Annotated in this window: 61 protein-coding genes (1 of these 61 running past the window's edge); 21 read left to right on the forward strand and 40 right to left on the reverse strand. The window is 57.2% G+C overall.

From position 1 onward, the window contains the following. The first annotated feature begins 123 nt into the window (after positions 1-123). Genes G1E_RS16190 through G1E_RS16205 form a run of 4 tightly spaced genes read left to right on the forward strand, consistent with a single transcriptional unit; the run spans position 124 to position 1,857 of the window. The gene (locus tag G1E_RS16190; RefSeq protein WP_033690665.1) at positions 124-543 is read left to right on the forward strand and encodes a hypothetical protein; all 420 of its coding nucleotides are present in this window, start codon (positions 124-126) and stop codon (positions 541-543) included. Beyond that, positions 540-788, forward strand: coding sequence for an AbrB/MazE/SpoVT family DNA-binding domain-containing protein (locus tag G1E_RS16195; protein WP_009684309.1), 249 nt, complete (start codon positions 540-542; stop codon positions 786-788). The genes G1E_RS16190 and G1E_RS16195 overlap by 4 nt, the downstream gene beginning before the upstream one ends. Continuing rightward, positions 785-1,138 carry a type II toxin-antitoxin system PemK/MazF family toxin gene (locus G1E_RS16200; protein ID WP_009684310.1) on the forward strand — a complete coding sequence of 118 codons (354 nt, stop codon included), beginning with the start codon at positions 785-787 and terminating at the stop codon, positions 1,136-1,138. The genes G1E_RS16195 and G1E_RS16200 overlap by 4 nt, the downstream gene beginning before the upstream one ends. Continuing rightward, positions 1,135-1,857, forward strand: coding sequence for a hypothetical protein (locus G1E_RS16205; protein WP_009684311.1), 723 nt, complete (start codon positions 1,135-1,137; stop codon positions 1,855-1,857). Before G1E_RS16200 ends, G1E_RS16205 begins: the two co-directional genes overlap by 4 nt. Before the next feature lie 50 nt (positions 1,858-1,907). Here the strand turns inward: G1E_RS16205 and G1E_RS16210 are convergent, their stop codons facing one another. The 11 genes from G1E_RS16210 to G1E_RS16260 form a co-directional block, all read right to left on the reverse strand. After that, positions 1,908-2,360, reverse strand: coding sequence for a hypothetical protein (locus G1E_RS16210; protein ID WP_009684312.1), 453 nt, complete (start codon positions 2,358-2,360; stop codon positions 1,908-1,910). A 236-nt stretch (positions 2,361-2,596) separates the two neighbouring features. Continuing rightward, positions 2,597-3,046 (reverse strand): hypothetical protein, encoded by a 450-nt coding sequence (locus G1E_RS16215; protein WP_015026481.1) that lies wholly within the window; start codon positions 3,044-3,046, stop codon positions 2,597-2,599. 26 nt (positions 3,047-3,072) lie between these two features. Further along, positions 3,073-4,419 (reverse strand): replicative DNA helicase, encoded by a 1,347-nt coding sequence (gene dnaB / locus G1E_RS16220; protein WP_009684314.1) that lies wholly within the window; start codon positions 4,417-4,419, stop codon positions 3,073-3,075. A 186-nt stretch (positions 4,420-4,605) separates the two neighbouring features. After that, positions 4,606-5,103, reverse strand: a complete 498-nt coding sequence (locus G1E_RS16225; protein ID WP_023118082.1) for a hypothetical protein — start codon at positions 5,101-5,103, stop codon at positions 4,606-4,608. 156 nt (positions 5,104-5,259) lie between these two features. Beyond that, entirely contained in the window at positions 5,260-5,577 is a 318-nt protein-coding gene (locus G1E_RS16230; RefSeq protein WP_110389097.1) for a hypothetical protein, read from the reverse strand. 92 nt (positions 5,578-5,669) lie between these two features. Beyond that, on the reverse strand, positions 5,670-6,383 hold the full coding sequence (locus G1E_RS16235; RefSeq protein ID WP_009684318.1) for a hypothetical protein: 714 nt from the start codon (positions 6,381-6,383) through the stop codon (positions 5,670-5,672). Positions 6,384-6,396: 13 nt separating this feature from the next. Further along, positions 6,397-8,376, reverse strand: coding sequence for a DEAD/DEAH box helicase (locus tag G1E_RS16240; protein ID WP_009684319.1), 1,980 nt, complete (start codon positions 8,374-8,376; stop codon positions 6,397-6,399). Between the two features lie 78 nt (positions 8,377-8,454). Beyond that, on the reverse strand, positions 8,455-8,805 hold the full coding sequence (locus G1E_RS16245; RefSeq protein ID WP_009684320.1) for a hypothetical protein: 351 nt from the start codon (positions 8,803-8,805) through the stop codon (positions 8,455-8,457). A gap of 433 nt (positions 8,806-9,238) precedes the next feature. Beyond that, complete coding sequence (locus G1E_RS28370) at positions 9,239-9,703, reverse strand: hypothetical protein (protein ID WP_031642858.1); 465 nt, start codon at positions 9,701-9,703, stop codon at positions 9,239-9,241. Positions 9,704-9,891: 188 nt separating this feature from the next. Further along, on the reverse strand, positions 9,892-10,218 hold the full coding sequence (locus tag G1E_RS16255; protein WP_009684322.1) for a hypothetical protein: 327 nt from the start codon (positions 10,216-10,218) through the stop codon (positions 9,892-9,894). Between the two features lie 447 nt (positions 10,219-10,665). Continuing rightward, a complete protein-coding gene (locus G1E_RS16260; RefSeq protein ID WP_009684324.1) occupies positions 10,666-12,072 on the reverse strand; it encodes a hypothetical protein in 1,407 nt (468 codons plus the stop codon). Between the two features lie 22 nt (positions 12,073-12,094). Here G1E_RS16260 and G1E_RS28375 point away from each other — a divergent pair, with 22 nt between their 5' ends. After that, positions 12,095-12,304: a hypothetical protein gene (locus G1E_RS28375; protein WP_023118086.1), complete on the forward strand. Its 210-nt coding sequence runs from the start codon at positions 12,095-12,097 to the stop codon at positions 12,302-12,304. 74 nt (positions 12,305-12,378) lie between these two features. Here the strand turns inward: G1E_RS28375 and G1E_RS16270 are convergent, their stop codons facing one another. The 4 genes from G1E_RS16270 to G1E_RS16285 are packed head-to-tail and all read right to left on the reverse strand — an operon-like array spanning position 12,379 to position 16,531. Then, positions 12,379-13,092 (reverse strand): EAL domain-containing protein, encoded by a 714-nt coding sequence (locus G1E_RS16270; protein WP_009684325.1) that lies wholly within the window; start codon positions 13,090-13,092, stop codon positions 12,379-12,381. 27 nt (positions 13,093-13,119) lie between these two features. After that, positions 13,120-13,635, reverse strand: coding sequence for a hypothetical protein (locus G1E_RS16275; protein WP_009684326.1), 516 nt, complete (start codon positions 13,633-13,635; stop codon positions 13,120-13,122). A gap of 55 nt (positions 13,636-13,690) precedes the next feature. Then, the gene (locus tag G1E_RS16280; protein WP_009684327.1) at positions 13,691-14,371 is read right to left on the reverse strand and encodes a hypothetical protein; all 681 of its coding nucleotides are present in this window, start codon (positions 14,369-14,371) and stop codon (positions 13,691-13,693) included. 12 nt (positions 14,372-14,383) lie between these two features. Continuing rightward, the gene (locus tag G1E_RS16285) at positions 14,384-16,531 is read right to left on the reverse strand and encodes a DNA topoisomerase (protein WP_023118088.1); all 2,148 of its coding nucleotides are present in this window, start codon (positions 16,529-16,531) and stop codon (positions 14,384-14,386) included. Between the two features lie 97 nt (positions 16,532-16,628). On the opposite strand from G1E_RS16285, the gene G1E_RS16290 reads away from it, so the two are divergent. Further along, the gene (locus G1E_RS16290) at positions 16,629-16,907 is read left to right on the forward strand and encodes a hypothetical protein (RefSeq protein ID WP_009684330.1); all 279 of its coding nucleotides are present in this window, start codon (positions 16,629-16,631) and stop codon (positions 16,905-16,907) included. A 16-nt stretch (positions 16,908-16,923) separates the two neighbouring features. Here the strand turns inward: G1E_RS16290 and G1E_RS16295 are convergent, their stop codons facing one another. The 22 genes from G1E_RS16295 to G1E_RS16400 form a co-directional block, all read right to left on the reverse strand. After that, positions 16,924-17,268, reverse strand: a complete 345-nt coding sequence (locus G1E_RS16295; protein WP_007975543.1) for a hypothetical protein — start codon at positions 17,266-17,268, stop codon at positions 16,924-16,926. 9 nt (positions 17,269-17,277) lie between these two features. Next, on the reverse strand, positions 17,278-22,506 hold the full coding sequence (locus tag G1E_RS16300) for a strawberry notch C-terminal domain-containing protein (protein WP_009684331.1): 5,229 nt from the start codon (positions 22,504-22,506) through the stop codon (positions 17,278-17,280). A gap of 74 nt (positions 22,507-22,580) precedes the next feature. Further along, a complete protein-coding gene (locus G1E_RS16305) occupies positions 22,581-23,882 on the reverse strand; it encodes a hypothetical protein (RefSeq protein ID WP_009684332.1) in 1,302 nt (433 codons plus the stop codon). A 35-nt stretch (positions 23,883-23,917) separates the two neighbouring features. Next, positions 23,918-25,432: a UvrD-helicase domain-containing protein gene (locus G1E_RS16310; RefSeq protein WP_009684333.1), complete on the reverse strand. Its 1,515-nt coding sequence runs from the start codon at positions 25,430-25,432 to the stop codon at positions 23,918-23,920. A 131-nt stretch (positions 25,433-25,563) separates the two neighbouring features. After that, a complete protein-coding gene (locus tag G1E_RS16315; protein WP_009684334.1) occupies positions 25,564-26,040 on the reverse strand; it encodes a hypothetical protein in 477 nt (158 codons plus the stop codon). A 50-nt stretch (positions 26,041-26,090) separates the two neighbouring features. After that, complete coding sequence (locus G1E_RS16320) at positions 26,091-26,981, reverse strand: DUF6685 family protein (protein WP_023118090.1); 891 nt, start codon at positions 26,979-26,981, stop codon at positions 26,091-26,093. A gap of 290 nt (positions 26,982-27,271) precedes the next feature. Continuing rightward, positions 27,272-27,682, reverse strand: coding sequence for a hypothetical protein (locus G1E_RS16325; RefSeq protein WP_009684336.1), 411 nt, complete (start codon positions 27,680-27,682; stop codon positions 27,272-27,274). An 11-nt stretch (positions 27,683-27,693) separates the two neighbouring features. Further along, complete coding sequence (locus tag G1E_RS16330; RefSeq protein WP_023118091.1) at positions 27,694-28,470, reverse strand: hypothetical protein; 777 nt, start codon at positions 28,468-28,470, stop codon at positions 27,694-27,696. 203 nt (positions 28,471-28,673) lie between these two features. Then, a complete protein-coding gene (locus G1E_RS16335; RefSeq protein ID WP_009684338.1) occupies positions 28,674-29,279 on the reverse strand; it encodes a hypothetical protein in 606 nt (201 codons plus the stop codon). A 141-nt stretch (positions 29,280-29,420) separates the two neighbouring features. After that, complete coding sequence (locus G1E_RS16340) at positions 29,421-29,678, reverse strand: hypothetical protein (RefSeq protein WP_009684339.1); 258 nt, start codon at positions 29,676-29,678, stop codon at positions 29,421-29,423. A 179-nt stretch (positions 29,679-29,857) separates the two neighbouring features. Further along, entirely contained in the window at positions 29,858-30,292 is a 435-nt protein-coding gene (locus G1E_RS16345; RefSeq protein WP_009684340.1) for a hypothetical protein, read from the reverse strand. Next, positions 30,289-31,680 carry a hypothetical protein gene (locus G1E_RS27075; RefSeq protein WP_052960510.1) on the reverse strand — a complete coding sequence of 464 codons (1,392 nt, stop codon included), beginning with the start codon at positions 31,678-31,680 and terminating at the stop codon, positions 30,289-30,291. Before G1E_RS27075 ends, G1E_RS16345 begins: the two co-directional genes overlap by 4 nt. Before the next feature lie 1,642 nt (positions 31,681-33,322). Further along, a complete protein-coding gene (locus G1E_RS16355; RefSeq protein WP_009684343.1) occupies positions 33,323-33,592 on the reverse strand; it encodes a hypothetical protein in 270 nt (89 codons plus the stop codon). Next, on the reverse strand, positions 33,585-34,817 hold the full coding sequence (locus G1E_RS16360; protein WP_009684344.1) for a hypothetical protein: 1,233 nt from the start codon (positions 34,815-34,817) through the stop codon (positions 33,585-33,587). The genes G1E_RS16355 and G1E_RS16360 overlap by 8 nt, the downstream gene beginning before the upstream one ends. Continuing rightward, positions 34,817-35,530 (reverse strand): HNH endonuclease, encoded by a 714-nt coding sequence (locus tag G1E_RS16365; RefSeq protein ID WP_009684345.1) that lies wholly within the window; start codon positions 35,528-35,530, stop codon positions 34,817-34,819. The genes G1E_RS16360 and G1E_RS16365 overlap by 1 nt, the downstream gene beginning before the upstream one ends. Positions 35,531-35,544: 14 nt before the next feature. Further along, positions 35,545-35,937, reverse strand: coding sequence for a hypothetical protein (locus G1E_RS16370; RefSeq protein ID WP_009684346.1), 393 nt, complete (start codon positions 35,935-35,937; stop codon positions 35,545-35,547). A gap of 17 nt (positions 35,938-35,954) precedes the next feature. Further along, positions 35,955-36,488 (reverse strand): hypothetical protein, encoded by a 534-nt coding sequence (locus G1E_RS16375; RefSeq protein ID WP_009684347.1) that lies wholly within the window; start codon positions 36,486-36,488, stop codon positions 35,955-35,957. Between the two features lie 10 nt (positions 36,489-36,498). Then, positions 36,499-37,428, reverse strand: a complete 930-nt coding sequence (locus G1E_RS16380; protein ID WP_009684348.1) for a hypothetical protein — start codon at positions 37,426-37,428, stop codon at positions 36,499-36,501. Further along, a complete protein-coding gene (locus G1E_RS16385) occupies positions 37,428-38,642 on the reverse strand; it encodes a DotG/IcmE/VirB10 family protein (protein WP_171021351.1) in 1,215 nt (404 codons plus the stop codon). The genes G1E_RS16380 and G1E_RS16385 overlap by 1 nt, the downstream gene beginning before the upstream one ends. Before the next feature lie 23 nt (positions 38,643-38,665). Further along, a complete protein-coding gene (locus tag G1E_RS16390) occupies positions 38,666-39,586 on the reverse strand; it encodes a DotH/IcmK family type IV secretion protein (RefSeq protein WP_009684350.1) in 921 nt (306 codons plus the stop codon). Continuing rightward, positions 39,583-40,236 (reverse strand): DotI/IcmL family type IV secretion protein, encoded by a 654-nt coding sequence (locus tag G1E_RS16395; RefSeq protein ID WP_009684351.1) that lies wholly within the window; start codon positions 40,234-40,236, stop codon positions 39,583-39,585. The genes G1E_RS16390 and G1E_RS16395 overlap by 4 nt, the downstream gene beginning before the upstream one ends. 133 nt (positions 40,237-40,369) lie before the next feature. After that, positions 40,370-40,888, reverse strand: a complete 519-nt coding sequence (locus G1E_RS16400) for a hypothetical protein (protein ID WP_009684352.1) — start codon at positions 40,886-40,888, stop codon at positions 40,370-40,372. Positions 40,889-42,167: 1,279 nt separating this feature from the next. Here G1E_RS16400 and G1E_RS16405 point away from each other — a divergent pair. Continuing rightward, the gene (locus tag G1E_RS16405) at positions 42,168-43,487 is read left to right on the forward strand and encodes a replication initiation protein (RefSeq protein WP_009684354.1); all 1,320 of its coding nucleotides are present in this window, start codon (positions 42,168-42,170) and stop codon (positions 43,485-43,487) included. Positions 43,488-43,871: 384 nt separating this feature from the next. Here the strand turns inward: G1E_RS16405 and G1E_RS16410 are convergent, their stop codons facing one another. Together G1E_RS16410 and G1E_RS16415 are read right to left on the reverse strand one after the other, a co-directional pair. Further along, positions 43,872-44,828 carry a ParB/RepB/Spo0J family partition protein gene (locus tag G1E_RS16410; protein ID WP_015026520.1) on the reverse strand — a complete coding sequence of 319 codons (957 nt, stop codon included), beginning with the start codon at positions 44,826-44,828 and terminating at the stop codon, positions 43,872-43,874. 89 nt (positions 44,829-44,917) lie between these two features. Continuing rightward, the gene (locus G1E_RS16415; RefSeq protein WP_009684356.1) at positions 44,918-46,042 is read right to left on the reverse strand and encodes an AAA family ATPase; all 1,125 of its coding nucleotides are present in this window, start codon (positions 46,040-46,042) and stop codon (positions 44,918-44,920) included. 299 nt (positions 46,043-46,341) lie between these two features. On the opposite strand from G1E_RS16415, the gene G1E_RS16420 reads away from it, so the two are divergent. The 9 genes from G1E_RS16420 to G1E_RS16460 all read left to right on the forward strand — a co-directional run bounded on the left by G1E_RS16420 (position 46,342) and on the right by G1E_RS16460 (position 50,578). Next, positions 46,342-46,614, forward strand: a complete 273-nt coding sequence (locus G1E_RS16420) for a hypothetical protein (RefSeq protein ID WP_009684357.1) — start codon at positions 46,342-46,344, stop codon at positions 46,612-46,614. Positions 46,615-47,038: 424 nt separating this feature from the next. Continuing rightward, positions 47,039-47,542, forward strand: coding sequence for a hypothetical protein (locus tag G1E_RS16430; RefSeq protein ID WP_047149944.1), 504 nt, complete (start codon positions 47,039-47,041; stop codon positions 47,540-47,542). A 54-nt stretch (positions 47,543-47,596) separates the two neighbouring features. Continuing rightward, on the forward strand, positions 47,597-48,124 hold the full coding sequence (locus G1E_RS16435) for a hypothetical protein (RefSeq protein ID WP_009684360.1): 528 nt from the start codon (positions 47,597-47,599) through the stop codon (positions 48,122-48,124). Between the two features lie 59 nt (positions 48,125-48,183). Then, positions 48,184-48,417, forward strand: coding sequence for a hypothetical protein (locus G1E_RS28745; RefSeq protein WP_009684361.1), 234 nt, complete (start codon positions 48,184-48,186; stop codon positions 48,415-48,417). 9 nt (positions 48,418-48,426) lie between these two features. Next, entirely contained in the window at positions 48,427-48,768 is a 342-nt protein-coding gene (locus G1E_RS28975) for a hypothetical protein (protein WP_009684362.1), read from the forward strand. A 12-nt stretch (positions 48,769-48,780) separates the two neighbouring features. Next, positions 48,781-48,975 (forward strand): hypothetical protein, encoded by a 195-nt coding sequence (locus G1E_RS28380; RefSeq protein ID WP_131201116.1) that lies wholly within the window; start codon positions 48,781-48,783, stop codon positions 48,973-48,975. Between the two features lie 41 nt (positions 48,976-49,016). Continuing rightward, entirely contained in the window at positions 49,017-49,322 is a 306-nt protein-coding gene (locus G1E_RS16450; protein WP_009684363.1) for a hypothetical protein, read from the forward strand. 19 nt (positions 49,323-49,341) lie between these two features. Next, the gene (locus G1E_RS16455; RefSeq protein WP_009684364.1) at positions 49,342-50,103 is read left to right on the forward strand and encodes a hypothetical protein; all 762 of its coding nucleotides are present in this window, start codon (positions 49,342-49,344) and stop codon (positions 50,101-50,103) included. A 112-nt stretch (positions 50,104-50,215) separates the two neighbouring features. After that, on the forward strand, positions 50,216-50,578 hold the full coding sequence (locus G1E_RS16460) for a histone-like nucleoid-structuring protein, MvaT/MvaU family (protein ID WP_009684365.1): 363 nt from the start codon (positions 50,216-50,218) through the stop codon (positions 50,576-50,578). A 58-nt stretch (positions 50,579-50,636) separates the two neighbouring features. On the opposite strand, the gene G1E_RS16465 is transcribed toward G1E_RS16460, so the two are convergent. After that, positions 50,637-51,608: a site-specific integrase gene (locus G1E_RS16465; RefSeq protein ID WP_009684366.1), complete on the reverse strand. Its 972-nt coding sequence runs from the start codon at positions 51,606-51,608 to the stop codon at positions 50,637-50,639. 526 nt (positions 51,609-52,134) lie between these two features. Here G1E_RS16465 and G1E_RS16470 point away from each other — a divergent pair. The 5 genes in view from G1E_RS16470 to parM are tightly spaced (at most 10 nt apart) and all read left to right on the forward strand, a layout consistent with a single transcriptional unit that may run on beyond the window. Further along, positions 52,135-52,623, forward strand: coding sequence for a DotD/TraH family lipoprotein (locus tag G1E_RS16470; protein WP_009684367.1), 489 nt, complete (start codon positions 52,135-52,137; stop codon positions 52,621-52,623). Beyond that, entirely contained in the window at positions 52,610-53,419 is an 810-nt protein-coding gene (locus G1E_RS16475; RefSeq protein WP_023118096.1) for a type IV secretory system conjugative DNA transfer family protein, read from the forward strand. Before G1E_RS16470 ends, G1E_RS16475 begins: the two co-directional genes overlap by 14 nt. Continuing rightward, the gene (locus G1E_RS16480) at positions 53,416-54,621 is read left to right on the forward strand and encodes a type IV pilus twitching motility protein PilT (protein WP_009684369.1); all 1,206 of its coding nucleotides are present in this window, start codon (positions 53,416-53,418) and stop codon (positions 54,619-54,621) included. Before G1E_RS16475 ends, G1E_RS16480 begins: the two co-directional genes overlap by 4 nt. After that, the gene (icmT, locus tag G1E_RS16485; RefSeq protein WP_009684370.1) at positions 54,614-54,883 is read left to right on the forward strand and encodes an IcmT/TraK family protein; all 270 of its coding nucleotides are present in this window, start codon (positions 54,614-54,616) and stop codon (positions 54,881-54,883) included. The genes G1E_RS16480 and icmT overlap by 8 nt, the downstream gene beginning before the upstream one ends. 10 nt (positions 54,884-54,893) lie before the next feature. Next, a protein-coding gene (gene parM, locus G1E_RS16490; protein ID WP_009684371.1) for a ParM/StbA family protein crosses the window boundary here: on the forward strand, positions 54,894-55,850 show its 5' portion. Its footprint extends 177 nt past the window's final position; the window shows 957 of its 1,134 coding nt (coding positions 1-957); it begins with the start codon at positions 54,894-54,896; its stop codon lies beyond the right edge, outside the window.

Genomic DNA, 55,850 nt, shown 5'->3' on the forward strand with positions numbered 1-55,850 from the left:
TTCGGTGTTCATAACCGTTCGGGCCGCTACCTTACCTCGCAGGGGCATAAAGCGTAGCTGGTAGTTTGATTTCCCCTGCGCAGGGTAATAACATTGTTAGCACCTTGCGCAGGGAGAACCAATATGCCGGATATCACTCCGAACACTGCCGTAAACCACCCTCAAGCACTCAGCCTACGAGCAGCTGCAGATCGAGTCTGCAGTTTGATCAGCGCCTCGCCGATAGAGCGTGGAGACCAGCTCGAAGCATTCGTCTCCGAGCTCACACCGGAACATGCGCAGATCTCCTTCAACTTCCAGGGGGGAGTGGTTCAAGGCCATCTCAACCTGACCCTACGATCAATCCCACCGAGGATCTGGGTGCAATTCCCAGTACCTGGCCACGAGCCGACAGCAATATCTGGTGACGGGGTGGATGCACAGGCGTCGACGCTTGCGGAGCTCGTCCGCAAGCAAATGGCAAAACGCCCACCTGTCTCCGAGCGATTCAAAGCGCTCCAGGCGCAGCGCAACCGCCTTTCGCAAGAGGCTACAGAACGTTGAAAACGACTATCCGTGCGATTGGGAATTCTCAGGGCATCACGATACCCAAGCCGTTGCTGGCCGAACTCGGCGTAAGCCTTGGCGACCCTGTAGACGTCTCCTTCAAAGATCAGACCCTGGTGGTGTCCAAGGTCGCTACCGAATACGACCTCAGCACGCTAGTCGCCCAGTGTGACCTGGAGGCCCCGGAGCCGCCGGACATCCACTGTTGGAGAACATCCGCGCCGGTAGGAAACGAAGCATGAACAAGCGCCCGCAGCATCAATTCGACCGCGGTGACATCGTCTCCCTGGACATGGGTAGCGCTTCAACGCAGGTGGCCTGTAAAGCGCTCGTGCTTTCCCCAGCAGCGTACAACGCCCTGGGGCTCGCCCTAGCCGTTCCTATCACCGAGCACGACAGCAGCCGCTACGCCGGCTTTGCCGTCGCGATCGTCCTTCCGGGGCGCACGCCGGCGAGCGGGGCAGCCTTGGTCAACCTGGTGCGGCCGGTGGATCTTGCTGCAAGAGGTGCGAAGCTGCTCGGGAAGGCACCCCAGACAACCATAGATGAAGCCCTGCAGCGCCTGCAGGCGGTTGTTGGGAAAGACCAATGAGCAGCGAACCCACGCTTCGGCAACGCACTGGTGTTGTCATCATGGCAGTTCACCCAGCGCTTGGCCCGCTCTACTGGGAGTTCGTATCCGAGGCCAGCGTGGGTGGTCCTGATTACCACTCGATCACCACCCGCATCGACAGAGCTCTGCTTCTCGCCCCTGACTGGCGTACATCCTCCACTTTCAGGCTGCACAGCAACCATATGGAACGTGTTCTGCGCGATCAGGTGACCGTCGTAGACGACTTCGACCCCGACGGCGGCCCCTGGTCCCAGATCGATTTCGAGGGCGAGCTCAGTGCCCTGCACTCGCAATCAGGTCAAAGTGATAAAGAATTTCTGGATTGGATACGGTCTGCCGAATGGGGTGATGCCCCCGGTCCAATCGTAATCGAGAGGCTGGTTGATCATGGCTACTTCTATGAGTGGGAACGATCAAGTATGAGTGACGCACTTTCGCATCGAGGTCCGGTCGACCTGACAGTGGTGTACGGCGATGGCGGCCAGGCGAATCGCCCGGCCGCCGACGTCGTGATCAGCCGCGTCGCCGCCGGCGAAACAGTCGCAGTGCTGCTTGATACCGCCTTGGGATTCGCGATGCTCAGCCGCGGGGATGTGAAGCGGGCTCGTCTCGTTCTGCCAGACGGCGCGGTTATCGCCGGCAACGTCGGCGAAGTGTCAGCGGACTATTTCGAGCTGATTGAAGATTGGCACCAGTAGCACCTGGTGCCCGTGGGCTGGCAACCACCAACCAGGGTGGATAGGTCCACTCACTTCAAGGTCTGAAAGAACACTCGATCGGCAAAATCCATTTCCTTGTGCACTTCCCAGGCCTTGGTCACCAGTTTCACGTCTGAGTGTTTCTTGATAAACCACTGCTTCTGCCCTTCGGCGAGGCTCTCCCACCAATCCACGGCCTCGTCGTAGTTCGGGTGCATGGAATCGGCGATCTGCTCTGCAGCGGTCGGCTCCCCGGGCTCACGCGCCTGGTCCATCAGATCGAACAGACGCTCCATCGTCATGGGCACTTTCGGGAGGTTGGATTCCAACTTGTAGCTATAGTGGCTCTGCGCAGTGCGGGAGCCACTACCCTCACTGGAGAGCCCGAGGTTATCGAGGATGCCCTGCAGGACTTCTCCAATAAGCGGTTGATCTTCTTTTGCGAAATCCAGCTCAATGGTCAGCTTCGCCTTGATGCGATCCGGGATTTTTTCATCGCTCATTTTTTGTTTCCTGCTCGATCCTGCGAAGTAAAAAAAGTGGTCGGAGCCGCGAAAACCGCTCCGAGAGCGGAAGGATATTACTGTCACTTGCGAGGCCGGCAAAGAACCCTCGCCACCAGTACGTCCAGCGCTCTGTAGGTGTTGGCTCTGGATCTCCGTAATGGGCATGAGCTTCTTCCGCAGAGGCCACGCTGTAAGCCGCATAGTCGAATGCTGCCGCGAGCCGCGGCCACCTGCTACCCATGGCTCCCTCGTGGCACAATCCGAATCCAGCTCTTGCGGGCCTGGTATTCAGAGAAGGGATGGCAATGCACGCCAGGCGGCGCCGAACTGAAGCTCGGCAGATCGAAATCCGGATCATGGAGGACAACACCGAAACTCGTGTGTCGCTCAGCCACGACCCAATGCCAGTTCCGGCTGGCAGTGCCCTGGCCGTTGTTTACAGCCACGATGCCAAGGCCTTCCACTGCATCCCAGGTGCTCCAGCGCTTCAGCTCAGACTCGATCCCGAGGAGCGCCAGAGCGTACTGCATCTCTGAGAAATTGGTGGCGAGGGGCCGCTTCTTGCGAGCACCTATGCCATTGTCGACGAACAGCTGTCGCACGACACCGTATGGTTTGCCGGAAACCATCGCTGCACAGGCCACCCCGCACCCCAGGCGATCCCGCTGCATCACTTTCTGCACGCGGCAACTCTGTTCCCAGCAGCTCATCAATCGAAGTTCCGAAATTGCTCGGCCGAGAGCGGCACAAAACGAGTTTCCTTGCCAATAAACGCGGTCCGCACGGTACCGGTTTCACCGTTCCGGTGCTTGCCGAGGATCAACTCGGCAACCCCCTTGTACTCAGTGTCCGGGTTGTAGACCTCGTCTCGATAGACGAACATGATGATGTCCGCGTCCTGCTCGATCGCGCCGGACTCCCGCAAGTCTGCGTTCACAGGGCGCTTGTTGGGCCGCTGCTCACACTGGCGGGACAACTGCGATAGCGCGATGACGGGGCAATTGAACTCTTTGGCCAACCCCTTCAATGCCCGGGAGATCTCCGCGACCTCCTGAGTGCGGTTCCCCTCGTAGCCTGGGCAGCGCATCAGCTGCAGGTAATCAACCATGATTGCCGCCGGCGGACCGTACTTACGGGCACCACGCCGAGCCTTCGCTCGTAGCGATGTCGGCGTAAGGTTCGCGGAATCGTCGATCGCCAAACGGTCCTGCATACCCTGAAAGACACCAACGGCTGCCGTCAGCTTCGGCCAGTCTTCATCCTGAAGCTTGCCCCGCAGCAGCGCCTTCAGGTCGATACGCCCCAGCTGGGCGAGGAATCGGAACTGCAACGCCCTTGCCGGCATTTCCATGCTGTAGATCTGGATCGACTTCCCGGGAGAAGCGTCAAGGATCGGCTTGGCCCAGTTCATCACCAGGGACGTCTTGCCCATCGAGGGACGCGCCGCGACGATGATCAGATCTGCAGGCTGCAGGCCGCCAGTCATTGCATCCAGATCGGGCAGGCCAGTAGGAACACCCGTCACCTCCGTTTCGGAGTTGAAGTTGCTATCGATCTCGTCGATGACGGCGCTCAGGACTTCGCCCATGTCGGCAAAGTCCTGGTCGCGTTCATCCTGGCTGAGACCGAACAGGGCGCGCTCCGCTTCTTCATGAACCAAGGCTACGTCGGCCCCAGGCTCGTAGGCCTGCCGGCTCATCTCGAAGCCGATGGAGATCAAGCGGCGCAGATGGGCTCGCTCAGAAACGATCTTGGCGTAGTGAACGATGTTCGCGACCGAGGGAGTATTTTTGGCGAGCTCGGCCACGTAGGCCAGGCCTCCCCAGCCAGACCGCCCTTCCAACACCTCACACACCGTCACGATGTCGAACGGTTCGCTACGGTCCGCCAACTCCAAAATCGCTTCGAAGATCTGGCGATGATCGTTCCGGTAAAAATCCTCCGGGTGGACTTTATCCGCGACCAGATCCCAGGCCTTGTTATCCAGCAGCAGACCACCAAGGACGCCTTGTTCGGCCTCAATCGAGTGCGGAGGCACATTGAGCTGTCTTTCCATTGTTCAGGAACTCCTCATTAGCTCGAAAGAATACGCCATCCGACATACAGGATCACGCCAACAACAACGCAGATCAGGACCTGCCACCTCGCTCGGTCTTCGCCGGCATGCCGCCCGCGAATGAACGCTCGGCGCTCAACCGTTTCCGCAAGGTCAAGCTCCAGATCTCGAAGCACTCGCTCACAATCAGGCATTCGGGTCCTCCGGCAGAAAATCCGCGACAAGTGGAAGCAGGATCCTCACCGAGCTCCGCATGTGGAACTTGGTCGGAGACCGTGCAATGCGATCCATCAGCAGATACCAAACGGCGAAGAGGCTACCTCCCTCCATCGGCCGCAGCTCGATGTCGGTTTTGGTCGACTGGAACTCGACTTGAGCTCGGTTGAATAGCACCGTCTGCCGGCAAGCCGCCGCGAGTTCCCTGATCGGGCCTTGGAGCTCAGCAAGCCGTTGACTGATCGCTTCCGGGCTATCGTACCCATCGAGAGCGTCCATCAGCTCAATGAACTGGTCGTCGATCGATTTGCGTCCGATCTCGGCGTCCCATTCGGCCACCCGCTCGGAGCAACAACTGCAGACGCCCTCGCCACGGCTGTAATCCACCCGCAGCCAGTAACAGGGCCCATCCTCTGAAACGCAGGCGCACATATCAGTGCACCCGCAACCGATACACTCAGCAATCATGGGCACCCCCTCAGCTCATCTTCACAGGCACGGTTAAAGCCGGCCTGCCACTCTTCCGCCAACTTTGTTCCAGCCGGATACGGGTTATCGTCCAGATTCTTTCCGTCACGAAACGCCTGGTTGCCCAGCTGCCAGGCAGCGCCTGCAGCGGGCTGCTCAGTAGTCATTCAACGTGCCCTCGGCCTGGGTCTGCTCGATCAACCGCACGAGCTCGGTTTCACCCTGAACGCGAACAACCTCCGCGAGATGTCGCTCAGCAGCGGAGATCAAGCGGCGCTTCGCTTTCATGTGCAGCAGGCCGCACTGCCGACCTGTCTTGAACTCGGAAATGACGTAGGCGACGTGCTCCAGAGGCGCAACAGGGGGATGAATGGCGAAACGGAACGACCGCCCTGCTATCGGGTAGTCGAATGCGCGAACCACGCGAACTTCACTGAAGATGAGCCCGCGCCCGTTCGAGCGGGGTACAAGCATGGTCGCTTGAACTGACTTTCCGACCACGACAGCCTCCGAAGGCTTAACCAAGTAATAACAATGTTATTACTTGGTTATCACCTGGTCAACCCTCACATCCGAAGAGCGGGGCGCCCGACCTGGCGCTGCAGCGCGTCCTCGCGGAAGTCCTCGTCAGGGGAAACCCGGTCTCCACCGCCTCGCGGCCAATACCCGACGGCGCGAATATCAAGCGTCCGGCCAGCCAGCTCGAAATTGCGGTCGCTGACAGAGTGGAACCACTCGGCCAGCTCGCGAATATCGACGCGCTCGATCGAACGCAACGTTTCCGCCGCGGCGTCCTTGACGATGCCTTGAATGCTCACTTCCAGGACGTCACCACTATTCGCCGAGCAAACCATCGAGAACCCTTCGCCCGAGACAGTGAAGCGATCATGCCCCCAGTAGGGCGACGGATTAGCTCGGTTGACGACCTGCGCGGCCGCGAGCTGGACATACTCGTTCAAGAGCCCGTCGTACTCGCTCCTATGAGCCCGGAAAACCGAGAGCCCGTCGACCGACGTGCAGATCCGGCTGTAGAGCTCGTGAATGCGGTTGTATACATTGAGCAACCTGGTCGCCGGTGCCTTGCCGTCGACAGAGGGTTGCGCCTGTTGGGCACGGGCCGTGCCCCCAGCTGACACCTGGTTGAGTGAGTCGCAGCGCCGAAAGGCCGCCTCGATACTCCGGTAGCTCACTTCCAGCTTCTTGTTGAGCAGCGTGTCGTAGGGAACAAAGCCCAGCTTGGCATCTGCTTTCACCATGAAGCGCATCAACGATAACGACATGACTCCCCTCCACTCACGCTGCGTTAAAAAGCTTGGCGGCCATCTGCTCTTCGACGAGGCCGGGATCCTGAACAGAGTCATCGAGCAGATCCTGCTCAATGCTTTCCTTGTGCTGCAGCAGTAGTACGACCTGCTCGTCGATCGTCCCGGAGATCACGGGCATCAAGACGGTGACGGCTCTTTTTTGGCCGTTTCGGTAGGCGCGATCTTCGGCCTGTCGCTTCGCCGCAGCAGTCCACGGTAGCGACGCGAAGAACACGTAGTTGGCAGCGACCAGGTTCAGGCCTACACCGGCTGCTTTGGTCGTGCCGATGAACACCTTGACCGCCGGATCCGACATGAAGGTGTCGATCGCTTTTTGCTTTCTTGTTCCAGAATTAGATCCGGTGAAGGTCACCGTCTGGATCCCGGCCTTGGCGAACTCGTCGGCCAGGTAGGCCACAGACTCGGTGTACTCGCAGAAGATGATCGACTTGTCGTCGTCACCCAATGATGTGATCGTATCGATCAGCCACGAAGCCTTTAGACGCTCCAGTAGCTGACGGATCTTTCCGATTTTGACGATGGCGGTCTGCGTGTTGTCGGAGACCGCTGCTAGGTACTGATCACGCTCGCCAGTCGCTAGATCTACATACTTAAATTCGTGACGTTTGCCCTTCAACGAAGCCAGTACATCTTTACGCCGGCGCAACATCCATTCGGAAACGCGCTCGCTCAATGCCTTCCTGAGCTCTGGAGAGCCGGCAAAGTCCGACAGAAAATCGCTAAGCGGAATGGCTCCGATTGGGTGACCGGAGAGCCGCAGCAGGTTATGCAGCTCGCTCTCCCGGTTCAGCACCGGAGTCGCAGTCAGAAGGAACCGGCGCTCGATATGCTTCGAGAGCAGGAAGGCATTTCGGGTACGGGTGGAGTCGGGCTCCTTGAGATAGTGAGCCTCATCGCACAGCATCACTCGGAAGCGCACATCGCCGTCGCTCATGGCCTGAACGACGGCGCCCAACCTCTCGTAGTTCACGATCAGCCAGTCAGCCTGCGACCAGGCCTCGCCATCGCCGCAAATCACAACCTTCGCGTCGGGCTGGATTATATGGATCTCCCGCTCCCAGTTGATCCGCAGGCTGGCTGGGCAGACCACCAGCACTGCACCCGGCCCCGTGACCAAGCTCGCAGCGACGACAGCCTGGCGGCTCTTCCCGAGCCCCATATCATCGGCCAGCAGACAGCTTGAGTACCTTAGGAGATGACGAACGCCCACTTCCTGGTAGGCATACTCACCATGCAGCCCATATGCCTGGACAGCCTTCGCCAAATCCGCCTCGTTGATCCAAAGCTCCTTCATCGGTTTTGCGATCACGCTCAACATCGCGTTCTCGCCTTCCGCATCCCCAGCGCCGACTCGCTCAGGGACCATACCGCCCACCTGAACACCTGGTCGGTCTCCCTCACCCATCGAAGCATGCTGCTCCAGAACGATTTCGGTATCGCTGAGGAAGATGTGTTCTCGACGGATTCCAGCCTGCGTCTCCAGCACCTCAAGCAATCGCGGCAGGGCAACCTTCACCCGCCAGGCATTTCGATTACGCAGGAAGGTGCCCTGCAGGCCCTGCAACGTGCTAACTAGGAGAGGATCAAACCGCGATAGGCAAACGAAGTCTCCGCCCTCAACAGGGAAGATCTGGACATCCAGGAAGGGCGCGAACAGGTCCGGATCGGGAGACGCCAGGGCGATGCGAAGCTTTTGCGCAAACTGCCCGACATCGTAGAGGATTCCGGATGGCAGGTTTTCGGCCAAACTCGCCGCGAATGCGCCATTGATTTTCGAGCGGTCGAAGGCCCACATACGGCCCTGGCCAAACCAGGTACCACCATGCTTCTCACGGAAAAAGGCGCTAATCCAAGGAGCGAAAGCCGTGGACAAGCCCACCCGGAACCCGTCAGAACGGACCCCCTGAATGAACTCTTTCGGTGACTTCTTGTAGTCGGACAGCTTCATGCGCTAAAGCTTTCTCAGCAAATTAGCGCTTACTATAGCCTAATGAAAGTCAAAAGATCGAGAGCAACCCATCTGCTCTCAGAGAGACCACCAAGCCAGCAATTTCGCCAGGTCGACCTCGCCAAGCCGAGCCCTTCCCCACTCCAATGCCGTGCGGAAGTCAGCCTGCCCGGATGTAGCAGGCTCGACGCGCACCGAGTCAGCGCCGGCCAGTGGGGCACTCAGCATGCCAGCCACCAGCAAGGCTTCATCTACTGAGGAAATCACATCCGCGTGCTCAGCACCCCTGAGACGATAACGAACTGAGCAGGAGCCAACCCAACCCTGGAACTCAGCCGCGACCACACCAGGTAGGCGCATATCGGCGACCAAGCGCCTATGGCGAATGAATTTCGCCACCGGTGAACTATCCGCAGCCAACTTGATCACGACCGGCTCCTATCAACAACAGTCCTGCACATGCCAATTCGCGCAGCGACAGCCCTCTTCCGGCCCCACCGATACCCCCATACCCAGACAGCAAAGACAACCAGCAATCCCCACAACCCAAGCCCGAGGCCAATCGGGACAGCCACACCGAAACAGCTAGACACTACCACCGGCAACAGAAACAGGACTGCAAAGGCAATAGACGCCCAGACCGCCCCTGCAGCACCCGCTCCTTTCGAAACCTCTTCCGGAAGGGCGCCATAAACGATTCGACCGTGACACCCCCGGCACACATGATCGCCGGGGGAAAATTCCGCTCCACAGCCACCACAGGTATATGTCTCTGCCACCACCAACACCCCTTCGCTCGCAACTTACGGTGGACTATCCGTGGCGTGATCTAGGTTTCAAAATCACGCCACGGATAGATGCCTCAGCGCTCAGCCTGGCGCTTGATGAAACGAAGAGCGTCAGCATTACCTGCCTCTGCTGCCTGCTGCATCAATGACTCGAATTCGCCTTCGTCGCCGTCACGGAGGCGCAGCGCCGCGAGGGTGAAGAGCGCCGTTCCGTTCCCTTGGCTCGCCAAAGCTTCGAGAGAGGTCCTGTTCTCTTTCGGGAAGTTCTGCGCAAGCCAGATGATCGCTTCCGGCTTGCCCTGCTCAGCGAATTTTCGCATCACCGGCTCCAACTTAGCGCGATCAGCCTCTCGATCCATGGACTGCAGCCACGACGAGACAGGGCCACGTTCGCCGAGGACCGCCATGCCCCCGCAAAATAAAATGGCGATGGCCAAGAGGGTGAGACCTACCCGCTTGCGCGCACTGGGTTTGACCAGCAAGACGACGTCCCGCTTATGCGGCCAATCGGCATCGCTCAAAATGCTTGTATTCGACATCTAGCGTCCCTAGTAAGGTGAATGGATATGGGGCGCCCTACCCGAAAGGTGAACGGATATGGGGAGACCGCGCCAGACGTGCGTTCTACGCGGCTCACAGAAGCGCCCAGGCACTTCAAAGGTGAAAGTTTATGGGGAGCGCCTTTTCACGGTGAAAATCCCCCCACTTCAACATCATCATTTAGCCGCTACATAGCGCATCTGCTCCCATGCAAGGCGGATTCGACAGCCTCCTCGACGCTTTCGCCATCCAGCACAAATCGCCAGACATCATCGAGCCGCCCATTCGCTTCCAGATCTCGCCATACGTCGCCATCGATCACATGACCGATACCGGTACGCCCTTCGATCGTCGGCACAACTCCAACCTTCTCCGTCGGCGAGTCGGAGGGACTTTCCGGCTGCCACTCTGGCGCTGTGGACACCAACTCGCCTTGCTCGTTAATCGAAACCTTGAACGTGCCGGCATTCCCATCGCGACAAAGGACCATTGCGCTGATGTAGTTCTGGTTCATCGCCCCTCCCACTCAATCGGTCGTAACCACGATCTTGACTGCCTTCGTCGGCATCCCCCACCTGGCGGCCAGCTGGATCGCCTCTCGACGCGATACCGGCCCATGGCAGTCACCCCAGCCGCGACCATGGGCGGCATACCAGCCATCCGGGTTTCTGCATACGCCGGCCTTGCCCCGCGCTGCACGCTGTTTAAGTACCCGTAAACGATTCATCCGACCTCCTTACCAACTTGTTCGGCCACAACCACCCTCTACGCCATCGACCGCCCCTTCAGTGCTCGAAAATGACTTTGTGGCCCAGAGAGGGCCCTACGAGCGTCAAAGGACGTTCGACCTCTACATGCCCTGTCTGGCGTCCAAATTGGCCTTTGGGTTTTCGATCACAACACTCAACATCAACATTCAGCGCGCCCAAAATAATCTGATGGCCACCCTACCCTTTGCGACCTAGATCGGCGAGGGCCTCAACGAGTCCGCCTCGTGCTGTCGAACTATTTCCTGAGTAAGCCCGCTGGATTGAGCATTCAGCATGTCCAGATACCCTTCCGCCCCCAGACCTTGATCGCCTGGCAACTGAAAGACGGGCTGACGTCCGTGAGCCGTGATTTCGTCGACCAAAGCCATTCTGGCAACTTGCTGAGCAGTGGCGTGCTCCCCAACGAGATCGAGCAGCGCCTTGTACATCTCGGAAGACCGCAGCTTCTCTTCAGCGAGAATGTGCGGATGACGCAGATCGTTCTGCAGGAGTACATCGACCAGGCGTGAAGCCCGACCATCGACATCCAGGGCAGGTCGGCTCTCACCAGAAAGGACCAGTGCCGGCAACAACTTCATAGCCTCGTCAGCCCATGTCGCCGGCCGGCGCTGAATCCGCTCGTAGAGCTCAGCCTTCTCGGCAACTTCGCTCACAAAGGCATGCCGCAGCTGCCTGTTAGAAAGGGGATCCAACGTCTCGAAAATTTGCTCAACGGCGTCATACAGTTCGGCGACGTGCATGCCGCGATAGCTACTTGCGTCCAGCCGCTGAAGGACAATCCCGAGCATGTGCTCCGTCGCATGCTCGGGATCCGCCAACGAAGCCCCGCGGAAGGCCCCCAGCGACGCCGCTGCGTTGACGAAGGAGCCATCCTTGCTCGCATGCGCGAGCGCTACAGCGAGGTCGGCCTTGAGCTCGCGAAGCGCAGTGCCATATAACTTTCCGGCTACCCCAAACTCAGCAATGGCACGACGCCGCAGGTCATCACCACTCACATCGCGGCAATGCTGCAGCTCGTGGACCGTCGCAAAAAACAATTTTTCCTCTGCCGACTGAAGGACCCGAGGCCCACCATTGATCGCGTCATCCACATATTTGAGACCGGAATCGCTGATAGCCATATCGGCGCCGACGCCTTCAAGACCGCCAACAAAGCAAAGAGTCTCTCGCTCACTCCAGAGGTACTTCTTCTCCGACAATTTGATGGCGAACTGGCGGTCCCCACCTCGCTCTGCTGCCAACCAGAAACGGCTCTGCGGATCCAGAAGGTCTGGGGAACCTCGCATCAGAAAAGCGGGGGCCTGGCTGACGAACTGCATGAAATCAGCCGATGATGTCGACACGATTCGGATAGAAGTAGAGCCCGGAGCCGCCAGATTCTGAAGCTCCTGGGAAATGGAGTCCTGCCCCAGATGAGCCAGGCCCGAGAGACCCGCCTGGCGGCCATCTGCAGCGCTCACCGGCGCTGCCAAACACAATGACGCCAGGACGCCGGCAGCAATCGTTCTGAGCAGTGTCTTCGCCCCAGGCGTAGAACCCTCTTTCGAGTGCACAACAGTCGTCCCGGACATCAGAAAATCGGTAACTCCGCTACCCATGCAGTCCTCCGGACAACGGAACATGCCGGACCTCGGTCACTCCGGGCCGCGGCTGGAAAAGCACGTGAAGACCCGCCGCCTCGATAATCTCAAGGCATTGACTCTCCACGGCCGGCAGGACGATATCACCGGCCTCGCTCTTGATCCGGACATCACGTCGAACGTCGAGAGGCCTCGACACCACCTGCACAACGGCATCGTGGAACGGCCAATCGGACGCAAGCCAGAGTAAGGCGCAAGACTGCACGCCATCGAGCTCACCTCGGTGCAAGAGGTATTCGTCGAGCACAACCGGCAGAGCGGATGTCATAGCCCGATCCTCGCAACACCGAGAGCGAGCTGCCGGCTTTCCTGCAGATCGGGCAGCTCTTCCAGGATGGGGCCTACATGAAACCCCTGGACGAGCCCCACGCGCAGCTCCCTCAGCCGGGCGAGCTTTTCTTCGGAGTCGACATGCTCGGCGATCAACTCACCGCCGAACGAGCGCGCAAGATCCCGGATAGGCAGGATCTCTCCGCTGCTGCAGAGCCTTGCAACCAAGTCGCCACTCAGCTTCAGGTATTCCGGTTGGATTTCGCGCACGAGCGGCGCGGTAAAGTAACCATCGCCGAAGTCGTCGATGGCCACCTTCGCGTTCAATAGGCGAACCGCCGCGACGAACTGCTGGATCCTCGGCATGTCGTTGATCTGCGCAGTTTCGGTGATCTCGAAAACGACCTGGTGTGCCAGATCCATATTCTTGAACACCAGCGAAAGCAGCTCGTTACAGGATTCTTCTATCGTCAACACGGACACGTTAACAGCGACGCGCACATATGGCCGATCGCGCAGTAAACGGAAAACATGCCGCAGCACTTCGAAGTCGATGAGGTCGATGAAACCGAATTCCTCGCCCAGCTGCAGTAGTTTTACATGCCCGGAACGGACCCCCCTCGTTCTGGCAAGGGCTTCGTAATGCGAGACAGCACCTGTCCGAGCGTCCACGATCGGCTGGAACACCGGGCTTACTACTTTCCGCATTCGTCCCCCCTCGCCTATTGGCAGTTCTTACAGCTCTTTGGATGCCCAATTGATCGGTGCATCAGTGATCGCCTCGATCGAGTTCAGGTGAACCCACAAAGCACGCTTCGCATAGACACGCGCCTCGCCGGCGATCCGCTTCAGCTCGGCCGAGTTCAGAGGAGCGATACCCTGGTGAATGGCGTTACGGAGAGCGACCACTAGTTCCAGGTGGCTGTAACTATCCGCAGCTCCGCCGAAGGCTTGATGCACGGCGCGAAATAGATCCGCGTTATCACGAGTGATCGAATCCAGGTCTCCCAGATCAACAGGGCGGGAGCTGTCCTGGATCGGCACATAACCGGTTCCGTCGACGTTGAGGTAGGCGACGGAAAACTCTTTGCCATGCGCGGTCACCGACTGAGCCTGGACCACTTTGCGGCCGAGGCCGTTCGCCTCGAACGCGATATCGTCCAGCTCAACATAGTGGCCGGCGGGGAACTGAACGGCCGACTGGATGACGACCTGCGGATAGGTGAATTGGGTATTCAGAGCAACAGTCATGGCGATACCTCTATCTGAATTGGCAAATGTTATTTTCTGTTATTATTGCGTATTGTCAACGGACTTTCAGGCTATTCCCGCCCTCTTCCAGCTCGTTGCTCATACGCTGAACTCCCGCCAACATTTGCGCCTCGGACAGCAGCGAATTCGCAAACTGGTCTTCCTGCAGCTCAACCAGGCCGTCACGCATTTCTCTACGCAGTTCACGACTGACCTGAGCGGCCGCCCCGGTTTGCACCCGAGAAAGGCGCTCCAGGGTTTCGTTGATAGCATTCAGTCCACCGGCCACCTTGTGCGCCAGGGCGTTCAGGCTGGGATCCCGAGCACGCAGTTCACGGATGCTCTCGGCGCCGGCGTTCAGCTCGTTCACCGCCCGCCCATGGACCAGGTAGTCCTGCACCTGCTGCAAATGGCGCCGGATCTCCAGGTGGTAGAAGTTCTTCGCCGACTCGACATAGAGCGGCAAACTGAAGCCTTGGCCGTTGGCCGCCCGATTGCGGTATTCCAGATTCAGTCGCTCGGCGAAAAAATCCTGCCGCTCTTGCTTCGCAATGGCTGCGGGCAGGCCCGCGACTTCCTGGCGTCTCATCATCTGTTCCAGCTGCTCCCGGTACAGGTAAATCACGTCGGCAGCGATGCTGTCTTGGATCCGCACCAACACGTTGCGGTCCAGCCCATTCGGTACGGCTGCGACAGCACGCAACTCGTCAATCACCAGATCTCTCACGCCGATCATCATCTCTGCCCCTTATGCGGCTACTTGTTCGGTGTACTTGCAACCCGACCGGAAGCCCTCGCAGCCGATAAACGGCCCATTGCCTCCCATTCGTTTCATCAATTGGCTGCCGCATTGCGGACAGGCCTTGCCGACCGGCTCCGGTGCGACACGAGGGCCCGAGCTTCCACCTTTGCCTGCCCCCGCTTTCGCCGGCCCCGTGTAGGGGATATTCAGGGGTTTGGAGCGGATCTCCGCGATCACCTTGGTAATCCACGAGCGCTGCATCGCCTCAAATCGATCGATGGTGCTTCTGCCCGCCTCGATCTCGCGCATCGCCGTTTCCCACAACGCGGTCATGTCCGGTTTCGCGATCTCGGCAGGCAGCGCCTGGATCAGCGCCCTGCCGGCTTGAGTCGAGATGATGAATTCTTCCTTCTGCTTACCCTTCGGCTTCACGAACTCCACCTGGGCCAGGTCGACCAACTTCGGCACGAAGGTATGCCTTGTTGCAGGGGTCCCCAGGCCGCCTGCGGCTTCTTCTTCGCCCGCTTTCCGGTCATCGATCATCTGCTTGAAGATCGCTTTGATGCGCTCGTCGGTGACGTACTTGTGCACGTTGATCATCGCGTCGAGCAGCGTGGCGTCAGTGAAGTGATCGGGTGGCGTGGTTTTCTTCGCAGTGATGTCCAGGCCTTCACATAGGGCAGCATCCCCAACAGCCATCGGCGGCAGCACGTCGTTCTCGCCGCTGTCGTCTTCCCCTTTCTTCTTCGTTTTCATGCCCGGGTAAAGGGCCTTCCAGCCCGGCAGAAGCGGGGTGGTGCCGGAGGTACCGAAGCGCTGCCCCGAGACCTCGACCACTACCTCTACCTGGCGGTAGCGATGAAGCGGCATGAACTGCGCCAAATAGCGTCTGCAGATTTCCTCGTAGAGGTCCTGCTCGATCCCCGAAAGGACGGAGATATTGGCCCGTCGCGTAGTGGGAATGATCGCGTGGTGGACCGGAGTCTTGGACGTGTTCCAGGCTCGCGACTTGCGAGTTAGATCAATGTCCTGCAGCGGTGCACCAAATTGCAGGTTATTCGTGACGGCGGCATACACTTCAGGAGCATCAGCATGCTGACTCTCAGGCAGATACTGGCAGTCGGATCGCGGATAGGTGGTGAGCTCATGCTTTTCATAGAGGCTCTGCAGGGCCTTCAGCACCGCATCCGACTTGTAGCCGAATTTCTTCGACGCCAGGATTTGCAGCTGGTCGACAGAGAACGGCAAAGGGGCCGACTCGGTCTTTTCAGTGTCGCTGTATTCGACCACCTTGCCAGTCTTGCCTTGGACCGCAGTGTTCAACTGGTCGGCTACTCGCCGATCCAGCAGCCGCCCTCTTTCATCCAGCCCCGCCTGGCTGGGGTACGGTTTCCAGCGCGCACGGAAATCGCCTTTGGTGACCTTGAATCGCGCCGAAAGCGCGAAATAATCAACGGGAACAAAATTTTCGATCGCCAGGTCACGCTGGACGATCAGCCCCAACAACGCGGTCATCACGCGGCCGTAGGCTATGTGCGACCCTTGAAATCCACATTCCTTCGCGTGAAGGGAAATGGCACGACTGAGGTTCATCCCCGCCAGCCAATCAGCCCTTGAGCGCGATCGCGCTGCGTCACGAAGACCGATGAAGCCGGCGTTGTCGCACTCCCCCTTCAAACCGTTCGCGACAGTCGTCTCATCGAAACCAGAAATGAGCACGCGCCGCACCGGTTTCCGGTTGCCCAGAAACTCCAGGATCTCGTCGATAAGCAACTGCCCTTCGCGGTCGGGATCCCCGGCATTGACCACCACAGTGGCCTTCGCGACAAAAGACTTGATCGTCTTGAACAGATCTTTTTTCTCGGAGTCGAGCGCTATCGACCACCCTGGTAAATCGCTCTGCCCAGGGAAGAGCGGCAGGTGATCCCAACTCCATTTGAACTTGCCGTTCTTACCCTTCGGGGCGCCTGGGAAAGCAGCTCCGATGTAGTAATCGGGTTCTTCGAGCGCAAAAATGTGCCCCGCAGCCCAGCAAACCGCCCAACCATTTCCTTCCGCAAAAGTCCCCCCCCTGTTGGTTATTGGCGAGGTCTTTGACAAGACCTGAACCATGGCCTTACCCAGCTTTGGCTTCTCGGCGACGTAGACTTTCATCTCAAGATGCCTCCACTGGCCAATTGCGAAACGGTTTCCAAGCCGAGTTCGGAAGGTTTGGTATCATCAAAACGAGTTCGAAAAAGGAGTCCATCAGATGGACAAACAACTGAAAGACTTGGTGAAAAAAGCCGGCACCTTCGCTCGGGAAAAAAACGGGGGCCTTTCTCACCGAATCCGCACCAAACTTGACGAGATCAAGCCCGCCATTGCGGTGCTTGCTCAGGAGCGTCTCACCCCCAGCGATATCCGCGAGTTCATTCAGAAGGAAACTGGCATGAAGATCGGGATCCAGAACCTTCGCCGGTACCTGAAGGACAGCTTGAACTACCCCCCGAATGGATCCGGCGGCAAAGATTCGGCCGCGGGAGAGTGATACCAGGGCAATGCTTCTACGCGCTTGCATCATCACCCCCTAGCACCCTCATACCCTGCATGGCCAACAGCAGATCGGCCATCACTTCGCCACCCTCACCGGCGGGCACCAAAAGCTCACCGGAGCTTTCCGAAAACTCGACCTGCATTACCGGCTCACGGATGACGCCGGCCTCGGCCTTTTTCCACTCGGATACCGAAAATCGGATCCGGTGCTCGTCATCACCCTCAATCCACTCAACTGCGGCATCTGCCCCAGTGCTTTGATCAGCGCTAACAAACCCGAGCTGCACATAAGGCAGCTCGCGGCCGATACCCGATGGCATTTCCATGCGGGAGCAGAATTTCTCGAATGGCGTCATGCAGCCTCCCTAAGCTTTCACAGCGCGCATGCGCTCTTCATTTTCACTTTCATTAGAGTATATGACACCTCTTAAATTGTTAATAGCTTGTCTCAAAGAGGATTCCGCATATAGCGAAACGCCCTGCCTGTACAAAATCCCCATCGCTTTCGAGATGTTTTCGGTGGGAAACTTGGCCACCATCACCTTCCGCGTACCGGCGAAAGGCCCGGTAACCTTGATCAGGTCCTCGTTCGCAAAGTAACGACCGCCCCAGACCTTGCTTCCGGGAACCTCCATGACGGCCATGCCGTCCTGCAGGAAAAGACGCATCTCGCTTTCGTCGTCATCGCTCAAGCCTGGCGAAGTTGTGAGCTTCACCGCTGGGAACCGGTCGAGTACCTCACCACACATAGCCGCCGTTTCCACGCGAACTGGCAGGCTTTGCAAATGCTTGAGGTCGACGCCCCTGGCCATCAGCACCCCGCGGTGACGCGCACCCCGCTCATCGGTGTAAATGATGCTGCTGCCGATGGAGCCCGCAGCCGCGATCTGCGCGGCCTTGAACAGGTTGCCGTCGAGAATCAGCCGCTGGTATGTCACGTTCCCTGCGGGCGCAGTGTCGAACCGCAGCATGAGGTCATCCAGCAATCCGGCCTTTGGCATGATCCGGAACTGGACGTCGTCCTGCAGGCTGTAGAGCGTCCGGTCGATCAGCGTTTGCCGGCCCGGTACTGCAAAGCTGAGCTCATACCCTCCAAGCAGGTGGATGTGTTTCGGGTTGTCAGGCACGGCGATCGAAGCGATAACGCCGAAATCAGTTTCACCGTCGTTGTTGGTAAACCTGGCTACGGCCCCGACCTGCAGTCCGTCGAGGACGCCATCAAGCACCTTGAGGCGGTGCATCATCTTCTGAACAGAGTTCGGCCTCTTAGCCGCCAACGCCTCGTCAACCGACTTGCAATCCTTCGCTAAAACGGTTTCCAGAAACTTCCGTCGGTTGACCGCAAGGAACCCCTTGAGGGCAAGGAAGAAGTCCTGGTTCTGACGTCGCTCATGATTGATCCTGAAGTGCTCAACCGCAGCAGAACCCTCACGAACCAGGCGCTTGACGGCATCCGACCTCATCGGATCCAGCGCGACGTCATACTCGATCGTCTTGGCGAAGACCGGCTGATTGAATGCGCTATCGGAATGGGGATTCCCGCTCTCGTACACCACCCGCGCCACCTCCCGCGCTCGCACATCAAGCTCTCGCGATTTCAAGGGGTTCACGCCCTTGGCGTCGAGCTCCTTGATGACCCGGAGGTATTCATTGGTGAGCGCTTCGTAGATCTGCTCTTGCTCGACCACACGCAGCATCACAAGCCGACTGGTCAGCTTGTTGATGAAGTACGATTCTTCGCGCTCGTCCTCATTCTCCAGATTGATGTCGAGACGCTGCGCAATTCGCGGATTGGCCTCCAAATACCGGAAGGCGACCTCGTCACCAATGGCATTGATGAAGTCCGGTACCGATCGGTCCAGAGCAGCGTTGTCCTGGTTTGCGGTTGTATTGGCAGATAGCTTCCGGAGCTTGGAATTCTGCATCGCGATGGGCCGGGCCTCGCCGATCAAGCCCGACGACAACGTCTCGATTTCCGGCGACGACGTTTGGCCCTTCCGGTTGACGCGACCGAAGAACTGCACCCGAGTGTTCACGTCCGCGGCGGACTGAAGCTCGATCATTACCCGGCGCCGCTGGTCAGGGAACTTTTCGCCGGCATGCAAGCTGATACCCGTGCTGCCGGCACGTGTCAGCAGAAGGGCATCGGTAGTGCCCGTCACGAAGTCCTTCACGATCTGCGCCTTGGGCCGTTCAAGCACAGGCGATGCAAAGAAGCTCCCTGCTCGCTGATGGATCTGCAGCTTGCGGCCGGAAAGCTCATCGCAGATGAAACCAGCCGTCGCGATTCGGGTTCGGATCTCATCCAGTGGCGACACCGGCAGATCCGGGAAGTCATTGATCAACCCGTCCACTGTCGAAACCACATCCATGAACTCTTCGGAGGTCACGGGGACCTTGGTGGCCTCACCATAGCGGTTGGTCTCCACGTAGTAGGTCAGGCGATGCAGCATGCGGTGCAGCACATCCCGGAAGGTGAGATAGCCATCCAGTTCGGTCTCGCCCTGCAGGCTGGTTCCGAACTCTTCGGCATCAACGTCATCGAAGCCAGGCCGTAGGTCGGCCACAATGTCCACCAGGAGGGACTCCATGGTGTTCTCCAACACGATGACAGGCTTTTTGCCCTCTTCCAGGGCCTTGATAGCCCTGTCAGCAGCGAGGTCTGTCTTGATGGCCATCATGAACTGGCGGTAAATCGCGTAGAGGCGCGACCCAAAGTTGGTGCTGACCGCTCCCATCCGGTTGCCTTTGCGCTCCACCTCCGGAATGGCTTCAAGTGCTTTTTTGATCTCCTTGTTCCGCTTGTTGACCAACTCATTGATGTCGCCGGCCAAGTAGTTCATCAGCTCCAGGATCTCGGCGAGCTTGTCCGAAAGCGATCGATTTCGTTCCTCTCGCCCGTCGTCGCTGACGGTGCTAAATGCCAGATTGCTGAGGTCATGCTCGCGCCGAATAAACACGCCGTCCCGAGCCAGCATTCCCGAGAGCACCTCCTGCAGAACCTCGCCGCCAATGGCGAGCGTCTCCGGTAACGCTCCCATATCCACTGTTTCGGGGAAGAGCTCGGAATACAGCATCACGTTCTTGCCAGCCTTCATGGCCGTCGCCGAGGAGTAAACGACGAAGTCGGCGTTGTCGATGGCGAGACCGATGTTCTGCCCGGTATTCGACTCGCCGGCCGCGTTGTGCGCTTCATCCAGCAATAACGCTTTGCCCTCCGCGATCTGGCTGATCCAGCGCGCCTTCGAAGATTTGGCTCTGTCCCGGTTGAACTGGGAATAAGTACCGAGCACCAGGTTGTAGGCGGGATCCACCACCCCGCCATCGAGCGCGGCCTGGATCACCGCCTTGGGTGTGGCTGGAACCAGTTTGTTGCCAGAGATCGGATCGAAGATCGACACTCCATCGTTGACGATCATCGGCGTGAAAAGCTCGGCCGATCCGATGTCGCTGATGTCCCGCCAGAAGTCCGTGAACAACGTCGGCGTTTCGGTTAGGAAGACAACCGTCTTCTGCTGCAGGACCGAGTACCTGGCCAAGGCAGCCATCACCCGCCCTTTACCCAACCCTGTCTGGTCCGCCTCCAGGAAGCCCCTCCCCTTCTGCAAGGAGTTGATGGCCAGGGCCACGGCGTCAACCTGCTCAGGGGAGAGATAGCCGCCCAACTCCTCCACGGACCACCCCAGTTCAGCCGCCACGAAACCGTCGACATCGCCCTCTTCTCGCACAACCTCTGTCAGAGCCATACGGGTAGGCGTCGCCAGGTTTCGGGGGACCATCGCTGTGGCCTCGCCGGCTCGGCTGAAAGCCGCATATGGCGACTGGTACGAGTTTTCTTCTTCCTCGCTGCGATCCACCGGCGCGACCGCCCTTGCCGCACCGGACTCCGTCTCAACTGGGGGATGGGATTGCTCAGCTGAGCGATCCTCCACCGGGGCATCGCCATCGAGCTCGACGACGGCCGAATCGCTGAGCGCTTCCTGAAGGCCCATTTCAGGAGTTCGAATCTCCGCCAGGCCATACTTCTCGTACATGCCGGCAGCCCATTCGAACACCTCGTCGTGGTCCAGCAGCACCGGCAGCCGATCGGGCACTTGGGCATGCCCGGCTTCCTTCCTCCCGACCACGACGATACGAATCGGGAAAGAAGCCCCCTGCTTGGTGTAAATCCCACCATCCACCTCGACGGCGTCGACCTGGTAGCGATCCGCCAACCAGTTGAAGAGATACCGAGAACCGCCTGTGACGAGCCCGGCCTGGCTGTCAAGGTAGCTGTCCGCGCCGATGATATAGACCCCTACGCCGTCGTCCGCCCGCGCCTGCAGCGACCGGATCATGATCAGGTGGTCTACCCTGCTGACCTTGAGCCCGGACATCATGCGGGGTGGCTGCAGGCCCCCAAATGGCGGGTTGCTTAAAACGACATCGAAGTCCCCGCCACCATTAAGCGAGCGGAAGTCGAAGGATGTGGCATCGCCATGCTGGAGGTTCGCCTCCGACCGGTCTCTCCGGATCGCATCAAGGCGCCGAGCGTCGAGCTCGACGCCGGCCAAGGCGGCGTCCTTGACGGTGCATACCAGCGAGCCGTTGCCAATCGTCGGCTCCAGAACAGAACGCCCCTTGAAGCCGCCAACGATTTGCTGGACAGCAACACTCAATGGAAGCGGCGTCGAATACTGCTGCAGAGCAACGGATTCGGAGGTACGTGCAGCCAGCGGCGGTTGCCCTTCGTGCAGCTTGATGGCCAGACTGTAGGCAGCTTTAGGCGTCATCCCAGGTTGTTTGCGAATGTGCCGAACCAGCGCGGCCTCGATTGCCTCCTGTACCTCTCTTGCCCGAGGAGAAGAGAGAACAGCCCCCTCAGGGATCTCCGTCACGATACTGCTGAAGCGCTTCAGATCGTCGAACCGCAGGACCTTGCCGCCGGCAATCTCCCTCACCAAGCCATCGGCGCATAAAGCCAGGTCCTCCGCAGTTGCCCCATACAGGAATGTGGCACCGCGGCTGTCGGCCTCCCGAATGATCTGTTGGGCTGGCCCCTGAATGAAGCGTCCATCCTCACCCAGGAAGACCATCTGGCCACGGTAATTCATGCCAAGCGGCCGGGCTGACATCACCGCGTTGTTGACGGTGACCGTTACCGGAAGAACCTCGTCGGGCCGGTCTTCGCTTTCGTTCCCTACGGACTGTTCGCGGCCTTGCGCCGGAACCTGCGGGGGGATGCTGATTGCCGGGGCAGAGACCTTGGGAGTGGACACAGTCGCACTAGCTGGTGAAACCGGGCGCTCCGGCATGATGCGAGTCACCCAGTTCATCGGCACCTTCACCGGATGGGCTTTGGGAAAAGCTTTCTGGATCTGCTGCAGGCTGAAGCGCAGGTCATCGCGAACCAGGAACCCCGACCGACTGCGATAGAAGCCCAGCTCGCCCAACACCTGGAGCTGGCCGTTGGTGAGATCCTGGTTCGCTACCAACACGAGGCGCTTGGTACCCGAAGGGAACTTGACTGCCACCAAGCGCGTTTCCGGATCATCTGTGTTGAGCTGGATCCAGTTGACGAGGTTCTTGGTTTGAGTGGGGGTGGCTGGTTGCATGGCGATCACTACCGGAGGCGTAAAAAACAGCCGCTCGAAAGCGGCTGAAATGGCTACTGCTTGCCTTGAAGGCGTTACGGACGAGGACCGGCCGGAGCCTCCTCCTCGCCCTTGAGCGCGGTATCGAACTCGCTTTCGAGCGAGGCGAAGTCGGGGGCCGGTTCCTGCGCTTCTTCAGCCGGAAGCTTCGGCGGTTGCGGCTCGGCGCCCGGGCGAACCAGAGGGGTACTGAACTGGTTCGCCAGGTAGGTGCCCGGTTCGTCGGCGAGGATGTTGAACGGCGAGAAGCCGGAGATCGTGTCGGTGCGAGCGATGCCGGGGAGGATGACCTTGCTGAACAGGTTTGCCTGTTCACCGAAAATCATTTCGTAGCGCTGGGTGCGACCGGCCTTCACCTCGCTGATCAGCTTGAACGCTGCGTTGTTGTCCTGCGTCGGATCGCCGGCGTAGTTCATGCGGTAGCCGGGAATGCTTTCCACACGCACGTCGCCATTGACCAGGCCGGCGAACAGGTCGTCGTTCGGGATGCCCTTGAAGATGTTGTTCTTGAACAGATCTTCCAGGGTTTTCTCGGTGTCGGGCACGTACTCGTCACCGTCGCGCTTGAAGCCGACGTACACAGCACGAGTCAGTACATCTTCACCATCAGTCACCCGCAGCAGCGCGAGCGCCTTGGTGCCACGGCCGAGTTGTTCGGCGAGGACTTCTTCCAGATCCTGGCGGCTGCGCACATTGCGGGCGTTCGACGGCTCCACGGTATCGATGTGCACTTGCGGTTTGTCGTTCGGGCCGAGGGCCTCCAGCTTCTGGACCGCCCAGGTAACGGGAAACTCCTTCTCGAAGGTGCCATGGTCGGTCTTGACGCGGGCCGTCACGGTACGGGCGTTCACTGGCAGGGTGATGCGCTCGGGCTCGCCCGGCTGCACCGCGGGGTTCTTGAACGAGATACGCGGCGCCGTCGCCAGGATGTTCTCGATGAACGAGCGGTTGTCGTGGTCGGTGTCATTGCTGGACGCCAGGGTGTTGAGCCAGCGCGAGCTGAGTACGCGCTTGCCATCCTCCATCTCGTCGCTGAAGAAGCAACCTTCCAGGGTGAGGAAGGTGCCCTTCGCGGCATCCGGGGCGGCCAGCGACTTCTTGCCGTTGCCCTTGACGAAGTTGGTCAGGGATTTACTCGCGGACTCGCCGCGGAAGGTGACGACGATCTCTTCGCCGGCTTTCACCTTGGGGTTGCTCTCGTTCAGCAGCTTCCCGGTCAGCTTGACCGCGCCGTTCGATTCCACGGCGGTGCTGACCTCGAACACGGCGCCGAAGGCGTCGTACTTCTTGTCGGCGCCGCCCTTGTTTACATCTTGGATACGCTTCAGCAGGGACATAGTGTGGTGCTCCTTGTCGGGGGATAAATCGTTGATTACGCCATGGAAGGACGACTGGAGCGGTTGGCCGCCAGTTCTTCGAGGTGTTCGAGGTAGGCCTCCAGCTGCTCATTGAGGTGGAGAACGCGCTGCGCTCGGGTTACCCCGACGTAGTTGACGTTGATCTCCTCGATCAGGTTGGTGTCGGCCTTGCTCATGTCGATCAACTGGCCGGTGTCGGAGTCGAGAAACTCCATGAAGTCGCCAGCCAGCTGGACATTGGGGAATTCGAGCCCTTTCGACTTGTGGCCCGTGGTGAGGATCAGACGGTTGTCCGCAACGTTGCCGTCTTCGACCGGTGCCAGGGCTGCCCGCTCGATTCGCTCCAACAAACCTGGGATATCCCGGCCATAGGCAGTGACGATCTTGCAGCGCGACTTAACTTCGCGGTCGTTGATCATTTCGGCGTATTCCACCAGCTCATCGAAGCTGCTGAAGGACCGGATGAATGGATCCTTCACCTGGCCTTTGATCGACAACTGATAGACGTCCAGGATCTGATCGAAGCGGTAACCGCGGATGTCACCGACGAAGGAGAAGGGCTCGTTCTTGGTCAGAGCTTTCACGGCCCGGTCGAACAGCGCAGCATTGCCTCGGCTGAGGTACGCATAGCCCTCGCTGGCAGTCAGAGGACGGATCTTGCTTTCCGCCCCCAGTCCACGCAGATGAACGACATCACCCTTGAGGTCCAGGATGCGGTTAGCCACTTCCGCCACTTCGTTGCCGAAGCGGAACGAGCCCGTCAGGTAGAAGGTTTCGTCCGAGGGGATGAGCTCCATCGCGTTGCTCGCACCACGGAAGCCGTAGATCGCCTGATGGCGATCGCCCACATACACCTTCTTCGCCTGCTGCTGATTTACGATTGCTTGGGTGACGGGATTGGTATCTTGCGCTTCGTCGAAAAGGATCAGGTCGTAGGGCAGTCGACGACCTGCGACCTGGTAGAGCTTGAGGTACCCGTCATGCAGCATCGGGACTTCGGAGCGCAGATCCTGCATTGCGGTCCAGACCTGCATCGCGTCCTGCAAGATCCGCTGCGGATCGAAATGGCTACGCTCGACCGGGGCGTCGCCGATGCTGACGTGCTTCGGGCTAAGCGTGGAATCGGCCGACACGAGGTAGTTTTTCACGGTCTCGATCACGCGACCGCCATACAAGTTGTGGGCACTCGACGGGACGCCCGACAGGCTGGAGGTCAGCTGTCGAGTAACATGGAAGGGCTTGATGTCCCCCTGAAGCTTGCCATGTACGTTGCCGTAGTCACGGCCAATGGCGCCGTAGGCAAGCGAATGTGCGGTCTTGCAGGTGACGTTGGATGGGAACTTCCTGGAGGCCTCGACCTGGATCGATTTGTTGAACGCGACATATAGCTGACGCTTGTCGCGCTTGGCCTCGGCGATGCCTCGCAACGTGGTGGTCTTGCCAGTGCCAGCACCGGCTTCGATCTTGATTACATCGGAGTTGCTTTCGCAGGGAGCACGTTGCTCCTCGGTCATCTGCAGGCCATCCATAACAAAACCCTCGTTACCTGATATTGCATCAGGATAAACAAACGAAAGTCGTCGTGTAAAGCCTAACCTTTTAACACCTGCGCCCCCTCCCCCATCACCCGGCCAAAGCGAGCGCAGGGACCAGCTCGCGCCTAGCGCTCACTCACGCGGGCAATTACATCCTTCCATCCCGGCCAATCACTCGCCGCCAAGTTGCTATTCCCCGAGGCGTGCCGATCAACCCAGTCAGCAACCTGGGCCTTCTCTTCGTCATTCATCGCGACTGCAGCGGTGATGATGCGTTCGTAATGGGCTACTAGATGAGGGGGCGTTAGCTTGGTGGAGCCGAGGAACATTTTGCCGGCCTGCCAATCCTTGAATACCCTTTGAATCTTTCTTCCCCCGCTGCCTGGCTCCAAGAAAATAGTGGCGAAGTAGTCAATCTCAACGATTCCATCATTCGGAATACTAGGTACACCATCCGGCATCAGATGCTGCCCGTTGCAAATCACCTCAACATACTCAGGCTCTTCGGGATTGATGTCGTGCCAGTGAATTTGGTAGCCCTGTTCCCTTAAAAACTGGATGAACTGCTTAAACAGCTTGCCTGTAGTGGTGAGTGCCTGCATAGATTGCCTCTCGCGTTTTTCTCGTTACAATGCAAGTATATAATTGAACTTCAGTTCAATCTGAAAGCCGCCATGTTTCTGCGAGCCAGCTCTTGCAGATGATCACCCAGATCGAAGAACCCCCACTCGTGGAGCACGGCCGCAACTCGCACCGAACGAATATCATCTCGCGGCAGAAACACAGCTCGGGAATCCTCATAAGGACGGGGCAGGCGTCGGTGCAGGTAGGCAGCGCCATAAGCCCGCATGGCATCGTGAAACGCCATGTAGCTCATCGGCTCGTCCCGTAGCGCGAATATCTCAAAGTCACGCACCAGGGAACTGACAGAAGCGCTGTTGAGGCCGTAGATCTTTAGCCGCCCCTGCAGCGGCACAGAACGACGCAACCGCGAAGCGATATAGCGTGCTGCCGCAAAGTGATGCGAGCCACCGGAGTTCATCAGGAAAAGCCGCCCATCCCACCGATAGCAGGCGAAATGATCCGAAGGATCCTCGCGATGAAGTATTCGTATCTCGGACCAGGCGAGGTTTTGATCCAGCTTTTCCAAGCTCATAGGCTCGATCATCGGTCGCGAGTTGGTGGCGACCATATCGTCAAGGCTCGCGAAGTCACGCAGCTCCGATTTCGACGCTGAAAGGCCTTCGACATCCTGAATCTCGCACCGCCATTGCTCCTTGACCTCGCGACAGCCCAAGCGGGCGAGATCCTCCCGGGTGAGATGGAAGCTGCCGTATTGGCCGCCCTGATTGCGCCACCCGAGCATTTCTCCGGCAGCTAGACGGGGCCAAGAGCCGTGCACCGCGCCACCCCATTCATGCCATAGAACAACGCTCGACGCGGCAATACTTTGAGCGGGTTCCCGCAAGTGCACTTTCAGAGCAGGAAAGGCCTCAACAATAGCGCGGACCGAAGCGGGGATACCGAGATCATCCTGAATCATCCGCTTCATCCGGAGGAAGAAATGTCGCACTCCCGCCCCCTTATGCAGCAATCGGAGCCGGCGACTCCGGCGAGTTAAGCAAGCCATGCTTCAGCCCAACCAGGTCAATCATCCCCACGAAAACGCTCCCCATACAACGCCAACGACCACCAGCACGCCCAGGCCGGCCAAGATCCACCGAGTCCGAACTTTACGGCGCAGACGCGCCTTTTCGGCAGCCAGTTTCTCAAGCCATCCATCCGGCCGCGACCCCATGAAATGCGCTTGCACGATACCAACTCCTGCAACGGCTAAAGCAGAACGACGGATGCCAAAGTGCGTGACAACCAGGAGAGAAGTATCGGCACCGGGATCGAGTATTCCGCTGCCTGAATAATGACCATGAGATCGGGTGACCCAACCTTTTCAGCACATTCGGCGAAGGTCAGAACGGGCTGGGGGGGGGAGGCAATCTTTTCGACATCCGGTTCGCCTGGAGATCCGATGCAGACAGTCCGGTAGCGGGCCACCGCCTCGCCATCTTCCGGATGTTCATTCAGCCATTGAGCGATAGCTGCGTCCCTGGCCTCCCCCACCTTCCCCAAGTAGACGCTACCCTCGGCCAGCACCAAGATGAGGAACAAGAACAGCGCAACGCCACCCCATAGGATCACCCTCGGGACGGCTCGAAACATCTTCGAATCGCGGAGAACTACAAGCATGGACAGCCCCCTCAACCTGCTGCGAGGTACAGCACGCGCCCGCCGCTGCTATCCAAATCGATGCCTTCGTCATCCTGTGCCCCTGCTCCATCGGGGACCAGCTCGCCATGTCGCTCCAGGATCCACTGCGACACATCAGCAGCCGTAACGCCGAATTCGCGAGCCATGAGCGAAACATCAGCCCAGCTCACGTTTTCGCTAACCTGATTGAACATGCGATCGAACTCATACGTGGTCAGGTCGCGCTCAACCAGGTGCGTCCACAAACGACGGTTTGTCGTGATCAGATGATCATCACTGTCATCCCGCCAACAGGCCCCTTTGATCACCTCGGGAGATACCGCCGGCGCCCGGAAGAAACTGCGACGCACGCACACAACAAGTCGCACCTTGGCGCTCGCCACCAGGTAGAAGCGATGCCCAAGGCGCTCTTTGAGCCGTGGCGACGTAGATTCGACCGCCGTGATCGAGCAGCCTGCCAGCAACTTGGAAAGCTTCGTCAGCGCCGCGTAGACGCTCTTCTTCTGGCTGAAAATGCTGTCTTCGATGTACCAATAGTGAACCCGCGCGTCATCCAGGCGAAGTCCGTTGTCGACCTTCAACCCCATGACCGACATCAAATTCATCACCGACTGCAGCCGAAGGTTTTCCTTCTTGCCGGCCAACCAGGAACGCAGGTTCTGGACAGGGATATTGGCAAACCTGGCCATCATCTCGATGTCCATCACCACCAGCTCAGCGAGCAGAGTGACCAGCTCGTTAGCTTTCATTCGCTTCTGGGTAGCCATAGCTTTTCCTTAGATTTTCGCCGCAACAATCATCAACAACACGCCAGCAAAGCTGGGCCAAATTAAGTTTTGTCATCCAGACTGCGCCCCGTTACCGAATGCCCGAATCCGAGCGCTAAGTGCCTCTTCGGCAACGAACAAAACCGGCGATGACCAAAATCAGCATTGGCGAGCAAAAACCATTTCCGGACACTACATCTGGATCAGCCCGCCCTCTTCTCAATGGGCAATCGGAATAACGGCTCATCCGTCCAGAGACTTTGTATGCTCGCAAACACCGAAGCGTCTGCAGGGGTTTGCCACAGCGCCTGAATCTGCGCATCGCCAGCCCGGTCGAGATCCACCAAGCTGATGCGCTGCCCGCCTTCAGTTGGTTTCAATCCAGAAGCCACCCGCTCAGCAATCTCAACAGGCAAACTCGCGAACACCGCGTTGGCCTCGCACACCTGAACCACTGCGAATGCCCGTAGGCCATTCCCCAAGCGGAACACATACCCTCGCTCGAACTCGCTTTTATTCAGCAGCTCACACAGGGAATCGACCATTTCTTCATCGACCTCCCAACGGTGGAGGCCTGGAGCTAACATCCCGCCATCCAGAAGCCCGAGGTCAAACAGGACCATCCGCAGCTTCTCCATCGAAACATTCCGCGTCGTCCCCTTGCTCGAAATGAACGCCGACAGATTCCCCCGATGGGTAGCGTGAGTTTCTGCGATGCTCTGCAGAGTCACCCGCTTGGCCTTCCTCAGAAAACCCAGCCATGCCGCCATTTCGGCGCTGACTTCTCGTTCCTTATCGGTGACTTTCATTGATCTATATTACCATGTCAATATGTCGTTGATAGTAAAAAAATAACCAATCAGACGCAATCATACGCGGCAGGTTTTTCCCTCACCATGAATCTAACCATCGAGCTTGTTCCTAGATCCTGCTGGTACAGCAACGTCCGTTCAAACGTCAGCGAAGCCACTTGGAGTCGGCTGAAAAGCATCTGCTTCAAGGCTGCCAACTACCGTTGCGAGATCTGCTCTAACCGAGGCCCGCACCATCCTGTCGAGTGCCATGAAATCTGGCACTACGATGACCACCGGCTCATCCAGCGCCTGGATCGATTGATAGCGCTCTGCCCGAGGTGCCACCAGGTAAAGCATATCGGTCTCGCCATCGAGCGCAGCGAAACCCACAAAGCCATCGAGTGGCTGTGCCATGTGAACTCCATCAGCCCCGGCCAAGCCCTACAGCTGGTCAAGCGAGCCTTCGCGATCCACGAGATCCGCTCCGCGTACAGCTGGTCGCTCGACCTCTCTCAACTATCTGATCACTACCAGGTGAGGCTCGCTCCAGATAATCGCGAAGCTGGCCTCAACCGCCCCTCATCGACAAGAGCTCAATGAGGCGCCAACTGCTGCATGCGCAACATGTGTTCAGCACCGACACGCTCTAGTTCTGCTGCAGACGTTTTGTAGACCTGCTTCATACGAGCGATGTAGTCGACATCGCTTTCGTTTGGGTAGCGGTCGTAGCGCCGAACTTCTGCATCGTCCGATATCGGGGCAGGCAACACCGACGCAGCCGGCGGCGTATAGGGCTGATAGACGGGGGGGCTTTCCACCGGTACCCGTTGCGGCGATGCACTTTCCACAGGGACAATCGGTGTCGATGCTCTCCCCGGGCCAGCATCAGGGCGAACAACCACATTGCTCGAACTGCTCTCGTTCGAAGCGCCTCCCGAAGTTCCGATGTTGAAGATCCCCGCGCACGCGGGGAAAGCGGTCGCCACCATCAGAAGGAAAACGACCGAGCAGTTGATCCGCTTGATCATGCGCGTAGTGCCTCCGACCGCTGCTGTTGGTAGATATCGAGCAACTCGGCGACCAGCCCATCAATTACTCCATCGTCCCGATCCTGGCCAATCAGGCCGCTGATCTCGACCTTCTTCTTCCGCGCCTCGATTTCCCGCGCAACGCTACCACCAGGGTAGAGCCGAGCCAGGAGGCGCCGCGTTTCGACTGGCCCAATTTCCCGATACAGTGTGTCGCGGACGTAGGTGTCTTCTTGCGTGGTCGAAAACGCCCAGAGCCTGATACCGCCCATAGTGCTATTCAGCAAATGCACCGATTCGCCTTCACGAGTACTGAACGCGCCAACGAACGTAGACCCCTTCGCACTCGGAGGACGGATCATGTGGCGAACCGCGTATTCCGCCGTCGATGACAGGCCGAACATTTCGCGCATGCGCCCCGCCTTCTTCTCGTTCTGCTTCGAGAAAACCTTCTTGACGGTAGCGAAGGACAACATTTCTTCGTCAAAGTCATCCACGTCCTGAGACAGTACGGTAACCATTACGCCCTCCTTACCCCCCTCGCGCATATCGCCGATAACCTGGTCCCGTACCGGACGCACGCGCTTCGTTCGATGGAGTTCGTCCCACTGAAGGTGCTTTTTGTCTTGGCGGATTTCGCGAATACGGTGCTCATGGTACGGGCGGTACCGTGGGGCGAAGCACTCGACATCTTCCTCGGTCAAGTAGAAGTTCCTCGCCACGACATAGCGAGCCAGCATGTAACACATCGCTGTCTGGTGGTCGGCCGCGGCGGATCCACTACGAGCAACTTCGGCGAGGTCGATCGAAACGACCCTGGCTTCGCCCAGATCAAAGGCCGTAGGCAAAGCGAGAATCGGGTAGCTGCGCAACGATTCCGAAATCATCCGGGAGAAGGCATCCAGTAGCGCCTCACCATCCTCGGTGCTCTTGCCTCCATAGAGATCGACGAATTGTTGCTCGCGACTCACCGCCGCCAAGTCGGCCAGCGTAGGAACGGCTTGCCGCTGCGCCAGGGTTGCAGAATGGATGTCACCATGGTCGTAGAGCGCGTCGACGATCTCCCACCAGGAAGTTCGCCCGTCTACCTGGATACCGAAGCGCTCAACCGCCCGGTCGACCTGCTCAGCCCCTCGGGTGTTGGGGATGTAGGGCTTGGCCCTGGTATTGTTGCCATCGCCTGCGTAGTAGCGGTAGGCCTCCTGCAGGGTGAACTTGACCAAGCCAACCATGCCGTCTGCCGGTGCGGCAGCACCCATTGGCGTAACAAGCAGCGACACAAAGTTAGTTTGAAAAGCAACTTCGCTGGGTAGTGGGTAACGGGACCCTACCTGAGTGTCCAAAGGGTTGATGGCGAACTCCGGCGTCATACGCAGACGCAAGCTCATCGCCAAATGCCGCTTTTCCTCGGGAAGAGCGTTGNNAGAGCGTTGCGTAGCAGAGATATCAAACCAGCACTCCCCTTGCCGACGTCGATGATCCCGATCATCGGCAGCCGGGTGATACCCGGCGAGAGGCAAAGCGCAAGGTTCCCTTGGTTACCATCAACCGTTTTACCGGACCGAGGTTCAGCCACACCGACCGTAATCCAACTGGACTGGACTGGTGAGTTGGGTTGATAAGGCCAGATCTTTCCATCCGGCGTGCGATAGAGAACCGCTCCGCCATCAGCCCAAGGCGACGCAGGACGGTACAAAGGCAACATCTGCGTGACATCACCGAGAACCGCACAAGAAGGTGTTGCGACGCTATTCAAGCTCAGGCAGAGCGCCGACGATGTAAAACCTTGGAACTGATCGCCGCTGGCTTCGCGAATATCAATACCTCCCCATCCCTGTACGGCACGGGCGAGGCGAGATGCGCGGGATGCGAGTAATTTCTCGTCATCCTTCGGAGCCCACGTCGCGAAATCCACACGCAGGCGGACGTCCAGTTCATTCTGTTTCTTCACCATCTCACGAACCGCCGAAACCCCCTCCCGGAAAACCTTGTTGTCCGGATTGGTGAAGCTGATGATGCTGGCAACCATGTTCTTGAAGCCGACCATCTTCAGGCCGCCTGACTCAATCAAAAAACTGATCCGCCAAGGCAAGCGGTTCTGACTTACCCGCACAAACAGCTTCTGAAAGGGCTCAATGTCTTGTGCATGCAGGTGCACGTACATCGGGGCATATATCCTGTCGCCAACTATCGTGTACTTCCGCCCTGCTTTTTCAGCATCTCGCGGTACCAGCTGGCGATCGAGGCGCGGCCAAAATGCCCCTGACATGTCCTTGGGATTTCTGCTGATGTCCCGCACGGGAATCTTGTCGCCCGGAAGCCGCGGGCGCCAATCATCGGCGGTGAACTCCGGATCCACGCTCATCCGCATTTCGTAACCGGCCTTGTGGACGTCCAGAACCTCTACAGCGATATGGACCGACCGCAGGTCCCCGACCAGGGCGTCGACGAACGAGCGGTGCCGAGTACGCAACGACTGCATCGCCGCGAAGACGTTCGGCACATCCCGCATCCGGGGAAGCGGCGAGGCCTCGCGCAGCTCCTCCTTCGCCTTCACATCGCGCTTCTGCTCGCCACTGGTGGCCGCCGACGGCCTGGTGATCAGGGTGATGAAGGCCTTCTCGTTGGTGCAGAACTGGGAAAGGTGTCTGACGTCCTCTTCGAAGAGGTCATCCAGCTCCAACCCGAGGCGCTTGGCTGTCGCTCGGGAAGGAGCGATGGCCGCTTCGATATCGCGTACAGCACTATCGGGATCACCGCTGAAGTACACGTGGACGGCATGGCCGCCATTGCTCAGGTACGCCTTCAAGCTCTTGCTGAACAGGCTGTCACATTCAGCAAATTCGACCTCGCCGATCATCCTGGTGGAGCCGTGCAATTGCAGGACGGTGAGCAAGGTGCCATCCCGCATAGTCATGGTCTGCTCGTCGTCGATGCTTTCTATATTAATGTAGTCAGCCATCGCCATTTTGAATTTCGAGCAGACATACGCGAGGAGATCCTCAATCGTGTCGACGATACCTGCAGCGCTCATCTAGCGGTCTCCCCGGTTTCCAATTTCGCCTTGTAGTGCTCCGCCACCAGTCGGCCATGCTGGACGAACAGTCCTCTGGCAAACTCTTTAAGGTGACTTGGCAACTTTGTATTAATGAATGATTTTACCGTCTCAAGATCTTTCATTGCCGCATGAAGTGCAGCATCGTTCTCCGGAAGAAGAAGCAGTCGATCCAGCGCAATTATCACTTCCAAATTGCGCGAATCTCGCAGTGCAACTTCAAGCAGAGTGTTAATGTCAGACATTGTGTAAGTCCTCTTGAACTTCAATGTCCGACGACATATTTGGAGGAGCAAGCAGACCTATAGAAGATGCGATGTCATAAGCATCCTTAAAATTATGCTTTGGCACCAGACAGGTCACGCTACCCGCGCCATACTTTCTGATGGCGAACCCGGCCTTATGAAGCTGTAGCGCATAGGTGAACATCAAGAAACGGTCCACCGCGGTTATCCAGGCTGCACGCGGGGAAACTGCCCGATACTCCGTACTCTTAGGCTCAAGCCGATAGCAGTTCTCACGTGAAAGACCGACCCAATGGTTCATAGCCAAGAGCTCCGCTCCAGGACTCATAGCCTGCAAAGCAGAGAACATCGGCAGCTCGCAGGACGTCTCAAGCATTTCATAGCCGCTGAATACAAAAGCACATGCCACTTCAACCTGGGCGTACTGAGAAAGTAGTAGAAGTTCTGGCTGCGATACCCAGGATCGGTTACTACCAGCCTTTGCCCCGTTAGCAAAAGCAATTACGTTCACATAATCAGGATTTATATTTGAAACGGATACTTTAGCCAGCACTGGGCGGGGGTTATTCACAACCCATTGAACTTTATCCGAGATTGGAGCTATCTGTTCTGCAGAGAAATACTCAACTTGTTCTCCGGGTACGATCATGCTCAGCATTTCGCGAGCATACGCCACTGCCGGCGCAGAAAATCGAACCACTACCATTTCTTCCCGATTGTAATGGGGCGTCAGGCAATAAGTGTAATACTGATGGGCAGCCGACAGCGCACCATCTACTTCCGGCGCAATGTGTGGATCTTTATCTGGAAGGATCTTGCACCGAATTTCGTCCGCCAAATTGTCGTGCATAGGAACAGAACGAGAGCCATCAATGCCGTAGGCGCCTTTCGCGTACCACATGACCCGAGAAAAAACACCGGAAAGGATTTCCGTGATTTGTTTCTCGGTGTAGCTACGCCGCATTAAACCCCAAGCACTGCAAATGTCTGCCTGCCCCTCTTGCAGCCACGAGTTAAGATAGGTTGTCCTCTTTATATATGGCGTCTTATGTAAATTCGCACCATAAATCGCCGAAAACGAAAGATTCGTCCACCAGAGGGTGTCGTTATCCAAGTTCCCGACAGAAGAAATACGAAACGCCTCCATACCTTCCACGGACGCCCAACCGCCCATATTCGGATCGTCGGCATCGAAACGGACACAACCGTGCCTGACTACCCCCATCAGGCCACTCCTGCAACGCCAGGCCAGGCCGCGAGATCCAGGCGACTGAAAGACGCACCGTTCCCAGACCACATGCCAGCTTGCTGGATGAAATAGTCCGCTCCAGGAACGTAACGACAGCCACCCAGAAGGACACTACGCTGCTCGTACTCATCGTCGCTCATGTCCAGCAAAACTCTGCTACATACCAAGGGGTCCGAAAGGCCTTTCCGCACAGTTTCCCCCTTCGAGTTCATCTCGACCTGGTGGGCTCGGTCGGTGATACGGCGGTAGACCGTATGCGGGTTAATACCCTGTTCCGCCGTCGAAGCCACCTTTTCCGGCCCAGCCGCAACAGACTGCATCGCCATGCAGTAGAAAATCACCTGCAAGAGATTGTTGAGCTGAACTTGAGTCAGCTCAGGCAGGAAGACAATTTTCCCAGGATCGGATGGCCATTTCTTAGAAACCGTATCGAGATGAAATGGCGCGTGGCATAGCTCACAAACAGGAACTAAGTTTTCGAGTTCATTATTCGTGTGATCACCATCCAGATTATGGATATCGAAACTATCGGTTGTTCCGAATGCAAAATCGCAAAAATGACAGCGACGTCCAAAGCGCCCTTGCGCAATAACCTGCTTGCGCAACTCACCCGCGCTCTTGTCCAGCCGAGAGCCGTGCTGAATAAGAGGCGCTTTCCGGATGTCACGAACAACCGATAGCTCGATCATTTTACCAACTCACCTTAACGCTGGATCTGCACACGAGACTTGTCGCCGCCGCCTTCACCCCAAATGGTGTCAGAGCCAGTTTCGATCCCGCTTGCGATGTACAACAGGAAAGCACCGCCAAACAGCAGAATGGCAGCCATTGAGATCTTCCCTTGCGCACCATCGGTTTTGTTGTATTTCTTGATCTCGAAGATCGACAGGCCGACCATGATCAAACCACCCAGCGCGAACAAAGCCTGCGCTCCCACCCCCAGGCCGTCAGCTTCAGTGGCTGCGCGACGACCGATTGCACCTACACCCTCGCCGTGAGCAAGCTCGGTAAAGGCCAGCATCGCCATTGCGCTGGTAGAGTAAAAACAAACTTTCGCCTTGTTCCAAAAACCGCGCAGCGTACTCATTACTTTCATAGGATGGTCTCCTTTCTCTATAGAACTTCCCCGAAACCGAAGGTCTCAGAGAACATATTTACTGTACCGACGATGTTGATTAGCGCTACACCAGCCACTAATCGGATAAACGATTTTTTGAAAACCTCATCACTTCCGTTCTGACCACTTCCAATCCGCCGCATACTCATCCAGCCTCGGGCATAGGTGATGTATCCGTAGAACCGGAGGCAAAGAACAATGACCCCAATCAACTCTGAAGTTTGAGCCGGCATATTTGCCGAGCCTTGATAGCTCATGAGGTTCTTCACCGATACCGAGCCACCCCAAAATGAGTCCAAAGCGGTGTCAATACTTGCCGCGAAGTTGAAAAGTGCCACGCCGCAGAAGAAATACATAATCGGCGTGGTCCAGGTCATACCCTGGCCACCCGTCTTATCAACTTGGATTGCTTTAAAAACTGCGTTGCCAGTCAGTACTAGGCCCAGCAAAGCCACAACCGCGTTCAACAGATCCTCCAGTCCGGGGAACTGCTGGGCGAAGCTGGCCAGCATCGTCGAGGCGTCGATCATCTCAGCGGCCTCAGCGGTAGACGACGCCGTTGGACATGATCACTTGCCCTTGGTCTGGATCAATGCGCTGCACGGAGCCAACTCCTGGGATCGTGTCGCCAACGGAAACGCTGATGCTCTCCCCTCCCTTCGTCACGAACCACGCTCGACCTTCGAGCACGGCCTTGAGCGACATGCTGGCAGGCGAATTTTTCTGCTGGCCCGATCCAGCCTGAGACTTCTGAACCTGACGCTGGGGTTGCGGTTGTGGCTTCTTCTGCGAGGCTGCTTGAGAAGTGCTGGACTTACTTGCGGAACTAGGCTTCGGCGCCGGCTTGGCAGCGGTTTTCGGCAGCGACTTCTTGATTTCGTCCAGCGTTTCCTGAATTGCCTTCAACTGAATATCTTGCTGCTCCAACTGTTTTTGAACCTGAGCAATCGAAGCCATTTCCTGGCCCGATGTCGGCACCGGAGCCGCCGTTGCAGCTTGCGGCTCCATCGTTACGTGCGGCTGTATCTGCGCAGCTTGTCCGACCGGAGCAACAGGCTGCTGCATAACCGGTGGTGCCGGCGATTCGGATACCGGCAGCGCGGCCTGCACTTGTGGATCTGCCACATAGTTCTGCGCCTGCTGGTACTGGCCAACCGGCTCCGGCACGGGAGAGGGGGGATTCGGTTGCGGCTGATACCCCTGCCCCTGGTAGCCGTACTGCCCTGCCCCTTGGCCAGAAGGCTGATCGATAGTGATCGGGGCGGTCCCATAACCTTGGTCATTGCTATGGAAGAACCGGGGGCCGAATATCTTGAACAATGCGAGGCCAACAACGAGAGCCGCAACAACGTACATCCCGTAGGTCATCAGTTGACCGTTCTTGTTGCTCTTTTTCTTGTCGGCAGGCGGGGCATCGTCCTCATCGAACTCATTCTGTTGCCCGAGAATATCTTCCTGATCAATACTCATTACTTATTCCCCTCGCCCTTAATTTCAACATCATTCATGAACAGGAAGCAGACGGCAGTTCCCGAGTCGATAGTAATCGTTGGTTTTCTGTTAACCCCATCGGCCAGGCTATCGGCAACTCTTTTACCTACATTCCCAGCCGCAGCAGAAAGAATTTGCGTGTTATCCAAAGCATCGGTTTGGACGACAGTCCCGCTGGGACTCGCTACAAGTTGTTGATTCTGGCCAGCCTGCATAATTGCAGTGCCATATCCTTCTAGAAAAGTTGCAGCGAGGAACAGGCCATAGCGCTGAACCAGGTGATTATCGACATCAGTGGCCAGAGCAGTTCTAGCGGTATTCGGATCGACTGCATAAGCATCGACTTGGACAGATCCATTCACACCAGGAATATTTGCGGTAGTAAAATGCAAAGTTGCTTTTTGGGCGTTTTGACCTGTTTCAATCTTACCGAGCAGCTTGGTACGCTTCAGCTCGCCTTCTTGCCATATCGTGGCAAGAACCGGCCCTGGCTCGTCAGTATTAACTGCAGTATCAACTTGCCCACATTGCAAATCACCAGCCCGGGCGAGCTTCAGCGCTGGTGTCTGCTGCACATTTGAAGCAGCACCGACCTGCCCTTTTCCTCCAACCCCTGAAGCCGTGTTAGCCGTCGCTGTCGAGTAAATATCAAGTGTTTTATGGGAGGAAGGCTCCCAGTTTTTTACTAGCAAACCGACTTGTTGGCTCATAGCCTCTTTGCGGGCCTTGATCGCCTCGTCATTAGCGCGCCTGGCCTCGTCATAACGTTTCTGCGCATCAGCCAGCTGCTTCTCGCGCTCTTCGTTACGACGTCGGACTGCTTCCGGATCTTCCTCCGGCGCCTTTTTCTTTGGCGGCGCAGCATCCTCAATGACGGTCTCGGTTACGCCAGTTCGGACAGTAGGGACCGCGCTGCTGCCGGATTGAACAGCAGCTCGAACATTGTCGGAATTTTCCTGAGCAATGTATGCGTCATACTGAGGGGTAGACTGGGGCATTGGCCCACCACCACTCATGACAGCCGGACCTTGGAGCCCTTGGTAGCTATTGACGTAGCTCGGATCTGCATTGGTTTTCTTGTTGCTCGTGAAGAGCCAATAACCAGCCCCCGCAGCTATCAACATAATCAAAAAAGAACCACCATAGATCAACCTGGTAGGCCCATCACTTAGGGCAACTTTCAGATTATCCAACTTCGAAATCTTATCCGCCATAATCAATAGCCGCTCAGACTGACGTTAAGTGGAGCCCCATTGCTCAGCGCAACAACGACAGGAGTCCGAGGTATCTCATAAACAGCAATTCCATCCGGTGATCGCTGCATAGAAAGATAAGCTGGGGACAAAAGTGCATAGTTCGTCCGCACAAAAAACTTATCTTTGTATTCCCATGCCATCACTTCCGTATTCGAGCTAGTCAGTAGCTTGGCGCCGTCAGGGCCGAATCCCGACAGCATGGTGAGGATTGCAGGCGCGACTCCTTTAGGCAGAGCTGCGGTCGCAATATTGCCGATCCCCTGAACACGGACATCTACTCGATCATCAACTTCCCGCTGACCACTTACCAGAGTCAGTGAAATAGGAACGCTCACGTCAACCAAAGTGATTGATACGTTGCCAAAAGCGTAAGGTGACTTGGGCGAAATCTTCACGTAGTTAGAGCCTGACTTTTCAGCATCCTTTTCCCAGGTGACTGTGAAGTCTTTGTCCCCGCCTCCGATATCGACTGTTTTGACGATTAACGGGTTACCTGCCTGGTCAACAACCATCAGCGTTGTGACAAAACCACTGAATAAGCGGACTACTTGCGGGGTAGCGCCCGGCGAAAGCGACACCGTCACCGAATTGGTGACGATTTTCGGGAAGAATCGCGGGAGGGCCGCAGCTGCTCGCTCAGTATCATCAACCTGCTGCCGTAGGTTCCTGATCTGAGAAGGAGTCAAAGGCGCAGCTTGCTCGACGGCCTGCTGATACGCGGCATCATTGATGTCCGGCAGCGGTGGCAGCGCAGGAATAGCCATCTCCCCCGCGGTGGCAGGATTCTGACCAGGCACACTTTCAGCCGTATCAGCATGCGCTGGGCCCGCCGAAAGGACGAACCAAATCAAGCCGGCTGAAACTTTGACCAGGCGGCTCATCGAAGGTCGCCCCCGAGGTATTGCGCGATCCCCAGCCCATCGCGGCTTTCAAACGGGTTCACCCGGGTGACAAGCAGCGTCACCAGCGTTTTCTGAGTGGCGACGGTTCGCCCACCTTGCCCCCCCTGGAAACTGACGATGAAAGGAACTTCGATCTGCCAGGTCCACACACCGCGGCGCATCCCTTGGTTGGTTACCACCGGTGCAGCAAGGGGCACCGCCGAGGTCACCAGTCGCTGTTTCTTGACTAGGTCCAGATTGCCGGAGCGGTCCAGCGCTTCCATGAACATCGACCAGCCGTCCGGAGTGAAGCACTGCGAGTTGCGCTGCAGCTGCTTCTGCGAGTGCACGAAGTCGTAGCTGTTCGCACCAGCAACACATTCGACTGTCCAGTCCAACAGTTTCTGGGGCGATACAAAGGGTTCGCTCAGCGGAACCATCTGCGTGAGCCTTCCAGTCACCGAGTCCTGGCCGAAGTACTCACGCTCGACGTCACGGGTTTTGACCCAGACGAAAGCACCGCCGGTGACGAAGTTCAGCACAATAGAGAAGATCAGGGCGTTCAGCAGTTTGCCGAAGTATTTCTTGTAGAACTGCAGACGGCTCAGATCCAGGCAGTGCTCGTCATCGCGTGGTGAAGTACCTGACATACCGAACGAACCCCAACGACTTTCATTAGTTGATAGATGCGGAAAATACGCAAAAATACCTTTAGTGTCAACGAATGGACACCGCACTTTTTCCTGTTGTCGGGTTGAGATGCTACTGAGGATGGGGCCGCCCTCAGGCGGCCGATTTGAAATTGACCACGCAGCTGTGGTCGAACGAGGCATCGTCGTCGGCTATCGCCATCATGTCCGCCATTGCCTGGCGGAGCTGCTCCAAGGACGTTGCCGACTCGACAACAAAACCCAGTCCTTTCAGGTAGGTCACAACGAAGTCGACATCGCTGGCCACAATGAAACCAGCCTTCAATGCCCCAAACGCATCGACCACATGCCCCGTGAAGCAGAACACGTTGCTTTCAGGATAGGGCTGGATCTCTGCCGGATAGACGTCTACGTAATCAGTCGGCTCGATATCAGGATGGCGATGAGCGATGAGCTCCAGGATGGAAACGGTCTGTTTCACCTCAGCCAATGAAGTGATCGCCGAGATGTAGAAACCACATTCCCGCATCGACCGAATTGCCTCCTCGGCCGACTGTGCAACGGCGTATCCACTCTTCAGCTCGCCACCGAGCTCTCCTTCAAGGTGCCCACAGAAACTGAACACCTCGTTCTCTGCATAGGTAGAAGACATGTATTCGCTCCCCTACCTGGTTAGCGGGGGCGCAGAGTGCCGTTCTGCGGCGGAGACGGCAGATCAGCCAGATCAAGCTTCGGCCGGTTACTGGTACTGGAAGCCACAGCGAACATACCGCGGCTGACCCCCGTGTTGTCTTTCGGCACATCGAACAACGGCAGCGGACCTTGCATAGCGAACCTCTCCCATACGGCGAAAGCCGCAAAATTGGTTTATGTCGCCTAAAAGCATCGCGGATAGCACAACAAAAGTCAAAATAAGCCATCGGCCCCATATCCATTCACCTTTGCCACCCACGATCCCCCCAGACACGATTTGCCGCCCCATATGCGTTCACCTTTCATGCTCTCCTCCCCAAGCCAACCCCATAAACGTTCACCTTTGGCGGGATTTAGGTCACATGTGGCTGCTTGTTTATGGCCAACGGGAGATCGGCTGCCTGCCCATAAATGTTCACCCTTTAAATAAAAAGTACCCCGCAGACGCCTGTATTTACTGGGGTTTATGCCGCGCTTGATGGCCTCCCCATATTTTTTCACCTTTGCCACCTTCCGCGCCTCATCGGGGCATCGAACGGTGACTCATTTCAGTGGCCTGGTCGGATGCCGACCCGTTGTCAGATCCACAACTCACGCTCAACCCCATAAACGTTCACCTTTTAAGGGGCTACACCTCCTAACCTCCCCATAAACGTTCACCTTTCCCCCGATCCTGGTGCTCGACCAGTAGCCTTCAAATGGCCCCATATGCTTTCACCTTTGCTCAGGAGGCCCCATAAACGTTCACTTCACGCTCCCCACATCCATTCACCTTTCGCCCCACATCCATTCACCTCTCACCCCATAGCCTTTCACCATTGCTCCCCATAAACTTTCACCTTCGCCCCATAAGTTTTCACTTCTCACCCCATATATATTCACCCTCACCCCATAAACGTTCACCTTAACCCCAATAAAACCCTTTAAAATCAAACACTTAGCAGCCTCTAAATATCTGTTTGTTTGTTTAAAAAAGAAACAGACAAACAGACATGGGATCCAATCCAGAAAGTTTTTGTATGTGTGTGAAAATATATTGACTAGAATTTAAACAGCGGTTTAACTACCGCAAAATTCGACCGAGCGGGTACCTGCAACCGGACCGGACCGGAGTGGAGTGGACCTCAAGCACCGCAGCTCGCGAGAGGTTGTCTGTCTGTCTGTTTTGTTCGTTTCTTGATCATTTTTGACTTTCGTCATAGTATCTATGCAGTTTTGGAGGCTTGCAGGGGGGAAGCATGGGCATGCCGGCAGCAACACCGGGGCAAAACGTCCTGGCGCCAAGCGTTCGGAAGCACGCTGGGGCGATTCACATCAAGAACGACATTTCGTGCCTTCAGCGGAAGGCTTGGAACGTCCTGCTGCACAATGCCTACGATGACTTCCCAGACGTGAACCTGCAGCTGCACACCATCCCTGTTCGCGACCTTATGGATCTCGCTGGGTTTGACAGTAAAAACGTCAAATACCTCAAGGACGCCCTTGAGGACATGGTCACCACCAAGATCAAATGGGACATCATCGATCACCAGGGCAAGAGCGACTGGGGTGTGACCACGGCGCTTGCTAGCGCCTCGATCAAAGACGGGATCTGCAGCTATGCCTACAGTCCGCAGCTGCGGACAAAGCTCTACAATCCGGAGTTCTATGCTCGAATTGACCTGCTGATCATCTCGCGCTTCAGCTCAGGGCATGCCCTTGCTTTGTACGAGAATTGCGCTCGCTACAGAGCAATCAATCAAACACCAATCCTCCCTCTCCCCCTCTTCCGTGAGCTGCTCGGTGTGAACAACACTGCCAGCTATGATGAGTTCAAGATCCTCAACCGGGCTGTCATCCAGCCTGCGATCAAAGAGATCAACTCAATATCGGACATCTGTCTTGAGGTCGAGCTGCAGCGTGAGAAGCGCAAGGTCGTCGGTGTCAAGTTTCGCATCCAGGAGAACGTCCAGGGCGCGTTAGCGATCGACTCTCCATCCAGCTTCAACCACGAGCTGCTGCGGAAGTTGCAGGACGATTTCTGCCTGACGGAAACTCAGGCGAAGGAAGCGCTGGCCCTCCACTCTGAGGATCGTATCTCCATCGTTATGGAATACGTCCAGGAGAAGTACACAGAAGGAAAGATCAAGGCCGGCGCGAAAGGCATTGCCCCCTACTTCCTCCGTGTTCTGCGCGATGGAGATGTGAAGCTGGCCAAGACTGGGCTCGACAAGCTTCTGCAAGGCGGGGCTCAGGCTAGTCCCAAAGCCGCTCAGGCTGGTCAACAGAGCCTTCTGCAGGATGACGATGCTGTCCGCCGCGAGTTCAACGCTCAGCGCCGGTCGGAGGTTGAACTGCTCCTTGCTGGTATGGACAGTGAGGTGCGCAATTCCCTCAATGATCAGTTTGCAGCAACCCTGGTTGGGCAGCGCCTCATGTTGAAGAAATGGGCCGAATTCCTCGCCAAAGGTGAAGGTAGTGCCATGGTCGTCAACAACTTCTACATGTTCGTCGCTGAAAAACTGCTGCCTCCTTACGAAGAAGCGCTTGAGCTCTACAGAAAATCGCTTGGTGCGTAAAGGAAAGGGGGCTTCGGCCCCCTTCTCTTTACGCATACCCTTCCCAATCTCCCCTCCCCCACCCTCTCCTTTCCGACCTCCTGTTCTACGATGCACTCCCTCGACCACGTTCAGGCGGAGATGCTGCATGGATGATCTACAAGCAACAACCGTATCGGTTTTCACGGTGAAAAAAACATAGGCATATGCTTGGCACCGGATAGGTGAAAGGATATGGGGGTTGCATGCGAATGTGGTCTTGTTGGCCCTTCTGGCAGCATGAACAGCCCTTTTCACCGTGAAAAGGGCTGCCACATCACTCGCATCAGCTGGTGTCATGTAGGTAAGGTGAAAGAATATGGGGCAAAAAAAAGGGCGCTCATCGCGCCCTTGGTTGGGAAAATCTCAAGCCTCAGATGGTGGATCGAAGTGTTTCTTGATGAGCTCCAGAACCTCCTCCGGATTGACGCCTTTGGGGCAGTCGAGCGTGATCTTCTGCCCTCGAACCTTCAGGTCGGCCAACTCGCGACCTTTCGCGAAGAGCTTAACGGGCACCGGAGGCGCCGGCGGCAAATCACTGCTCTTCCTCACCGAGCTCTTGATCCAAGCAACTGCGGCTTCCTGGGAGAGCTTTCCATCGAAGACGAGTTGCGTAGCTTGGACAACCAGGTCCTTGTGCCCTTCGTCTGCCAATGCCGCCAGATCGGCCACATGCTTAGTGCCGATGAATGCCGGATCGTCTTCAAGCAGTGTGAGAGTCTCTTGCGGCAGCTTGAAGTAGGCCAGGCAGCGACTGATGGTGGCCATGCTTCGACCAACACGGCGGGAAAGCGTCATCTGGTTCTTTACGGCCTTGCTGTCTAGTAGCTTCTTGTAGCTCAACGCACGTTCGAAGTCCGTCAGTGGCTCCTGGGATTCGTTATCTGTGACGGCCAGGACAGCTGCATCTTCGTCAGACAGATCCCGGACATAGGCCTCAATCTTGGTCCATTGCAGGATGTCATGCGCCCGCCAGCGGCGCTCACCACCAACAAGCTCGAAGCGACCATTGGCTTTGGGGCGGACGACGATAGGATTGTTGAGACCGCCGTTGGCCTGGATCGCGTCAGCCAGAAGCTGGAGTGCAACTTCGTTGAAGATCTTCCGTGGCTGATACGGGCTTGGATCAACCATGTCGGTATCGAGAAGCGTGACACCTTCCTTGGCTGGCAGATACTGACCTTCGAGAGGCGCTGCAGGTCCTACAGATTTTTCACCGTGAAAATTCGTCGACTTTTCACCGTGAAAAGTTTCAGCAGGGACACCGGAAGTCTGGGCCTGAGAGTCGTCGAGCAGCCCTCGCTCCGCCAGTATGTCGCTCATCGACCTGCCGAGATTAGCTGCAGGCGCCTCGGCGACGGGGACTCCTTGAATATGGGTTGGTTGGCTAGTCCCGAGTGGGCGCGTAGATTTCATTTCGAAGCCTCCAGGACGTCACGGATACGGGACACTACCTCAGAGAACACGGTGCGGAAAGCGCCGACGGAATTGTCGCTGGCCTGACGCCACAGCGAAACAGGGATGCCTTCCTCAAGACTCTTCGAATAGTCCTCGTTGTGATAAAGCGGGCTCTGCGTCACTTTGCCCGGGAAGAGGGTAGTCAGGCGCTCCAGGTTGGCCTGGATCCGCGGGCGGTTGCGAATGTACATAGTCGGGATCGCAATGATCTCAGGCGACCGCTGGAAGTCCTTGGCGAACTCGCTCAGCCGGAATGCAAGGCGCGACAGGGCTCTGAACGAGAACTTATCCATCCGGATGGGGCAGACCAGGAAATCTGCAGCGACCATCGAGTTGCGAGAAAGCATTGTGCCGGACGGTGCATTGTCCATGATGATCACGTCGTAGCTAGAAAGATCGCAGTGCGGCAGCTTCCCGTTGCGTGCTTGCTCGATGAAGATCGAGTAGCGGAAGTCGCTGCCGTTTGCGTTCCGCAGCACGATATCCATCTCGTCGAGCGTGACTTCGGCCGGAATGAGATGCGGCCCGAATTCGCCAAACGGCTTCTTGATAACCTCTTCCAGCGACAAGGGGGTGTAGGTGCTGCCGACACGCATAAGATTCCCGATGTGCCCGTCTACAGCTCGGGCCCCTGGTACACCGACGTCCTCCAGCTCGGCTGCAGTGAGGTCGGGATCGTAACCCAACATGCTCGTGACATCGGCCTGTGGATCGTTGTCGATCACCAGAGTGCGCAGCCCCATCAAGCTGAACTGTATCGCCAGGTTGCAGGCGGTGGTCGTCTTCGCCGTGCCACCTTTCTGCACGTATACCGAGAGTGTGATAGGTCGAGGGAATGGCTTGATTACGCCACTCTCACGTCTGATCGACGCGATGCGAAAGATATCGTCGAGGGTATAGCCACGTGCTTCGACAGTGCCGCGGGGAATGCGGCGGATGTTGAGATTGTGCTGCTTCTCGATCAGGGCAAGCATGTCCTGGCTTACCTGGATGCACTCTGCCGCGTACTTGCTCGAATAGAACAATTGCTGAAAGTCGGTGAAGGGGTACTGGTCGATGCCGAACTCATTGTTTTCCATTGAAGCGAATCCTTCTCGGGGTTTGTGTGCCTAAAAAGTAGGGCTAACCCCGAGGATTTGCAATACCTGATGCGAAATCCTCGGGGTTTTAGGCTAAAAAAAGGCGTTAAACCCCGAATCGATAGACGGTCAAAGGTGACCTAATCGAGTTTTAGCCTAAACCTATAGGGCTCATGTGACCTAAAAAATGTGCGCTGAGAAGGGCAGGGTAGGGAATAGGTCACAATTGACTTTTGTTTGTTGATCTTTTCGATTTGCTGTGTAGTATAGGTGCACAAGTGCACCGTGGAGAGAATGGCATGACTGCCGAGGAAACCAACGGGGCGTTGCTCCGAAGGCTGATTGAAAAGGCCGGGATGACTCAGCTGGAAGCGTTGGAGCTGGTGAATGTTGGACAGGCCAAGCCGATCGCGGTGAGCACCTGGAAGGCGTACCTGGCGAGTCGGGAAAGCAAACGGTGGCGTGATTGCCCCGAAACGATCCTGGCGCACGCGAAGAGCAGATTGAGCTCTGATAGTCGCGATTCGATAGCAACAAACCAGACAACGGATACGCAGGGTAGGGGACAGTGATGGCAAAACAAGTTGAGATGCCGCTCGATAGCTTCGAACGCGACCTGGTTCAGGGCAGCACGAAGAAGGCTATGTCGGGATCGAAAAGCCGTGATCTCTGGCAGGTGGATCCCCGCGAACTGAAGTTCATGTCGGGCTTTAATGCGCGCACTCCGCGCCCTGGTCTGGAAGCGCATATCCGGGCACTGGCGGACTCGATGAAGTCCGAAGGCTACTACATGGACAAACCCATCGCGGTGTACATCGCTCGCGAAGGTGATCAGGAGGTCAAGTACGTCTCCGATGGCCACTGCCGGACCAAGGCCGTGCTTCTGGCTATTCAAGAAGGCGCCGAGATCGAAACGATTCCTGCGGTACCGGAAGAGCNNAGCGCGGCGTCTCCCTGGAGGACCTGACCGTAAAGCTGTACCGCAGCAACACCGGTTTGCCCCTGACGCCTTACGAAACGGGCCTGGTTTGCAAACGCCTGATTCGCTACGGCCTAGAGCTCGAAGTCGTCGCCGATCGGATGGGCCTCGGTACTGCCTATGTCGATGGCCTGCTGATGCTCGTAGGGGGACCGAAATCTATTCGTGATGCCGTTATCGACGACCGGATCTCGGCCACTGAAGCGGTCAAGCTGCTGAAGACGCATGGCGACAAGGCCGTCGAGGTTCTTGAGCAGATGCTTGCTGCAGCACAGGCCCAGGGCCGGAACAAAGCGACTGCGAAGCACGCGCCTGGCGCAGCAATCAAGCGAGTGGTGAAGAAGCACTCTGACTCGCTCTACCAGGCTGCTAAGACCGTTCGCCAGGATCCTGGCTATACCTCCCTGGCTGTCGAGACTCGGCTGCTGCTCGATGAGCTGCTGCGTACCCTCGACAGGGCTGAAAAAGATCTGGCGACTGAGGACTCCGACGCGCCTGAAGAGGAACGACAGCAAGCTTAGGTGCTCGCTGTTTTCACCGTGAAAACTGAAAAACCAACCCAAGGATAACAAGCGATGAAGCGCTTCCTGATTGTTGCTGTAATGTTTCCCATGCTGGCCACTTCGGCTCTGGCGGAATCCGGGTCGAACATCTTTCTGAGCGGTAAGGTGTTCAAAGGGGACGAGGTTGTCGCTTCGTTTGCCGCACCGACTCTTCTGGGGAATACCCTTCCCGTTAAAGACCAGGTCCTCCACAGCTATATCGAAAAAGCTGTAAGCGACGGCAAAAAAACGACGCTGATTCCGGGCAAGCTTGTTACGGGCCTCGATATGTCGATGACTCCGACAGCTGTTGTTGGTGAAAACGTGATCGTCGCCGTAAAAGGCTCGCTGGCTGTGCTGGAGGGGTTCGACAAGGCGCCCCTGGCTGGTACTAATCTGGCGATTGATTTGCCGAAGATGAGCCGAAACGAGTTCAGTCAGTCGTTCGAAATCAAAAAGGGACAGCCCCTGGAGTTCGGTTTCGGAGGGTGCACTCTGGTCGACGGTAATCCGACCAATTGCAGCCATAAGCTGATTCTTGATGCTTCTGCAAACAACTGATTCTGCTAGTGGCCTGGCTTTGCCAGGCCACTGTTTGAGATCGCGAGGAAAATACTCAGATGGCAAACAAAAGAAAAACCCCAGCGCAACTGCAGTCCCAGTGCGACGCTTGGAACAAACTGCACGGGCTCGGCACGCTAATCGCCTACGAGGACATCCGCGGTGAAGGGGAGACGCATCGGGGCAAGTCCACCACCGAGGCGCAAGTGCTTGGTGGCCACTCGGCAGTCATTTGGCTGGAAGGGAAGAGTGGTTGCGTTAGCCTCGATCATTGCATGGCTCTGGCGTCGTAAGAGACACACATGATGAAGAACATAGTTTTCTCACTCGCTCTGCTTGGGGCTCTGACGGAGACTGGCCCGGCCTTTGCCGAAAGTAAGTCACTACCCGATTGTGCGGTGACATCTGCCAAGTCTCATGGGGTGGAACTTGCGCTGTTCAGAGCCCTCATGATCCACGAGCTGGGGGAGACGCCTCTTGCAGCGCCTTGCTCGTTCTACGAGGCTGCTGCAGCCAATCTTGCGACTTCCCTGAACAGTCAGCATGGCGATCGCTGGGGTGCGGTGAGTTTGTTCATCCATGGGCGTGTTCTACTGGACGACCCGGTCGTAGAGCGAGTGCGCACAATTTACGAGTCCAAATAGGAAAGCAAGACCATGACTGAAAAACCGCAGGCGATCCCCGATTCGACAACCGAGCAAGAGCAATGCCTGGGCGTTTTCAACGCAGGGCATGGTGTTGTGACCACGCCATCGAGCTACGATCCAGCCCTGTATGAACGTTTTAAGCGCATTTACTCAGAAGGTGAACCGGTGATTATTACCGGAAATATGAAAGTCTTCCGACCATAAGAAAATAGCCGTTCCAACTGAACCGAGTAGGTGAACCAAGCATGGAATTGAAGTTTCGAACCATCACTGGCGCCATCATCGGCGCCGACCCGCAGGCAGAAGCGCCTACCCCCGTGGGCCTAGCTGATCCAGCCTCTGAGCGTGGAGTAGGCCAGGTCGAGCCCGCGCACCTTCTCCGTAAACAAATCGAGCGCGTCATTCGTGAGTACAGCGCTGATCCAGCGCAAGCCGCTCTGGCCGTCTGCGTTATCCTCGACGAGAATCTGGGCCTGGCTGAAGACGGCTGCTTCGACGATGACGAAACCGTGTTGAACGCAATTTTGGCCAATGAACAGGCCGACGACTGAGCTGTTCAGGGGAGTTCCTATGGCAACCAGCAAACGCAACGGCCTGACACAGGCGTCAGGCATCACGGCTGATCTAGTCTTGGAGCTTGGAACCTACTACAGCGCCCAGGACATGCGAAAGGTTCAGACCGGCCTTACTGCCGCTGCCCGCGAAGTCCGTGCTCTGACTCAGTACGGCTCGCTACTTGGGCGCCTGGGCGAGAAACTTTCCCCCGAGCAACGGGAGCTTTTGACCAACGCTGCAGCGCTTCTGGATTCGGTCAAATACAACGTGCAGCACGCAAAGGAGCGCAAGGCTCGCGACGAGAAGGCTATAGCCAAAAAGCGCGAGCTGTGGGAGCGACAGGCCGAGCAACTGGTCAAGACGAACTTTGCCATGCCAGCGGATACCGTGAACGAGCAGTTGCAGATCCTTGAGCTTTACCTGGTTGCCCGGGTTGTTCTGGGGCACGCGGTCTACCTGCAGGACCACTCCCGGCTGCGTAAGGTGATGCAGGAGGAACCGCCGCGTTCTTCACATTACACCGTTGCGCAATGGCGTCGAAATGAGGTTTCGAGCCTCGTCGCGGATTTGCGATCTGCCTTCCGTGACTATTTAAGCTGGGATCTGGAGCGGACGCCCGCCCAGCGTCTGGACGAGTTGCAGGCGAGCCTGGCTACGTATCGCGCCGAGACTCTTACACAGCCTCAAGCCGTAGAAACTATCCGCATCTGGGCCGACGCGCTTAAAGGCGCAGCCTTTATTGCGAGCGTGATGCCCACGTCCAGACCCCCAAAATAGCAAAAATGCTCTCTGCGCGGCCGTATAAGGAGATCGCACGGAAAGTGCACCTGTTTTGAATTCGAACACAAATTCTTTTACTATCAGACCTCCAGAATAAGCGAGCCATGCTATGTCTCTGATTAACGAGTACCGTATTACCGAGCAGGCCATCAAAGATCTCCAGGCTCGTTTAGCTAGCTTGCAGCAGAATGGGCAGATGAAAGCAGAGCTCGAATTCGATACCAAACTGCGTGCTTTGATGTCTGAATACAATAAATCTCTCCGTGATGTCATCAATTTACTTGATCCGCAAGCACAAAACCGCAGTTCGAAGACTCAACCGAATTCTGGGCGCCGTGAGCGGCAGTTAAAACGCTATCTCAACCCAAACACGAACGAGGTTGTTGAAACGAAGGGTGGTAATCACAAGATTCTGAAAGAGTGGAAAACTCAATTCGGCGCCGACGTAGTGGAATCCTGGCTGCAGTCGTAGTTGTCATAGCGATACAAACAAAAAAGGGAGCATAAAGATCCCTTTTTTTTGCCGATCATTATTCGCCGCCTAAAGCAACTTTGGACCTCGGTTTGAACGTCTTCGACTTCAATCGCACTTTTTGGACATCAGAGGCTAACGGCTTCACCTTTCCGGCGGCATCACCTGAAACCTTTCTCGCGTAATGCTCTCCTGCGGTCTCGTCACTTCCATGCCCCATCAGCGCGGCCACCTCGGCCTTGCTGTTGCCGGCCAGCTTTGCGTTCGCCGAGAACTGATGCCGCATTGAGTACAGCGTCGGATACTTCATTCGCTTCCCAAAGCAATGCCTGGTGGCGTACTTCATGTAGTCGCCCATCCTCTCCTGCAGGGTGTCGAACGGGAGCTCGCCGGCGTAGCCTTCCAGCATCGCAATCATCTCGTGGATGTCCTCCAGCTCGTCAGCTGTCAGATCCCCCAGATCCAGGGAGCGGAACGTTCCATTGCCGCGGCCGTTCGTGGCCTTCGCGTTCTCGACATTAAGTACGGGGCGGCCGTGGATCTCAGTCACGCCGGCTGACTTCCATTCTCCCGGCCGCAGACCGACCAAGTAGGTCGCTTTCAACCAGGTCTTCAATGGGCGCGCATAGCGGTGTTTGCCCTGGTGCATCTCCAGGTACGAAAGCAAACGTTGGTAGTCGGCTCGCTTAAAGCCCTTCTGCTTCTTGGAGGATGTCTGAGTCCCTTTTCGAAGGGTGCCCTCTGATGAGGTCGTATCCAGCATCTGGAGAGCGGCCTGGAGCTCTTCCTGGACGACTTTCTCCTCAGTCGCCGCCATACGCTCAGTGAACAGATGCCGAAGGGCGTTCTTGTACTGCTTCCAGGTGTTACGGGCGATCGAGGGCTTACGGGTGATGAGGTGCTCGATCACCGTGAGTGGCGGTACCGAATGGGGGGAGTCGATGCCGTATGCCTGGGCAGCTTGGGAGCAGACAGAGAGAGCCTTGATGACGTACTGCTCATTCGTTTCCGGAAGTCTACTCGGAATCATAAGTTTTATTTGGCTACCCCCGTTACTCGGAACCGTAAACGTCTCCAAGTAACGTATCAGATGCAGACTATTGTCGCCAGAAATCTTCGTTCGATACCCGTGTTGACCTATTCGGAAACGGACGTTGCTGAGTTCGTCATCGATCCATCGGCGAGCGCATCACCCGCTGCGAGTGATCTGCCAGCTGTGACCTAAAAAGAGTCGGCGTGTCTGGGTATTTGTCGGCGGAGTAGGGCGGTGCTGCTGCCGAGTGTCACATGTGACCTAAAGGGGGTATTGGCTCCCGAAAGCCCTGTATCTGCGGCATCTCGCACTGGCTATAGGGATGGTCACAGGTGACCTATTTGGCGGGCAGAAGGGATTTTAGGTCACCTAAGACCTATATGGGTGTGGGTTGGTGTTGAGTGGTGGGTCACTTCTGACTATCATTGTCTTATCGTTCGACTTTCGTTGATGTATAGTCGTGCGCTAAAGCGTTGTTTTCCTGTAAGGAGCGCTTTATCCATCAACCAACCGAGCAGATACGATGAAGAACCGAGTGATTGCTGGCTCTCTGCTTGTCGCTACGTTGTTGTCCGGGTGCGCTGGGACTGGCCGTGGTGGCGACAAGAGCTACAGCGACGACCCCGCTTACCAGAAGCTCCAGGAAACAGCGAAGAACATCCAGCAGTCGCTCACGCAGCTTGCTGAAGCTGAGCAGTACGAGAAGATGAAGAACCGGCCTTCGCAGCCGCGGATCTATGCTCAGATCCGCGGCATGGAGCAGGTCGTGACCATGCCCTGGCACGGCTCTCTCGAACAGGCGGTGAGCAAGCTCGCATCGTTCTCCGGCTACGAAGTGAAGTTCATGGGTAAACCGCCGGCTGTTCCGATCCTTGTGCAGATCGGCGAGTCCCCCGCGAGCATTTCTGACCATCTGCGTAACGTCGGCATCCAGGCCGGTGTGCGTGCGGACATCGTAGTGAATCCTTCGCTTCGTGTTGTGGAAGTGAGGTACACCGATGGCGCCGTTTAAGTGTGGTCTTTTGGCTGCTTGCCTGTTGGCCGCGTCTGGCGCATTCGCCGGACAGGATGCTCCGCCGCCGGACTTGTCGGGCGTCCTCACTGGAAGCACCAATGCAGCTCATGAATCGAGTATTGAAAGCGACATTCCGGCTATCCGTCTCAGCTCGTTGAAAGAAGCGGCTTTGGGATATGGCGTTCGAAGCGGTTTGGCTCGTCGATCCTATGAGATTGGCAAAATGCTGAGTGCCAACGAGTCGCTTCTCGACGGCATTTTTAATTTTGCCGCGCTAGTTCTTGAGCGAAATGTAATGCCCCCGGTTCTGTCCTACGGTCAAGTAAGTTTGAACTTGCCTGACACCGAAACTATCCGCGTCGCTGACGCTACTTACCGCATTGAGAGCCAAGCAAGATTTGTTACTGCGCCGACTAACTGGCGCGATTACTTGCTGCACGACTTCCAATATCAAGTAGAAGTCCCGGCCACGAGCCTGTTGCCGAAAAATGACGCCGAAAAGAAAGTATGGGAGAAATATGTCTCCCAAGGCTGGGATATCGGTTTCAAACAAGCTGATGAAATATTCGGTCAGTCGTTGGCTCGCTTGGAACGAGATTACAAAGGTATGGTTCTTTATAAGAGCCTTCTTGCCAAGGGCATGATTAGCAAGCCCTATGTTGCCGAGTCGAAGATGGGCGTTACCGGAAATGGGAACGAAATCAATATCAATGATCGAGTTCTTCGTATTACGGCGAAGCCGCAGCTGCAAACCAATCCGGCGATCTGGAAGCCGGTGGCGGTGCCGAGATGAGCTCCGTGACCGTTGCTCGTGATCGGCTGACCGGCTATCTCATGAAAGGGGAGGCGGCTCGCTTCAACGATGCCGATTTCGACCAGGTGCTCATCCATGCAATGGACATGGAAGCGTCTGATGTCTACTTCAAGACTTCCCGCCCGGTGGTTGCCCGGGTGCATGGGCGACTGGTTCGCCTCACTACCAGGCCGCTGCAGCATGCTGAGGTGGTTCGTCTGGTGGTGCTGATGTACGGGGCTAACGCCGAGGTTGAACTTCGCAAGGGTACGCCGTTGGACCAGGCCTTCTCAGTGAAGGTCAACCGCGAGAAAGACTACCGTTTCCGCTGGTGTGCCACCGGCGTTCGCATTGATGGTGCTTTCGGCATCTCCGTGATCATGCGGGAGCTGAAAGAAGTTCCGCCTGCAGCGCGAGAGGAGGAGTACCACGCGGATCTCTGGCGGGCTCTGTTCCCACTGCAGGGTCTTGTCTTCATCACGGGGGAAACCGGCGCCGGCAAGACGACGACGCTCGCCTCGTGGATTCGCAAGATCGCCGAGGATCCCGAGTCCGACACGCACATTGTCTCGTTTGAGGCGCCGATCGAGTACCGCTTGGACTCCCTGGCAACCACGTCCTGTGAGATCGACCAGTCTGACGTGCCGGCCGACGTCGCTTCGTTCGCTCTGGGAGTCGTTAACGCACTGCGTCGCGATCCAGACGTAATCCTGGTAGGTGAGTCGCGGGACGCCGAAACCATCAAGGCGGCGGTGCTCGCAGCGCAAACGGGTCACCTCGTCCTCAGCACTCTTCATAGCAACAGCGTACAGACCACTTTCCTGCGGTTGATCCAGGCCTGCCCGGTCGAGGAGCTCTACTCGATCATGGGGGCTGTGATCGGGAACATCGAAATCATCGTCTGCCAGCGCTTGGTGCGCTCCACAGATGGTCGTCGTTGCGCTGTGCGGGAACACCTGGTGTTCAACAGCTACATCCGCAACGAGCTGCTCAAAACGGCCGCAACCAACATCTCGCTTCTGCCGTATCGCGCCGGCCAGCTGCTGGCCCAGTTCGGCCAGTCGATGTTGCAGGACGCGGAACGTCTGCACGCGGAAGGACGCATCGATCAAACGCAGGTGGATCTGTTCCGGGCGGAGGGCGAGGCGGCCGAGGCGACCTCGCAGGCGCCGTTCGGTGTGCTGGAGGTGGCTCATGCCTAGAAAAAACGAATGGCGTAATACCGCCCTCACGGTGCGGTTCTTCATTTTCGATGCACGGGCGGCGTTCCCGTTTGCTTTGGCTCTTATGCACATTCGGCCGTGGACGATGGGCGCAGCGCTCGCAGTGTTTGTGCTTTTCGGGGTGCTGGAGTGGCTTGGAATTTCAATGGTGGTGGCTTTACGCGCCCTGCGCAGTTGGATCGCCGGGCCGGTTCGGTACGGCGTTGCGTGGTGGCACAAGCCGCAAAGAAAAATCAAATAAGGGGAGCATGATGGCTTCGAAAAACAATTCTCCGGCCGCGGTCGGAGCTGATGATGTAGTACTCGCGGTAGTAGATGACGGCTTCCGCCAGATGAAAGGGCTGGCGAGCGACGCGCTGATCGCGCATCCATCTCTGGCCCGGGCAGGCTTCACCTTGTCCCTGATCGGCGGTGGCGACGGGGATGCAGGCTTGGGCGGCTACCAGACCAGCGGGCGCGAGTACACCGTGGATCCGCAAATCGACGGCGAAGACACTCGCTTCGATGATTTCTCGACCAGCGAAATCAACCGCGTCCTAGTGCACCACACGCTCCATTCGCTCGGGCTTTCTGGAAAACGAGTGGTATTGGCCACCGGCCTGCCGTTTCAGTCGTTCTTTGTTGCCGGCAGCAGCGAGCCCAACCAATCCCTCATCGATCGCAAGATGGCGAACCTCTCCGAACCCGTCGAACCGCTGGGCGGGTTGCAGCCCATCCAGATCATCCAGCAGCGGGTGACGGCACAAGGCCTGGTGGCCTACATCGACTACGTCGTCGACGACAACGGCAATTTCAAGTCCGATGTTGAGATGGACGCTCCCGTTGCCGTTATCGACATCGGTGGGCGCACTACTGACTGTGTCACCGTCTATGGCGGCGGCAAGCTTGATCACGTGGGGTCCGGTACCGGTGTGGTGGGCATCAGCAATGTCTACGACATCATCGAGAACGAGCTCAAACGTAAGTTCGGTGCCAGCAAGATCCGCCTCTCCACGCTGGAGCACGTTGCCCGGCACCGCAACATCCGCCTCAGAGGTCTGCAGCACGATGTCGGCGACATCGTCGACGCTGCGGTAGCCGAGATCTCGCAACAGATCATCCGCGAATCTAAGCGCCGGATTGGCGATGCCGCCGAGATGCAGGCGGTGATCCTGGTGGGCGGCGGTGCTGCTCTCATGTCCAACTGCTTGAAAGAAGCCTTCCCGCAC

Source organism: Pseudomonas sp. TJI-51 (genome assembly GCF_000190455.2).
Taxonomy (GTDB): Bacteria; Pseudomonadota; Gammaproteobacteria; order Pseudomonadales; family Pseudomonadaceae; genus Aquipseudomonas; species Aquipseudomonas juntendi.

Excerpts from the sequence above, each read along its gene's own strand:
- G1E_RS16200 (WP_009684310.1), top strand. The coding sequence starts at position 785 with ATGAACAAGCGCCCGCAGCATCAATTCGACCGCGGTGACATCGTCTCC.
- G1E_RS16435 (WP_009684360.1), top strand. The coding sequence starts at position 47,597 with ATGAAGCGCTTCCTGATTGTTGCTGTAATGTTTCCCATGCTGGCCACT.
- G1E_RS16375 (WP_009684347.1), bottom strand. The coding sequence starts at position 36,488 with ATGATCGACGCCTCGACGATGCTGGCCAGCTTCGCCCAGCAGTTCCCC.
- G1E_RS16405 (WP_009684354.1), top strand. The coding sequence starts at position 42,168 with ATGGGCATGCCGGCAGCAACACCGGGGCAAAACGTCCTGGCGCCAAGC.
- G1E_RS16455 (WP_009684364.1), top strand. The coding sequence starts at position 49,342 with ATGGCAACCAGCAAACGCAACGGCCTGACACAGGCGTCAGGCATCACG.
- G1E_RS16390 (WP_009684350.1), bottom strand. The coding sequence starts at position 39,586 with ATGAGCCGCCTGGTCAAAGTTTCAGCCGGCTTGATTTGGTTCGTCCTT.
- G1E_RS28975 (WP_009684362.1), top strand. The coding sequence starts at position 48,427 with ATGATGAAGAACATAGTTTTCTCACTCGCTCTGCTTGGGGCTCTGACG.
- G1E_RS16315 (WP_009684334.1), bottom strand. The coding sequence starts at position 26,040 with ATGCAGGCACTCACCACTACAGGCAAGCTGTTTAAGCAGTTCATCCAG.
- G1E_RS27075 (WP_052960510.1), bottom strand. The coding sequence starts at position 31,680 with ATGAGCTTGCGTCTGCGTATGACGCCGGAGTTCGCCATCAACCCTTTG.
- G1E_RS16325 (WP_009684336.1), bottom strand. The coding sequence starts at position 27,682 with ATGCTTGTAGTTCTCCGCGATTCGAAGATGTTTCGAGCCGTCCCGAGG.
- G1E_RS28370 (WP_031642858.1), bottom strand. The coding sequence starts at position 9,703 with ATGTCGAATACAAGCATTTTGAGCGATGCCGATTGGCCGCATAAGCGG.
- G1E_RS16285 (WP_023118088.1), bottom strand. The coding sequence starts at position 16,531 with ATGAAAGTCTACGTCGCCGAGAAGCCAAAGCTGGGTAAGGCCATGGTT.
- icmT (WP_009684370.1), top strand. The coding sequence starts at position 54,614 with ATGCCTAGAAAAAACGAATGGCGTAATACCGCCCTCACGGTGCGGTTC.
- G1E_RS16360 (WP_009684344.1), bottom strand. The coding sequence starts at position 34,817 with ATGGGGGTAGTCAGGCACGGTTGTGTCCGTTTCGATGCCGACGATCCG.
- G1E_RS16450 (WP_009684363.1), top strand. The coding sequence starts at position 49,017 with ATGGAATTGAAGTTTCGAACCATCACTGGCGCCATCATCGGCGCCGAC.
- G1E_RS28745 (WP_009684361.1), top strand. The coding sequence starts at position 48,184 with ATGGCAAACAAAAGAAAAACCCCAGCGCAACTGCAGTCCCAGTGCGAC.
- G1E_RS16330 (WP_023118091.1), bottom strand. The coding sequence starts at position 28,470 with ATGGCTACCCAGAAGCGAATGAAAGCTAACGAGCTGGTCACTCTGCTC.
- G1E_RS16335 (WP_009684338.1), bottom strand. The coding sequence starts at position 29,279 with ATGAAAGTCACCGATAAGGAACGAGAAGTCAGCGCCGAAATGGCGGCA.
- G1E_RS16235 (WP_009684318.1), bottom strand. The coding sequence starts at position 6,383 with ATGTCGTTATCGTTGATGCGCTTCATGGTGAAAGCAGATGCCAAGCTG.
- G1E_RS16295 (WP_007975543.1), bottom strand. The coding sequence starts at position 17,268 with ATGACGCCATTCGAGAAATTCTGCTCCCGCATGGAAATGCCATCGGGT.
- G1E_RS16370 (WP_009684346.1), bottom strand. The coding sequence starts at position 35,937 with ATGAAAGTAATGAGTACGCTGCGCGGTTTTTGGAACAAGGCGAAAGTT.
- G1E_RS28380 (WP_131201116.1), top strand. The coding sequence starts at position 48,781 with ATGACTGAAAAACCGCAGGCGATCCCCGATTCGACAACCGAGCAAGAG.
- G1E_RS16310 (WP_009684333.1), bottom strand. The coding sequence starts at position 25,432 with ATGGATGGCCTGCAGATGACCGAGGAGCAACGTGCTCCCTGCGAAAGC.
- G1E_RS16320 (WP_023118090.1), bottom strand. The coding sequence starts at position 26,981 with ATGATTCAGGATGATCTCGGTATCCCCGCTTCGGTCCGCGCTATTGTT.
- G1E_RS16205 (WP_009684311.1), top strand. The coding sequence starts at position 1,135 with ATGAGCAGCGAACCCACGCTTCGGCAACGCACTGGTGTTGTCATCATG.
- G1E_RS16340 (WP_009684339.1), bottom strand. The coding sequence starts at position 29,678 with ATGGCACAGCCACTCGATGGCTTTGTGGGTTTCGCTGCGCTCGATGGC.
- G1E_RS16280 (WP_009684327.1), bottom strand. The coding sequence starts at position 14,371 with ATGATCGGCGTGAGAGATCTGGTGATTGACGAGTTGCGTGCTGTCGCA.
- G1E_RS16420 (WP_009684357.1), top strand. The coding sequence starts at position 46,342 with ATGACTGCCGAGGAAACCAACGGGGCGTTGCTCCGAAGGCTGATTGAA.
- G1E_RS16255 (WP_009684322.1), bottom strand. The coding sequence starts at position 10,218 with ATGAACCAGAACTACATCAGCGCAATGGTCCTTTGTCGCGATGGGAAT.
- G1E_RS16475 (WP_023118096.1), top strand. The coding sequence starts at position 52,610 with ATGGCGCCGTTTAAGTGTGGTCTTTTGGCTGCTTGCCTGTTGGCCGCG.
- G1E_RS16415 (WP_009684356.1), bottom strand. The coding sequence starts at position 46,042 with ATGGAAAACAATGAGTTCGGCATCGACCAGTACCCCTTCACCGACTTT.
- G1E_RS16190 (WP_033690665.1), top strand. The coding sequence starts at position 124 with ATGCCGGATATCACTCCGAACACTGCCGTAAACCACCCTCAAGCACTC.
- G1E_RS16345 (WP_009684340.1), bottom strand. The coding sequence starts at position 30,292 with ATGATCAAGCGGATCAACTGCTCGGTCGTTTTCCTTCTGATGGTGGCG.
- G1E_RS16270 (WP_009684325.1), bottom strand. The coding sequence starts at position 13,092 with ATGCGGAAAGTAGTAAGCCCGGTGTTCCAGCCGATCGTGGACGCTCGG.
- G1E_RS16400 (WP_009684352.1), bottom strand. The coding sequence starts at position 40,888 with ATGTCTTCTACCTATGCAGAGAACGAGGTGTTCAGTTTCTGTGGGCAC.
- G1E_RS16260 (WP_009684324.1), bottom strand. The coding sequence starts at position 12,072 with ATGGGTAGCGGAGTTACCGATTTTCTGATGTCCGGGACGACTGTTGTG.
- G1E_RS16365 (WP_009684345.1), bottom strand. The coding sequence starts at position 35,530 with ATGATCGAGCTATCGGTTGTTCGTGACATCCGGAAAGCGCCTCTTATT.
- G1E_RS16395 (WP_009684351.1), bottom strand. The coding sequence starts at position 40,236 with ATGTCAGGTACTTCACCACGCGATGACGAGCACTGCCTGGATCTGAGC.
- G1E_RS16300 (WP_009684331.1), bottom strand. The coding sequence starts at position 22,506 with ATGCAACCAGCCACCCCCACTCAAACCAAGAACCTCGTCAACTGGATC.
- G1E_RS16355 (WP_009684343.1), bottom strand. The coding sequence starts at position 33,592 with ATGTCTGACATTAACACTCTGCTTGAAGTTGCACTGCGAGATTCGCGC.
- G1E_RS16290 (WP_009684330.1), top strand. The coding sequence starts at position 16,629 with ATGGACAAACAACTGAAAGACTTGGTGAAAAAAGCCGGCACCTTCGCT.
- G1E_RS16305 (WP_009684332.1), bottom strand. The coding sequence starts at position 23,882 with ATGTCCCTGCTGAAGCGTATCCAAGATGTAAACAAGGGCGGCGCCGAC.
- G1E_RS16230 (WP_110389097.1), bottom strand. The coding sequence starts at position 5,577 with ATGCTTGTACCCCGCTCGAACGGGCGCGGGCTCATCTTCAGTGAAGTT.
- G1E_RS16380 (WP_009684348.1), bottom strand. The coding sequence starts at position 37,428 with ATGAGTATTGATCAGGAAGATATTCTCGGGCAACAGAATGAGTTCGAT.
- G1E_RS16480 (WP_009684369.1), top strand. The coding sequence starts at position 53,416 with ATGAGCTCCGTGACCGTTGCTCGTGATCGGCTGACCGGCTATCTCATG.
- G1E_RS16240 (WP_009684319.1), bottom strand. The coding sequence starts at position 8,376 with ATGAAGCTGTCCGACTACAAGAAGTCACCGAAAGAGTTCATTCAGGGG.
- dnaB (WP_009684314.1), bottom strand. The coding sequence starts at position 4,419 with ATGGAAAGACAGCTCAATGTGCCTCCGCACTCGATTGAGGCCGAACAA.
- G1E_RS16470 (WP_009684367.1), top strand. The coding sequence starts at position 52,135 with ATGAAGAACCGAGTGATTGCTGGCTCTCTGCTTGTCGCTACGTTGTTG.
- G1E_RS16465 (WP_009684366.1), bottom strand. The coding sequence starts at position 51,608 with ATGATTCCGAGTAGACTTCCGGAAACGAATGAGCAGTACGTCATCAAG.
- G1E_RS16225 (WP_023118082.1), bottom strand. The coding sequence starts at position 5,103 with ATGATTGCTGAGTGTATCGGTTGCGGGTGCACTGATATGTGCGCCTGC.
- G1E_RS16460 (WP_009684365.1), top strand. The coding sequence starts at position 50,216 with ATGTCTCTGATTAACGAGTACCGTATTACCGAGCAGGCCATCAAAGAT.
- G1E_RS28375 (WP_023118086.1), top strand. The coding sequence starts at position 12,095 with ATGCCGGACCTCGGTCACTCCGGGCCGCGGCTGGAAAAGCACGTGAAG.
- G1E_RS16210 (WP_009684312.1), bottom strand. The coding sequence starts at position 2,360 with ATGAGCGATGAAAAAATCCCGGATCGCATCAAGGCGAAGCTGACCATT.
- G1E_RS16275 (WP_009684326.1), bottom strand. The coding sequence starts at position 13,635 with ATGACTGTTGCTCTGAATACCCAATTCACCTATCCGCAGGTCGTCATC.
- G1E_RS16410 (WP_015026520.1), bottom strand. The coding sequence starts at position 44,828 with ATGAGCGACATACTGGCGGAGCGAGGGCTGCTCGACGACTCTCAGGCC.